This window comes from Mucilaginibacter endophyticus, assembly GCF_003351025.1.
GTDB classification, from domain to species: Bacteria; Bacteroidota; Bacteroidia; order Sphingobacteriales; family Sphingobacteriaceae; genus Mucilaginibacter; species Mucilaginibacter endophyticus.
This window is the reverse complement of the sequence record NZ_QPCG01000001.1, coordinates 230,687-288,357: the sequence shown is the minus strand read 5'-3', so window position 1 is coordinate 288,357 and position 57,671 is coordinate 230,687. Positions and strand designations below refer to the sequence as shown.

General features: G+C 39.5%; 53 protein-coding genes and 5 tRNA genes (2 of these 58 running past the window's edge). 14 read left to right on the top strand and 44 right to left on the bottom strand.

Annotated features, from left to right (window positions below):
• Positions 1–625, top strand: the 3' end of a protein-coding gene (locus tag DUL71_RS01230; protein ID WP_114936382.1) for a S8 family peptidase. Its footprint begins 2,177 nt before the window's first position; 625 of the gene's 2,802 nt are visible here — the last part of the coding sequence; the start codon falls outside the window, past its left edge; the stop codon is at positions 623–625.
• Positions 626–748: 123 nt separating this feature from the next.
• Here DUL71_RS01230 and gyrB read toward each other — a convergent pair whose 3' ends face one another.
• From gyrB to DUL71_RS01215, 3 genes are all read right to left on the bottom strand, one after another.
• The gene (gene gyrB / locus DUL71_RS01225; protein ID WP_112572580.1) at positions 749–2,707 is read right to left on the bottom strand and encodes a DNA topoisomerase (ATP-hydrolyzing) subunit B; all 1,959 of its coding nucleotides are present in this window, start codon (positions 2,705–2,707) and stop codon (positions 749–751) included.
• 261 nt (positions 2,708–2,968) lie between these two features.
• Complete coding sequence (locus DUL71_RS01220; RefSeq protein ID WP_154402290.1) at positions 2,969–3,706, bottom strand: PEGA domain-containing protein; 738 nt, start codon at positions 3,704–3,706, stop codon at positions 2,969–2,971.
• Positions 3,707–3,720: 14 nt separating this feature from the next.
• The gene (locus tag DUL71_RS01215) at positions 3,721–4,404 is read right to left on the bottom strand and encodes a hypothetical protein (protein WP_244228673.1); all 684 of its coding nucleotides are present in this window, start codon (positions 4,402–4,404) and stop codon (positions 3,721–3,723) included.
• A 315-nt stretch (positions 4,405–4,719) separates the two neighbouring features.
• On the opposite strand from DUL71_RS01215, the gene DUL71_RS01210 reads away from it, so the two are divergent.
• Together DUL71_RS01210 and DUL71_RS01205 are read left to right on the top strand one after the other, a co-directional pair.
• Complete coding sequence (locus tag DUL71_RS01210) at positions 4,720–5,316, top strand: OmpH/Skp family outer membrane protein (protein WP_114936380.1); 597 nt, start codon at positions 4,720–4,722, stop codon at positions 5,314–5,316.
• Between the two features lie 121 nt (positions 5,317–5,437).
• On the top strand, positions 5,438–5,917 hold the full coding sequence (locus DUL71_RS01205; RefSeq protein ID WP_114936379.1) for a nucleoside deaminase: 480 nt from the start codon (positions 5,438–5,440) through the stop codon (positions 5,915–5,917).
• A 141-nt stretch (positions 5,918–6,058) separates the two neighbouring features.
• Here DUL71_RS01205 and DUL71_RS01200 read toward each other — a convergent pair whose 3' ends face one another.
• Positions 6,059–6,466: an RNA-binding S4 domain-containing protein gene (locus DUL71_RS01200; protein ID WP_114937429.1), complete on the bottom strand. Its 408-nt coding sequence runs from the start codon at positions 6,464–6,466 to the stop codon at positions 6,059–6,061.
• 144 nt (positions 6,467–6,610) lie between these two features.
• Entirely contained in the window at positions 6,611–6,805 is a 195-nt protein-coding gene (locus tag DUL71_RS01195; protein ID WP_114936378.1) for a hypothetical protein, read from the bottom strand.
• Positions 6,806–7,441: 636 nt separating this feature from the next.
• On the opposite strand from DUL71_RS01195, the gene DUL71_RS01190 reads away from it, so the two are divergent.
• From DUL71_RS01190 to miaA, 8 genes are all read left to right on the top strand, one after another.
• A complete protein-coding gene (locus tag DUL71_RS01190) occupies positions 7,442–7,636 on the top strand; it encodes a hypothetical protein (protein WP_114936377.1) in 195 nt (64 codons plus the stop codon).
• Between the two features lie 336 nt (positions 7,637–7,972).
• The gene (locus DUL71_RS01185; RefSeq protein ID WP_112572592.1) at positions 7,973–8,788 is read left to right on the top strand and encodes a 2,3,4,5-tetrahydropyridine-2,6-dicarboxylate N-succinyltransferase; all 816 of its coding nucleotides are present in this window, start codon (positions 7,973–7,975) and stop codon (positions 8,786–8,788) included.
• Between the two features lie 123 nt (positions 8,789–8,911).
• Entirely contained in the window at positions 8,912–10,039 is a 1,128-nt protein-coding gene (locus tag DUL71_RS01180) for a glycosyltransferase family 4 protein (protein WP_114936376.1), read from the top strand.
• A complete protein-coding gene (locus DUL71_RS01175; RefSeq protein WP_114936375.1) occupies positions 10,032–10,601 on the top strand; it encodes an L-threonylcarbamoyladenylate synthase in 570 nt (189 codons plus the stop codon). The genes DUL71_RS01180 and DUL71_RS01175 overlap by 8 nt, the downstream gene beginning before the upstream one ends.
• Before the next feature lie 244 nt (positions 10,602–10,845).
• On the top strand, positions 10,846–12,258 hold the full coding sequence (locus DUL71_RS01170; protein ID WP_114936374.1) for a CCA tRNA nucleotidyltransferase: 1,413 nt from the start codon (positions 10,846–10,848) through the stop codon (positions 12,256–12,258).
• A 41-nt stretch (positions 12,259–12,299) separates the two neighbouring features.
• Complete coding sequence (locus DUL71_RS01165; RefSeq protein WP_114936373.1) at positions 12,300–12,962, top strand: IS1096 element passenger TnpR family protein; 663 nt, start codon at positions 12,300–12,302, stop codon at positions 12,960–12,962.
• Between the two features lie 103 nt (positions 12,963–13,065).
• Positions 13,066–14,154: a mannose-1-phosphate guanylyltransferase gene (locus tag DUL71_RS01160; protein ID WP_114936372.1), complete on the top strand. Its 1,089-nt coding sequence runs from the start codon at positions 13,066–13,068 to the stop codon at positions 14,152–14,154.
• Between the two features lie 36 nt (positions 14,155–14,190).
• Positions 14,191–15,114 carry a tRNA (adenosine(37)-N6)-dimethylallyltransferase MiaA gene (gene miaA, locus DUL71_RS01155; protein ID WP_114936371.1) on the top strand — a complete coding sequence of 308 codons (924 nt, stop codon included), beginning with the start codon at positions 14,191–14,193 and terminating at the stop codon, positions 15,112–15,114.
• A gap of 4 nt (positions 15,115–15,118) precedes the next feature.
• Here the strand turns inward: miaA and rfbA are convergent, their stop codons facing one another.
• Positions 15,119–15,982, bottom strand: a complete 864-nt coding sequence (gene rfbA, locus DUL71_RS01150; RefSeq protein ID WP_114936370.1) for a glucose-1-phosphate thymidylyltransferase RfbA — start codon at positions 15,980–15,982, stop codon at positions 15,119–15,121.
• Positions 15,983–16,256: 274 nt separating this feature from the next.
• Here rfbA and cysD point away from each other — a divergent pair, with 274 nt between their 5' ends.
• Both cysD and cysN read left to right on the top strand, forming a co-directional pair.
• Entirely contained in the window at positions 16,257–17,162 is a 906-nt protein-coding gene (cysD, locus tag DUL71_RS01145; RefSeq protein ID WP_114936369.1) for a sulfate adenylyltransferase subunit CysD, read from the top strand.
• Between the two features lie 18 nt (positions 17,163–17,180).
• The gene (gene cysN, locus DUL71_RS01140) at positions 17,181–18,461 is read left to right on the top strand and encodes a sulfate adenylyltransferase subunit CysN (RefSeq protein ID WP_279629781.1); all 1,281 of its coding nucleotides are present in this window, start codon (positions 17,181–17,183) and stop codon (positions 18,459–18,461) included.
• A 78-nt stretch (positions 18,462–18,539) separates the two neighbouring features.
• On the opposite strand, the gene rfbD is transcribed toward cysN, so the two are convergent.
• The 6 genes from rfbD to gmd form a co-directional block, all read right to left on the bottom strand.
• The gene (gene rfbD, locus DUL71_RS01135; RefSeq protein WP_114936368.1) at positions 18,540–19,403 is read right to left on the bottom strand and encodes a dTDP-4-dehydrorhamnose reductase; all 864 of its coding nucleotides are present in this window, start codon (positions 19,401–19,403) and stop codon (positions 18,540–18,542) included.
• A 32-nt stretch (positions 19,404–19,435) separates the two neighbouring features.
• A complete protein-coding gene (rfbC, locus tag DUL71_RS01130) occupies positions 19,436–19,990 on the bottom strand; it encodes a dTDP-4-dehydrorhamnose 3,5-epimerase (protein WP_114936367.1) in 555 nt (184 codons plus the stop codon).
• Between the two features lie 286 nt (positions 19,991–20,276).
• Positions 20,277–21,260 carry a UDP-glucuronic acid decarboxylase family protein gene (locus DUL71_RS01125; protein ID WP_114936366.1) on the bottom strand — a complete coding sequence of 328 codons (984 nt, stop codon included), beginning with the start codon at positions 21,258–21,260 and terminating at the stop codon, positions 20,277–20,279.
• A gap of 54 nt (positions 21,261–21,314) precedes the next feature.
• Positions 21,315–22,715 carry a UDP-glucose 6-dehydrogenase gene (locus tag DUL71_RS01120; RefSeq protein ID WP_114936365.1) on the bottom strand — a complete coding sequence of 467 codons (1,401 nt, stop codon included), beginning with the start codon at positions 22,713–22,715 and terminating at the stop codon, positions 21,315–21,317.
• A 50-nt stretch (positions 22,716–22,765) separates the two neighbouring features.
• On the bottom strand, positions 22,766–23,701 hold the full coding sequence (locus tag DUL71_RS01115) for a GDP-L-fucose synthase family protein (RefSeq protein ID WP_114936364.1): 936 nt from the start codon (positions 23,699–23,701) through the stop codon (positions 22,766–22,768).
• A gap of 8 nt (positions 23,702–23,709) precedes the next feature.
• Positions 23,710–24,825, bottom strand: coding sequence for a GDP-mannose 4,6-dehydratase (gene gmd, locus DUL71_RS01110; RefSeq protein WP_114936363.1), 1,116 nt, complete (start codon positions 24,823–24,825; stop codon positions 23,710–23,712).
• A gap of 332 nt (positions 24,826–25,157) precedes the next feature.
• Here gmd and DUL71_RS01105 point away from each other — a divergent pair, with 332 nt between their 5' ends.
• Positions 25,158–26,246 (top strand): endo-1,4-beta-xylanase, encoded by a 1,089-nt coding sequence (locus DUL71_RS01105; RefSeq protein WP_114936362.1) that lies wholly within the window; start codon positions 25,158–25,160, stop codon positions 26,244–26,246.
• Positions 26,247–26,465: 219 nt separating this feature from the next.
• Here the strand turns inward: DUL71_RS01105 and DUL71_RS01100 are convergent, their stop codons facing one another.
• From DUL71_RS01100 to DUL71_RS00945, 32 genes are all read right to left on the bottom strand, one after another.
• Complete coding sequence (locus DUL71_RS01100; RefSeq protein WP_114936361.1) at positions 26,466–27,443, bottom strand: glycosyltransferase; 978 nt, start codon at positions 27,441–27,443, stop codon at positions 26,466–26,468.
• A 31-nt stretch (positions 27,444–27,474) separates the two neighbouring features.
• The gene (locus DUL71_RS01095) at positions 27,475–28,524 is read right to left on the bottom strand and encodes an NAD-dependent epimerase (RefSeq protein ID WP_114936360.1); all 1,050 of its coding nucleotides are present in this window, start codon (positions 28,522–28,524) and stop codon (positions 27,475–27,477) included.
• A gap of 43 nt (positions 28,525–28,567) precedes the next feature.
• The gene (locus DUL71_RS01090; RefSeq protein ID WP_114936359.1) at positions 28,568–29,854 is read right to left on the bottom strand and encodes a glycosyltransferase family 4 protein; all 1,287 of its coding nucleotides are present in this window, start codon (positions 29,852–29,854) and stop codon (positions 28,568–28,570) included.
• 103 nt (positions 29,855–29,957) lie between these two features.
• Positions 29,958–31,121, bottom strand: coding sequence for a glycosyltransferase (locus tag DUL71_RS01085; protein ID WP_114936358.1), 1,164 nt, complete (start codon positions 31,119–31,121; stop codon positions 29,958–29,960).
• Between the two features lie 49 nt (positions 31,122–31,170).
• Positions 31,171–31,671 (bottom strand): serine O-acetyltransferase, encoded by a 501-nt coding sequence (locus tag DUL71_RS01080; protein ID WP_114936357.1) that lies wholly within the window; start codon positions 31,669–31,671, stop codon positions 31,171–31,173.
• Between the two features lie 34 nt (positions 31,672–31,705).
• Complete coding sequence (locus tag DUL71_RS01075; protein WP_114936356.1) at positions 31,706–32,494, bottom strand: glycosyltransferase family 2 protein; 789 nt, start codon at positions 32,492–32,494, stop codon at positions 31,706–31,708.
• Between the two features lie 27 nt (positions 32,495–32,521).
• On the bottom strand, positions 32,522–33,169 hold the full coding sequence (locus DUL71_RS01070; RefSeq protein WP_114936355.1) for an acyltransferase: 648 nt from the start codon (positions 33,167–33,169) through the stop codon (positions 32,522–32,524).
• 16 nt (positions 33,170–33,185) lie between these two features.
• Positions 33,186–34,508 carry a hypothetical protein gene (locus tag DUL71_RS01065; RefSeq protein WP_114936354.1) on the bottom strand — a complete coding sequence of 441 codons (1,323 nt, stop codon included), beginning with the start codon at positions 34,506–34,508 and terminating at the stop codon, positions 33,186–33,188.
• Between the two features lie 104 nt (positions 34,509–34,612).
• Positions 34,613–35,236, bottom strand: a complete 624-nt coding sequence (locus DUL71_RS32635; RefSeq protein WP_114936353.1) for an acyltransferase — start codon at positions 35,234–35,236, stop codon at positions 34,613–34,615.
• Between the two features lie 6 nt (positions 35,237–35,242).
• On the bottom strand, positions 35,243–35,896 hold the full coding sequence (locus DUL71_RS01055) for a CatB-related O-acetyltransferase (RefSeq protein WP_114936352.1): 654 nt from the start codon (positions 35,894–35,896) through the stop codon (positions 35,243–35,245).
• A complete protein-coding gene (locus DUL71_RS01050; RefSeq protein WP_114936351.1) occupies positions 35,893–37,251 on the bottom strand; it encodes a lipopolysaccharide biosynthesis protein in 1,359 nt (452 codons plus the stop codon). The genes DUL71_RS01055 and DUL71_RS01050 overlap by 4 nt, the downstream gene beginning before the upstream one ends.
• A gap of 29 nt (positions 37,252–37,280) precedes the next feature.
• Positions 37,281–39,626: a GumC family protein gene (locus DUL71_RS01045; RefSeq protein WP_114936350.1), complete on the bottom strand. Its 2,346-nt coding sequence runs from the start codon at positions 39,624–39,626 to the stop codon at positions 37,281–37,283.
• A 77-nt stretch (positions 39,627–39,703) separates the two neighbouring features.
• Positions 39,704–40,540 (bottom strand): polysaccharide biosynthesis/export family protein, encoded by an 837-nt coding sequence (locus tag DUL71_RS01040; RefSeq protein WP_114936349.1) that lies wholly within the window; start codon positions 40,538–40,540, stop codon positions 39,704–39,706.
• A gap of 159 nt (positions 40,541–40,699) precedes the next feature.
• Positions 40,700–41,011, bottom strand: a complete 312-nt coding sequence (locus DUL71_RS01035) for a DUF3467 domain-containing protein (protein ID WP_114936348.1) — start codon at positions 41,009–41,011, stop codon at positions 40,700–40,702.
• A 225-nt stretch (positions 41,012–41,236) separates the two neighbouring features.
• Complete coding sequence (gene rpoC / locus DUL71_RS01030; RefSeq protein ID WP_114936347.1) at positions 41,237–45,526, bottom strand: DNA-directed RNA polymerase subunit beta'; 4,290 nt, start codon at positions 45,524–45,526, stop codon at positions 41,237–41,239.
• Between the two features lie 110 nt (positions 45,527–45,636).
• Positions 45,637–49,440 carry a DNA-directed RNA polymerase subunit beta gene (rpoB, locus tag DUL71_RS01025; RefSeq protein WP_112572655.1) on the bottom strand — a complete coding sequence of 1,268 codons (3,804 nt, stop codon included), beginning with the start codon at positions 49,438–49,440 and terminating at the stop codon, positions 45,637–45,639.
• A 230-nt stretch (positions 49,441–49,670) separates the two neighbouring features.
• Positions 49,671–50,054: a 50S ribosomal protein L7/L12 gene (gene rplL / locus DUL71_RS01020; protein WP_022833154.1), complete on the bottom strand. Its 384-nt coding sequence runs from the start codon at positions 50,052–50,054 to the stop codon at positions 49,671–49,673.
• Between the two features lie 67 nt (positions 50,055–50,121).
• Positions 50,122–50,640 carry a 50S ribosomal protein L10 gene (rplJ, locus tag DUL71_RS01015; protein ID WP_114936346.1) on the bottom strand — a complete coding sequence of 173 codons (519 nt, stop codon included), beginning with the start codon at positions 50,638–50,640 and terminating at the stop codon, positions 50,122–50,124.
• A gap of 2 nt (positions 50,641–50,642) precedes the next feature.
• Entirely contained in the window at positions 50,643–51,341 is a 699-nt protein-coding gene (rplA, locus tag DUL71_RS01010; protein WP_091213558.1) for a 50S ribosomal protein L1, read from the bottom strand.
• 28 nt (positions 51,342–51,369) lie between these two features.
• Positions 51,370–51,810, bottom strand: a complete 441-nt coding sequence (gene rplK, locus DUL71_RS01005; protein WP_090528676.1) for a 50S ribosomal protein L11 — start codon at positions 51,808–51,810, stop codon at positions 51,370–51,372.
• Between the two features lie 194 nt (positions 51,811–52,004).
• The gene (gene nusG / locus DUL71_RS01000) at positions 52,005–52,547 is read right to left on the bottom strand and encodes a transcription termination/antitermination protein NusG (RefSeq protein WP_112572658.1); all 543 of its coding nucleotides are present in this window, start codon (positions 52,545–52,547) and stop codon (positions 52,005–52,007) included.
• 17 nt (positions 52,548–52,564) lie between these two features.
• Positions 52,565–52,759 carry a preprotein translocase subunit SecE gene (secE, locus tag DUL71_RS00995; RefSeq protein ID WP_112572730.1) on the bottom strand — a complete coding sequence of 65 codons (195 nt, stop codon included), beginning with the start codon at positions 52,757–52,759 and terminating at the stop codon, positions 52,565–52,567.
• An 18-nt stretch (positions 52,760–52,777) separates the two neighbouring features.
• Positions 52,778–52,848 (bottom strand) — tRNA-Trp (locus tag DUL71_RS00990).
• A gap of 84 nt (positions 52,849–52,932) precedes the next feature.
• Entirely contained in the window at positions 52,933–54,120 is a 1,188-nt protein-coding gene (tuf, locus tag DUL71_RS00985) for an elongation factor Tu (protein ID WP_091166595.1), read from the bottom strand.
• Positions 54,121–54,180: 60 nt separating this feature from the next.
• Positions 54,181–54,252: transfer RNA gene (locus DUL71_RS00980), tRNA-Thr, on the bottom strand.
• 85 nt (positions 54,253–54,337) lie between these two features.
• Positions 54,338–54,410: transfer RNA gene (locus DUL71_RS00975), tRNA-Gly, on the bottom strand.
• A 140-nt stretch (positions 54,411–54,550) separates the two neighbouring features.
• Positions 54,551–54,631: transfer RNA gene (locus DUL71_RS00970), tRNA-Tyr, on the bottom strand.
• Positions 54,632–54,697: 66 nt separating this feature from the next.
• A tRNA-Thr gene (locus DUL71_RS00965) sits at positions 54,698–54,770 on the bottom strand.
• A gap of 243 nt (positions 54,771–55,013) precedes the next feature.
• A complete protein-coding gene (gene hpf / locus DUL71_RS00960) occupies positions 55,014–55,361 on the bottom strand; it encodes a ribosome hibernation-promoting factor, HPF/YfiA family (RefSeq protein WP_091213553.1) in 348 nt (115 codons plus the stop codon).
• 12 nt (positions 55,362–55,373) lie between these two features.
• Positions 55,374–56,285 carry a tyrosine-type recombinase/integrase gene (locus tag DUL71_RS00955; RefSeq protein WP_114936345.1) on the bottom strand — a complete coding sequence of 304 codons (912 nt, stop codon included), beginning with the start codon at positions 56,283–56,285 and terminating at the stop codon, positions 55,374–55,376.
• Positions 56,286–56,365: 80 nt separating this feature from the next.
• On the bottom strand, positions 56,366–56,557 hold the full coding sequence (rpsU, locus tag DUL71_RS00950) for a 30S ribosomal protein S21 (protein ID WP_090528691.1): 192 nt from the start codon (positions 56,555–56,557) through the stop codon (positions 56,366–56,368).
• A 135-nt stretch (positions 56,558–56,692) separates the two neighbouring features.
• A protein-coding gene (locus DUL71_RS00945) for a TlpA family protein disulfide reductase (RefSeq protein ID WP_114936344.1) crosses the window boundary here: on the bottom strand, positions 56,693–57,671 show its 3' portion. Its footprint extends 464 nt past the window's final position; only the last 979 of its 1,443 coding nucleotides appear in the window; its start codon lies beyond the right edge, outside the window — the gene reads right to left on this strand; the stop codon is at positions 56,693–56,695.

Below are 57,671 nucleotides of genomic sequence, written 5' to 3'. Positions count from 1 at the left end.
TATTATTGTATCCGCGCAGCAACAAACCTCAACCTATTTTGCCGTGAGTGCTACCGGTAATGGCTTTGAAGGTATAAAAAGCTACACAATTGATGCTACTACACAAGGCGTTGGCTGCTATGTAAAAACATTACTGGCAAATGTGGTTAACAATGCTATAGTGCTCAACCTACAATTAGGTAGCGTTTATAATCTTAAATCCATCGCTCTCGAAAAAACAACCTCCGCGGGCAAATACTATACTTTAAACACTATACCACTTACCACATCGATTAGTTACCAGTACACCGATAATAATCCCCGGCAGGGAAAACAATATTACCGGGCAAAGCTTACCACCACCGCAGGTGATATTATTTACTCCAACATTGCCGATGCCACTTATTTACAGCCGAACCAGTTTGTAATTTACCCTAACCCTGTTGCCGGGCAAATCAATATCCTGAGCGGCGACATCAATAACTACGAGTTTAAATTATACGGTAGCGATGGTAAGTTAAACACAGTTAAAAGCTTTAACGAGCTACAAAACACCATCCCGGTAAAACTTGTTGCAGGTGTTTATATTTATACCATTGAACTAAATGGCAAAGTAGTTTATAATGGCAAACTGATAAAGATTTAAGAGGCCCCACTGAAAACCAAGCGGGGGCGGGCGAGTTCCAACAAAAAGGCCCGCTTCAAAAGAAGCAGGCCTTAAAAAATATATCAACTATCCCTCCCCATTTAAGGGATTGGGGGGCGTTGCTTACGAGTCTATCTTAGCGTATTTAGCGTTGCGCTCAATGAACTCGCGGCGCGGGGCAACCTCATCACCCATCAGCATGCTGAAGGTATGGTCGCACTCAGCAGCGTTTTCAATGGTGGCACGCTTAAGGGTACGGGTTTCGGGGTTCATGGTAGTATCCCAAAGCTGGATATCGTTCATCTCACCCAAACCTTTGTAACGCTGTACGTGCACACTATCTTCCTTGCCAGAGCCTTTAAGACGTTGTATAGCGGCATCGCGCTGTACGTCGTTCCAGCAATATTCGTGCTCCTTACCTTTTTTAACCTGGTAAAGCGGCGGCGAAGCAATATATACATAACCTGCCTCAACCAGCTCCTTCATATAACGGAAGAAGAAAGTAAGGATCAGTGTAGTAATGTGCGAACCGTCCACGTCGGCATCCGTCATGATGATGATCTTGTGGTAACGGAGTTTGGTCATGTTAAGGGCTTTATCATCTTCAGGTGTACCGCGGCTTACGCCCAAACCGGTAAACATGTTCTTGATCTCCTCGTTTTCGTAAATCTTGTGCTCCATGGCCTTCTCCACGTTCAGGATCTTACCACGTAATGGTAAAATAGCTTGATACTCGCGATTACGGCCCTGTTTGGCGGTACCACCCGCCGAGTCACCTTCGACAAGGAATAACTCGCAAAGGGTTGGATCACTATTGGCACAGTCAGACAGTTTGCCCGGTAAGCCTGAGCCTGTCATAACGCTCTTACGCTGTACCATTTCGCGCGCTTTACGGGCGGCGGCACGGGCAGTAGCGGCAAGGATCACTTTATTTACAATTAAACGGGCTTCTTTAGGGTTCTCCTCAAGGTAATTACCTAAAATTTCGCCTACGGCTACGTCAACAGCACCCATTACCTCGTTGTTACCCAATTTGGTTTTGGTTTGGCCCTCAAACTGAGGCTCGGCTACTTTTACCGATACTACCGCTGTTAAACCCTCACGGAAGTCGTCACCACTAATCTCAACTTTTACGTTTTTCAACAAACCTTCCTTATCAGCATAAGCTTTTAAGGTACGGGTTAAACCACGACGGAAACCCGCTACGTGGGTACCACCCTCAATAGTATTGATGTTATTTACGTACGAGAAAACGTTCTCGCTATAGGTATCGTTATATTGTAAAGCCAGCTCAACCGGGATACCGCCTTTATTACCATCCACATAAATAGGTTCAGGGATGATTGGCGCACGGGTACCGTCCAAAAATTTAACAAACTCACGTAAACCACCTTGTGAATAAAACTCTTCCGAACGGAAAGTTCCGTCTTCAAGGGTTTCACGCTCATCAGTTAAGCTCAGGCGAATGCCTTTGTTCAGGAACGAAAGCTCACGCAAACGGCCGGCCAGCGTATCGTACTTATACTCGGTAGTAGTGGTAAAAATTTCCGGATCGGGCTGAAAGGTTTGGATAGTACCTGTTTTATCAGATACACCAATTTCCTTAACATCAAACATCGGTTTACCACGCTCATACTCCTGGGTAAAGATCTTGCCTTCGCGGTGAACAACAGTAGCAACGTGTGTAGATAGCGCGTTAACGCAACTTACACCCACACCGTGCAAACCACCCGATACTTTGTAGGTATCCTTGTCAAATTTACCACCGGCGTGCAAAACAGTCATTACAATTTCAAGCGCCGATTTACCTTCTTTTGTATTGATACCCGTAGGAATACCACGACCGTTATCAGATACGGTTATGGAGTTGCCAACATGTATAGTAACTTTTATATCATCGCAATAACCGGCAAGAGCTTCGTCGATAGAGTTATCAACTACTTCATATACAAGGTGGTGCAAACCTTTAACGCCTGTATCACCAATGTACATCGACGGACGCTTGCGCACCGCCTCTAAACCCTCTAAAACCTGTATGTTATCTGCTGAATAATTGGATTTATCCTGAATTTCTTCGCTCATATTTATTTAATGAAACAATCTTCAAAATTACAAAAAATACCCCGTATTAACGATTATTTGTGGATAAAAGTACCGTTGTGGAATAGATTTGGGATGAATATCGCGATTGATAACTGAAGATAGATTGAGGGGATTTTGACCGTTGCTGGAGTTGCAATATAAAATCCATAAGTCGGAGAAATCCGTTTAATCCTGGTTCAGAAACAAAAAGCCGCTACCCATCTTATGGCCGGTAGCGGCTAAACACCTATCGTTCCTCACCTAAAAGTTATTACAAATAGCCGATCCCATATTTATGGTCAGGCTTTCGCTTTCATTGTTGATTTGTTGGGTGGTACCGTAATTCTGGCCGTCATAAGTAACCTGAAAATCATAGGTCTCTCCTTTTTTCAACGCTGTAGCGGTCATATTACCGCTTTCCATGTATCCAAGATATTGATAAACCGTCCCTGATCCTGTTTCTCTGAAAAACACATACATACTCGGGCGTATTACCAGGTCGGGGCTTGAGGAACACGTGCCGGTAAAGTTTAAACTCACCGGATCATAAACAGGCAACGGCTTTTGTATTACAGGGGCACTGTTAACCGTACCTGCTTTGGATAGCGACACATCTACCACCTGCTGTTTTTGATCAGCTGCAAAACTTATCGATTTACTTACCGTATTATAACCTGGTACCTTTACCTGTACCGAATAAGTTTCAGGCTTGCCTGCCAAAGGCACAGCGGCAGGGCCAGGACCAATGGTAATTACGCCATTATTGATATTAAACTGCTTGTTGCCCGATATTTCATAAATATCATCGGCATTATCACCACTTACACTTAAAGTACCGCTTTTGAGCACCGCCTCCGGGTTTGAGGCATCGGTAACATGGATGAGCGCGGTATATTTTATTACATTAGTATCTACTACTATTTTAAGATCTTCGGTTGGTTTTTTACAAGCCCCGGATAGCAGCAACAACACAAAAAGCAATTTCTTTATATTTTCCATAATCATAATAGTGTCTATTGTATTCTAAAATTGAAGTTTAGTTGAACCACGGGTAAAAACCGGTACCCTTTCAAATTTTGCTGCAATTGCGCCGATTGACTGGTATTGCCCGAAAGAATACCTGAGGCAGTAATATTGGCATCTGGTTGTTTCAGAAAATAAGTACCTAAATCAAGGTTAACGTTAAACGTGCGATTTGAAAAAGGCTTTAATAAACCTATACCAGCGTATGGTGCAAAACCTCTCCAGTTAACATTCATGTTAAGGTTGCCAACTTCTTCGTTATTTAATACGATATCCCCATAGGTGTAATTGTCTTTAGGTTGTACCGCTATGTTACCTTTCGCGTTAATAAAATAACCGGCGCCGCCAACCAGTCTAAAACCGGGAGCGCTTTTAAACGGAATAAAATCGGCAAGTAAATGGATATTGGAGAAATTGGCCGACATCTTTGAGTTGGCGTTGAACCCCGAAACACTGAAAACATTATCGGCCGACACCGGTATAATATTAGCCCCTAACCGTAACGACATTTTGGGTAAAACGCCGTATGCAAACTCGGCTCCTACCCCTTGTGTACCCACACTAAAGTGCAGTGATTTCTGATTGGTTACCTGATCGCGCCAGTTAGCATTCTGAGCCTTTGAACTTTTACCCAGCGCAAATACCAAAAGCGGCAATAAAAACAGCTTCTTCATATTCAAAATAGTTTTAATTATTCAGGAGATCAATTGCGCGGCTTAGGGAGACCTTTTAAAAAGATATTTGAAAAATGTTTAATTTTAATTTACTTTTTAAATCATTTAAGAAATAAAATAAACTATTATTAAATCACACCCTATTACGGAGAATACTTTAAAAGGTTTAGAGGATTCTTATTTTTATGAAATCTGCAATTAATTGCGCAAGTCGTCAATACCATTGCCACTTCATATTATCTGCACATCCGATTAGGATACTTGCTCTGAAAGATTATCTTTGTCAAAATTTTACAATATTTTCAGATTGACAGAATGAAAACCAGTGCTTCAGTTTTAACCAAACTCACCTTAGGATTAGCCATTGCAGGCAGCATTGCCGCTTGTAGCCAAAATAAAACCGCCGATAAACCGGCTGCTGCTTCAACCACAGCAACATCCGATAAAGAAACTATCGTTTTTGTAAATTCAGATTCACTGCTGAACAAATACGATTACTTTAAAGATCTTTCAAAGCGTTTGGAAGATAAAGGCAAAGCATCACAAACTGATTTGCAAAACCGTGGCCAGGCTTTTCAGCGCCAGGTTGCTGAGTACCAAAAAAACCAGGCTACCATGCCTGCCGATCAGCGTCAGGCTACCGAACAGCAGTTACAACGTAAACAACAGGAGCTGCAAACTTATTCACAAAATGCAGGTGCTGAGTTTCAAAATGAACAAGCTTCAGAAAATGCTAAGCTGTATGACAAAATCGCCGATTTTGTAAAATCTTATGCTAAGGAAAAAGGCTATAAACTGGTATTAACTTATTCAAAAGCTAACCCAACCGTACTATATGGCGATCCTTCATTAGACGTTACGCTTGATGTTGCTAAACGCCTGAACGAAGCTTACGCTAAAGACAAAAAATAAAAGATTTGAAATTTTTGATGATAAAGCAATTAAAAAACGAATATCATCTTCAAATTATCAAATTGTCAGATTTTCAAATCAAGACCTCAACTTCGGTTGAGGTTTTTTAATTTAGGGCAATATGGAAAACACGGCACACGAAAAATTTATGCGCATAGCCATTGAACTGGCCGAAGACAATGTTAAGCGCGGCATAGGCGGCCCGTTTGGGGCAGTTATAGTTAAAGATGGTATGATTATAGCCCGCAGCGCCAACCGTGTTGTACCTACTAATGATCCTACTGCTCATGCCGAAGTTTCGGTGATCCGCCTGGCTTGCCAGGAGCTGGGGACCTATAATTTAGCCGGTTGTGAAATTTATACCAGCTGCGAACCCTGCCCCATGTGCCTGGGCGCTATTTACTGGGCCCGCATTGACAAAATTTACTACGCCAATACCAAAGCAGATGCCGCTGCCATAGGCTTCGACGACCATTTTATTTATGACGAGTTAGGCTGTACTATGGAAAAACGCAGAGTGCCTTTTGTACAAATACTCAGGGACGAAGCGCAAACCGCTTTTAAGCTTTGGGAAACAACCGAGCACAAGGAACATTATTGACCGGGATTTGGGAAGATTTTTATTTTAACTGAACCAAGATTTGGCAGGATCTATCAGATGAACGGAGATTTTGCATTTGCACCGATAGATACGCAGATGAAAACCCATTAATCCGAAAAATCCGTTTAATCCAGGTTCAGGCTATTCTTCTTCCTCCTTATCAAAAAAGTTATCTTTCAGATCATCAATCTCACGCCTTTCAAGCTTAGTCGGCCGACCGGTGCCACGGTCGCGTTTAAGTACCGGCGCCTGGAACATGGATTTAAAGGCCTGAGTTTGCTCAACCGGGGTTATATCTTCATAAAAATTCACAGCGGTTTTGGCATCAACCCGGTTCTCGAGCAAGCCGGTTACCTTTACCACTTTACGTTCAATACCCTTCACAACATGATAAACATCACCAATTTTTACCTCGTATGATGGTTTGATGTTTTTACCATCCAGTTTTATGCGCCCTGCTTTGCAGGCATCAGAGGCCAGGGTACGTGTTTTAAAAACACGGATAGCCCACAGGTATTTATCTATTCTTAGTTTTTCTTTTTCGCCCATTTTATCAGTCCCTTTCATTATCTAACCTGGTAGCCCTGAAGTAGGGCAACAGTAAGATAGGACTCCAAATTTACAGCTTTTGATGCAGCTACGCCATAGCTTGTTGTGCTGAACAAACGTTACGTTCATTAAATTCCGCAAAACTTATTTGGGCAAATCTCTTTTTATGAATTTACGATAAAGATATTCAGCATAGCCTACGCTTATGTAATCAGGAAATTTCCAGTTTGGGTAATATCGCTTTTTGATACTTTTAAGTGTACCGAAAAACAAAACACCTAAAATAAGCAGCAATGCAAATCCAAGTAAAATAACAGCAAATGACGCGATATGGTCCATACGTTTTGGGGGAGTGGGGGATTAATAGTGATAAATTAGAAGGTAAAATTTACTAAGGCAATTTCTTATTATTTAAAGAAGACTGTTATACGCTAAACAGCACACCAATGTTTATCTTATTTCCCCCTGAAAATAGTATGCAGCTAAAACAAGTAAGCCTCCCCGACACTCGCTGTCCGGAAGGCTTTTGACACCTAATTAGTTTAAACGTTGGTTTTCGTTTATATAAAATTAAGGCTTACTTAACGTTTTTTTATATACTGTTAACTGATTGTCCGAATTTTGTATACCTATGTGTAAACCAATACACTGACAATCAAAATATTATACGTAATCTGTCAATTATACGCATTAGTTTTCTCAAAATATCGCTCATACGGTATTGAAACATTAACTTCTTATATTTTTCACATTATCATCAACACAAGCCTATCGATTTAACGGGGGGATTGTAAATATCTATCTAATTTTCAATGATTTGATTAAAATAAATACTCCCAAAAGTAGTATATCTTTTAAGATGGGAAAGGCAATACTGTTGCGCGAATTGATTTCTCTGATAAAAGAGATTAGAAGTTAGACAAATGGAAACTGAACCAGGATCGGAGATTAGAACGAATACATACAAAATGGTTGATGTTACTAAATGAATCCCCCGATCATAAAAAAAGAATTGGTCAAGTTAATGTGGCTAATTTGCAGCAAATAATCACAATTGGTAAAATCGGCTTTAATTGGGAGAAAGAGCACAAGTTTGTAGCGGAACGTTATGAAGCTGCCAAAACAGATTTAATTTTATTAATTACCGAACAGATCAAAAATCCGGATTAAAGAAACTGACTATTTCAAATACTGCACAATTGCGTACAAAGCCAATAAAATATCATTTCGTTGTATTAATTCCCCCTCCTCATTTCAGTATTATCTTGCTAATGGAAATACACTCGTTCTTTATATTATACCCTGTTGGTCATTAGCAGGGTATTTTTATTTTCTAAGGCTTATCCGGCTTGGTGATAGGAATCTCTTATTTGGTCTACCGACCAAATAATACAACAGCATGGAAATTACGATGTGTTTTCAAGCCTGCCGCATGACATTCAATCTTTCAAAATCAACTATTTTTCCCTAAAAATCCTTTAATTTGCCAAAAGTTTAATTTTACCAATGCAAGATCTTAAAAAACTGATTGAAGAGGCCTGGGAAGACAGGAACCTGCTTAACTACAATGAATATACCAACGCCATCGAAACCGTCATAGACCGGTTGGATAAAGGCGAAATCCGTGTGGCTGAACCAATTGGCTCACGCTGGCATGTAAATGAGTGGATTAAAAAGGCGGTTGTTTTGTATTTCCCAACCAGGCAGATGGAAGAAATTAAAACCGGTCCTTTTGTTTTTCATGACAAAATGAAACTCAAAACCGATTACAAACAAACCGGTGTTCGTGTAGTACCTCACGGTATTGCCCGCTACGGTGCACACCTTGCCAAAGGCGTTATCATGATGCCATCGTACGTAAACATTGGTGCTTACGTTGATGAAGGCACCATGGTTGATACCTGGGCTACTGTTGGTTCATGCGCGCAGATTGGTAAACACGTACACTTAAGTGGTGGTGTTGGTATCGGTGGTGTATTGGAGCCATTACAAGCTGCTCCGGTTATTATTGAAGATAACTGCTTTTTGGGTTCACGCGCCATTGTTGTTGAAGGTGTACATGTTGAACACGAAGCTGTATTAGGTGCAAACGTGGTATTAACAGCGTCAACCAAAATTATTGATGTTACCCACAGTACTCCTATTGAGTATAAAGGCCGTGTACCTGCCCGTTCGGTAGTAATTCCGGGTTCATACACCAAAAAATTTGCAGCAGGCGAATACCAGGTGCCTTGCGCTCTGATCATCGGCACCCGCAAGGAATCAACCGATAAAAAAACGTCATTGAATGATGCCCTGCGTGAAAACAACGTAGCGGTATAATATAGTCTTAAGTCGCAAGTTTAAAGTCATAAGTGCCTGATGGATCAATTTACCATCTTCCACTTATGACTTTTAATTTAATAAGGCGACTTTTGACTTAAAACTTTGAACTTAAGACTTCAAATGAAGATAGGATACGATGCTAAACGGGCTTTTTATAATAATACCGGCTTAGGCAATTACAGCCGCTGGTTAATAAAAGGTATCGCATCGATCAATCCGTCAAACATTTTATACTTATACACACCAAAAGCCAAAGCTAATCCCCGGCTTAATTTCATTGGCGGTTATCCCAACATTCAAACCGTTACCCCCAAAAGCAAATGGTTTACCTCGTGGTGGCGCAGTAAGGGTATTATTAAAGATCTTAAACGCGATGGTATTGAATTATACCACGGGCTAAGTCACGAACTTCCTTCGGGTATCGAACAAACAAACATCAAATCGGTAGTTACCATGCATGACCTTATCTTCATGCGTTACCCCAAACAATTTGGAGCGGTTAATTACCGCATTTACCTCGCCAAAGTTAAACATGCCTGCAGGGTTGCGGATAAAATCATCTCCATAAGTCAAAAAACGAAAGACGATCTGGTCGAACTCCTTGCTATCGACCCTAAAAAAATCAAGGTTATTTACCAGGGATGTGATCCTGTTTTCGCGGTTGAACAAATCGCTGAGCAAAAATCAACAGTAAAAGAAAAATACAACTTGCCCAATCGCTATATATTGAGCGTTGGCACCATCGAAGAACGTAAAAATCTGCTGCTAACCGTTAAGGCTTTAAAAAATGTAGTCAATGATATACCTTTGGTTGTTGTTGGTAAAGAAACCCAATATACCCAACAGGTTAAAGCTTATATAACAGCCAACAATTTAAGTTACAGGGTAATATTTTTAAAAGACGTTACCTTTGCAGAGTTACCGGCTGTTTATCAACAGGCATCGGTATTTGTTTATCCTTCCAGGTATGAAGGTTTCGGCATCCCGATACTGGAAGCTTTAAACTCCGGCATCCCGGTGATAGCAGCAACGGGCTCATGCCTGGAAGAAGCCGGCGGACCGGACAGCCTATACGTTAGTCCGGATGATGATGCCGGTCTGGCCGAAAAAATAAACAGTGTACTTGCCAATGAATTATTGCGGCAAAACATGATAATTAAAGGTCGCGCTTATGCAACCAATTTTACTGAAGATAAACTAAGCCGGCAGTTAATGCAGCTTTATCAAAATATTTTGAATCATGATTAAAGACGAAGTAGCCAAAGCTTTAAAAGTTGTACAGGAAGGCGGTATTATCCTTTACCCTACCGATACCATTTGGGGTATAGGCTGTGATGCCACCAATACCGAGGCCATTCAAAAAATTTACCGTCTTAAACAGCGTGATGAAGCCAAGAGCATGATCATTTTGCTGGATACCGAAAACAAACTGGAAAGCTACATCAGCGAAGTAAACCCACTGGCTTACGACCTGATTGAATACGCCGAAAATCCTTTAACCCTAGTAATGCCGGGAGCTAAAAATATTTCGCCTGCAGTTATTGCTGCCGATGGCAGTGTAGGGATAAGAGTGGTAAAAGACACTCCCTTTTGTCAGCAACTGATTCAACGTTTGCGCAAACCATTGGTTTCTACTTCGGCCAATATCAGCGGCAAACCATCGCCCCAGTATTTTTCACAGATAGACCAGGAAATTATTGATGGTGTTGATTATGTAGTTGATTTGGAGCAGCACAGTAAAGAGATTAAAACTCCATCAACTATCATGAAACTGGCACCTGACGGACGGTTTGAGTTTTTGCGAAGGTAGAGATTAGAGGTTAGAGATTAGGATTAATCGGCCAACATATAAAAGACACTACTGAACCGCTGTCGGAAGTTTCCAACTTCCGACCATTATGCCCGGAGTTTGCAACTCCGGTTGCAACCCGATTTTCAATTTACAAAGCCAATTATTCTTAAGAGTTTTAACTTAAGACTTTTGACTTTACAAAGCCATAGTTACCAATTAATCTTACCTTTGTACCCTTATTATCGTTTTTAAGCATCCAACTATGCAGCAACACCTCAGGCATCCCGTATTTTCTGTGATATCTCGTTTGGCGGGCGAACAAAATGTACAGGCTTATGCTATTGGTGGTTTTGTACGTGATATCTTTCTGAACCGCCAGTCGAAAGATATTGACATTGTTGTTATCGGTAACGGCATCTCATTTGCCGAAGTTGTTGCCAGCACGCTTAAAGTTAAACTGGCGGTTTATAAAAACTTTGGTACGGCATCACTCAAATACCGCGACCTTGAGATCGAATTTGTGGGCGCCCGTAAAGAATCGTACCGCCGGGACTCGCGCAAGCCTATAGTGGAGAATGGCACTTTAGAAGATGACCAGAAACGCCGGGATTTTACTCTCAACGCGCTGGCCATCTCACTTTATCCGGATACCTATGGCGAATTGCTTGATCCGTTCAACGGCATTACCGATCTGGAAAACAAACTGATCCGCACGCCGCTTAATCCTAATGAAACTTTTTCTGATGATCCGCTGCGCATGATGCGGGCCATCAGGTTTGCTACGCAACTCAATTTCAGGATTGACGATATTGCTGTTGAGGCTATCAAAACCACCGCCGACAGGATCAGCATCATCTCGCAGGAGCGTATTACCGATGAGCTGAACAAGATCATCCTATCGCCGGTGCCATCCATCGGCTTTAATTATCTGTTTGATACCGGGCTGCTGCACAAGATCTTCCCGCAAATGACTGCACTTTATGGCGTTGATTATGTAGATGGCAAAGGCCATAAGGATAACTTTTATCATACCCTGCAGGTGCTTGATAACATTTGCGAAACTACCGACGACCTTTGGTTGCGCTGGGCTGCTATTCTACATGATATAGCCAAGCCTGCCACCAAACGTTTTGAACCAGGCCACGGCTGGACCTTTCACGGCCATGAAGACCGCGGCGCACGCATGGTGCCCAAGATCTTCGCTCAGCTTAAGCTGCCGCTTAATGAAAAAATGAAGCAGGTTCAAAAACTGGTACAACTACATTTGAGGCCCATAGTGCTCTCGCAATCAATAGTTACCGATTCGGCGGTGCGGCGTTTGCTTTTTGAGGCAGGAGACGACATTGAGGGGCTCATGCTGTTGTGTAAAGCAGACATCACCACCAAAAATGAATATAAGATAAAAAAATATCGTAACAATTTTGAGCTTGTTCAACAAAAATTAAAAGATGTTGAAGAGCGCGATAGCATCCGCAACTGGCAGCCACCGGTTACGGGTAACGATATCATGACCATATTTGGTATAAAAGAAGGACGCGAGGTTGGCATAATCAAAAATCAGATCCGTGAAGCCATACTGGAGGGCGAAATTCCCAACAACCGGGAGGCTGCTTTAACATTCACAATTGCAAAGGGCCTTGAAATTGGCTTAAAAGTTGTAACTACCCCAAATTAAATTAAAACATTATTATTTTTGTCCAAAATCTACGATAAGCAATGGCAGTATACAGGTTCAGGGTTACTTTTGAAGACTACGATGACGTTACGAGAGAAATTGATGTAAAATCAAACCAAACTTTCGAAGACCTTCACCGCGCAATTCATCAGTCAACCGGCTACAATCCGGAATTTCCTTCATCATTTTATATTAGCAACGATCAGTGGACCAAAGGTGAAGAAATTACTTACCTGCCCAATCAAAGACGTATTGACCGAGGCGTGTCATTAATGAATAAAGTAAAACTGTTAAGCTTTATTGATGATCCGCACCAAAAATTTTATTATACATTTAATTTTGATCGCCCGTTTGATTTTCATGTCGAACTGATGAAGATCATCTTAGATGAAACACCAGGTACATCTTACCCAGCTGTTGTAAAATCAGTTGGAGAAGCACCTAAACAGTTTGGCAATACATTTAATCCTACCGTTTTACCGCCAACTACTGAGGATTTTGATTTCCTTAATGAAATGGCCTTTAACCCGGAAGATGCAGAAGATTTTTCTGAAGTAACTGATACAGATGAACTGCCGGAAGAGAAACATACCGGTGGCAGCGAGGAAGAAGAAGAAGAGGAAGATGAGTTCAGCAATGAATTTGGCGACGATGAGGGCTTTGATGACGATGAAAGATCGCGTCGCAATAGTGATGATTATTAATCACAAAAAACGAGTATATAAATTATATACTCGTTTTTTGTGTTAAGCCATTCCACTCGTTTCGTACTTTAACCATCTCATAATAACTTACCCCCATTTATCAATGAACAACAAAAATTACTATGCCATAATTATGGCCGGAGGAATTGGAAGCCGCTTTTGGCCGATAAGCCGTACATCACACCCTAAACAGTTTATCGATATCCTTGGTACCGGTAAAACTTTAATACAGAATACCTACGAACGATTCCTGAAAGTATGTCCCAAAGAAAATATTTATATCGTTACTAACGAAAACTATACTAAGCTTGTAAAACACCAGCTACCGGATTTGGAGGATCAGCAGATCCTTACAGAACCTGTAATGCGTAACACTGCTCCCTGCGTTGCGTATGGTTGTTTTAAAATTGAAAGCCTTAACCCGGATGCGGTCATTGTTGTGGCCCCATCCGATCAGCAGATCCTTGACGAAGATGCATTTGTGACTTCTATTGAAAAATCGTTACAAACAGCAGCTTCAAATGATTACCTGATAACCCTGGGCATTAAACCATCAAGGCCAGATACCGGTTACGGATACATCCAATATACCGGCAATGTTATCAACGATGAGTTTCATAAAGTAAAAACCTTTACCGAGAAGCCAACCCTGGAGATAGCCAAAACCTTTATTCAAAGCGGCGACTTTTTATGGAACGCCGGCATTTTTGTTTGGTCGGCCAGGTCTATTGTTAAAGCTTTTAACCAGTATCTACCCGAAATACACGAGATATTTGCCGATGCAAAATCTGCTTATAATTCGGAAAATGAAAAACCCCATGTTCATAAAGTTTATCAGCAATGCGTTAACATCTCGATTGACTATGGCATTATGGAGAAAGCCGATAACGTATATGTGTTGCCTTCGGATTTTGGATGGAGCGATTTGGGTACCTGGGCGTCTATTTATGACCTTGCCGAAAAAGACTATGTAGGTAACGCTGTTATCCCGGCCGAAAAAGTAATCATGTACGATTCATCAAACTGTATGGTAAACGTACCGGGCGAGAAACTGGTAATACTACAAGGTCTGCATGATTACATCGTAGTAGAATCAAATAATTCCCTGCTCATTTGCCCACGCAACCAGGAGCAAAACATTAAGCAGGTTGTTGCCGATGTAAAAAATAAATTTGGAGCATTGTATATATAACCTGATACTTTTTTTGATAAAAATAAAGCTGGGCCAATGAATATAGCACATAGTGATAAAACCCTTATTGTGGTTGCCGGCCCTACCGCAGTTGGCAAAACTGCCGCCGCCATTAAATTGGCCCAGCATTTCAATACAGTAGTTGTTTCGGCAGATTCGAGGCAATTTTTCAGAGAGATGAGCATTGGTACAGCCAAGCCCGATGAAAATGAATTGGCCGCCGCCAAACACTATTTTATCAACTCACATTCTATATCTGAAAGTTTTTCTGTTGGTGATTTTGAAAAGCAGGGGCTTGCGCTTTTAGATGAATTTTTTAAAACGTATGACAAGATAATCCTCGCCGGAGGATCAGGCTTGTATATTAAAGCTATTTGCGAAGGCTTTGATGATCTGCCTGTTGTGGATACCACTGTAAGGGAAAAACTAAACCTCGAACTTGAAGCAAAAGGTATAATAGTATTACAGGAAAAACTAAAACAGGTTGACCCGGATTATTATAATGAGGTTGATTTGAACAATCCACAGCGCATCATCCGGGCTTTAGAAGTTTTTGAAACTTCGGGTAAACCATTTTCCTCTTATCGCAACGCAACTGTCAACAAACGGCCTTTTAATATAATCAAACTAATGCTTGACATGCCGCGCGAAAAACTGTATGAGCGTATAAACCTTCGTGTTGACCTGATGGCTAAACAAGGACTGGTACAGGAAGTACAATCCCTCTTGCCCTATCGCCATTTGAATGCTTTAAACACAGTTGGCTATTCCGAAATATTCGATTATTTCGACGGAAAAACAAGCCTCGATGAGGCACTGTTACTTATAAAACAAAATACCAGGCGCTTTGCCAAAAGACAGCTCACCTGGTTCAGAAAAGATAAAGATTTTATCTGGTTTGATGCCGGTGCCCCTAATGTCGTCGACCAAATGATCAAAACAATAGAAACACCGGCATAAATATTTATTGCGGCAATAAGCTTTGCAAATATTTTCCGTAACCGCTTTTGATATACTTTTCAACCAATAAGCGCAACTGATCATCGTTGATAAATCCGCGGCGGTAAGCAACCTCTTCAATACAGCCAATTTTTGTGGACTGGCGTTTTTCAATCACACGCACATATTCAGTAGCGTCGCTTAACGAATCAAAGGTTCCCGTATCCAGCCAGGCAGTACCTTTATCCATCACACCAACATGCAGGTTGCCCTGTTCCAGATAAAACTTGTTTACGTCGGTAATTTCGTATTCACCACGCGGAGACGGTTCCAGATCTTTAGCTATTTGGATTACCGAATTATCGTAGAAGTAAAGACCGGGAACGGCAAACTTTGATTTAGGCTGAAGTGGCTTTTCTTCAATTGATAATGCTCTAAACTCGTCGTCAAATTCAACTACGCCGTAACGTTCCGGGTCTGCTACGTGATAGGCGAAAATGGCAGCGCCCTCAACATCATTGAAACTACGGATCAGTTCGGCGAAGCCGGTACCGTAAAATATATTATCCCCTAATATCAGGGCTACTTTGTCATCGCCAATAAACTGCTCGCCTATTACAAAAGCCTGGGCAAGTCCGTTGGGTTTTTCCTGTATAGCATATTCAAACTTGCATCCAAGTTCAGCACCGTCTCCTAACAAGCGTTTAAACCCGGGATTATCTTCCGGAGTAGTGATGATCAATATTTCCTTAATATCGGCCTGCATCAAAACAGACAGCGGATAATAGATCATCGGCTTATCGTAAATAGGCATCAATTGTTTGCTTATGGCCCTGGTTATAGGGTATAAACGTGTACCTGAACCGCCCGCTAAAATAATTCCTTTCATAAATATGTATGTTTTTTGGTATGCCTATAAACGTGATATCCTATAATTATTGTTAAAATCCTTCAATTACTTACAGCTAAAATAAATATTTTTTTCAGCTTTATGGTTTACGTAAAATATTACTGCTTTGTTTAATTTATGCCTGATTGCTATAATAAAACCCACAAGTTAAATTCCAAATAGATAGCACTATAATTAGCATAATTGCGTATAATTGCAGTTTAAATGCAAAATCCTACTATTTAGGTAGGGTTAGCAGTGTTTTATCGGTAACATGCATAAATATTATCTTACTCATCTGCAGGAATTAGAATCAGAGGCCATTTACGTTATCAGGGAAGTGGTTGCGCAGTTTGATCGTCCTGCCATCCTGTTTTCGGGCGGGAAGGACTCTATTGTTGTAACACACCTGGCAAAAAAAGCATTCTGGCCAGCTAAGATTCCCATGCCCCTCATTCATATCGATACGGGCCATAACTTTCCGGAAACTATGGAATTCAGGGATAAGTTGGTTGAAAACCTCGGCGTACAGCTTATTGTTGGCTCTGTTCAGGAATCAATTGACAAAGGCCGCGCGGTTGAGGAAAGTGGCATTAATGCCAGCCGTAACGAATTGCAGATAGTGACCCTGCTTGATGCCATTGAAAACCATAAAATAGATGCAGCCATTGGTGGTGCCCGTCGCGATGAAGAAAAAGCACGCGCCAAAGAGCGTTTCTTCAGCCATCGCGATGAGTTTGGCCAATGGGACCCTAAAAACCAGCGTCCCGAGCTTTGGAATATCTTCAACGGCCGCAAACGCATGGGCGAGCATTTCCGTGTATTCCCGATCAGCAACTGGACTGAGATGGATATCTGGAACTACATATTACAGGAAAACATAGCCATACCTTCTTTATACTTCGCGCACCAGCGTGATGCCGTTTACCGGGATAATACCTGGCTGCCTGCTTCCGAGTTTTTACAGCTTCGCGATGGCGAAACTATCGAAAACAAATTGATGCGTTTCCGTACCCTGGGCGATATCACCATTACCGGCGGTATCGAATCTGATGCCGACACGCTGGAAAAGATAGTTGCCGAAGTGTCCGCTACCCGCAGTACCGAACGCGGTAACCGCAGTGACGACAAACGCTCGGACACCTCAATGGAAGACAGGAAAAAGCAAGGTTATTTTTAAATTTGATTCAATAAGTCTTTGGGGCTCAATACCCAAAGCGAAAAACATACCACCACAATGGAATTATTACGTTTTACTACAGCCGGTAGTGTTGACGATGGAAAAAGTACCCTTATAGGGCGCTTACTGTACGATTCAAAATCCATCTTTGAAGACCAGATGGAGGCTGTAAAACAATCAAGCGAACGCAAAGGTCTTCAGCATGTTGATTTATCGTTATTAACCGACGGCTTACGCTCAGAACGTGAGCAGGGTATCACTATTGATGTTGCTTACCGTTACTTTGCAACCCCTAAACGCAAATTTATTATTGCCGATACTCCGGGCCATATCCAGTATACCCGTAATATGGTTACCGGGGCTTCAACCGCAAACCTTGCGCTGGTACTTATTGATGTGCGCAAAGGCGTGGTTGAACAAACCTGCCGTCACTCGTTTATCGCATCGCTTTTAAGGATCCCTCACATTATTGTTTGTGTAAACAAGATGGATTTGGTTGATTACAGTGAAGAAGCTTTTAATAAAGTGGTTGAGCAATACGAAGCCTTTGCCGCTAAAATTGATGTTAAAGACATCCGCTTTGTACCAATGAGTGCCTTGGCCGGCGATAACGTGGTAAATGACTCAGAAAACATGCCATGGTACAAAGGCGAAAGCTTATTGCATACCCTGGAAACCATCCACATAGCCAGTGATGAAAACCACTCAGACGCCCGTTTCCCTGTGCAAACAGTGATTCGCCCGCATGCTGATGAATATCATGATTACCGGGGCTATGCAGGGCGTATAGCCGGAGGCATTTTTAAGCCTGGCGATAAGATAACTGTATTGCCATCTGGATTAACATCTGCCATTAAATCTATCGATACCTATTCGGGCCTGGTTGAAGAAGCTTTCGCGCCCATGTCGGTTTCTATCACTTTAGAGGATGACATTGATGTAAGCCGTGGCGATATGATTGTAAAAAATGACAGCGAGCCGCAGGTAAGCCAGGACCTTGACGCCATGATTTGCTGGATGGCAACCCGCGGACCACGCCCGGGGGCTAAATACCATCTTAAAACTACCACACGCGAGGTAATGTCGATCATCAAAGAGGTTTATTATAAACTGGATATTAACACGCTTGAAAAACAGGAAGAGAATACCGAGATCAAGATGAACGAAATGGTGAAGATCCGTTTACGCACTACTCAACCGGTAGTATTTGACGAGTATCGCAAAAACCGCATTACAGGTTCGTTGATCCTGGTTGATGAATCAACTAATGAAACTGTAGCTGCCGGTACTTTTCTATAAAAGAACCTAAAAGTTCATAAAACAAAAATGCCAGGTTTTGTTTAAGACCTGGCATTTTTGTTTTAAAAGCATCTCCCCCTATTCTGCAGAAGTTAATCGTTCAATACATATTTTCAGGCTATCACGCCAGTACGGAATTTCTATAGCAAAGGTATTTTTGATCTTAGCCTTATCCATTACTGAATATGCCGGACGCTGAGCCCTGGTAGGGAATTCAGAAGTACGTATTGGTAAAACTTTAACATCGGTAACTGATATATCAAATATGCCCATAGCAAAATCATACCACGAAGTTACGCCCTCATTGCTATAATGATAAACACCATAAGCCTTTTTACCTGATGTTATAATATCCAGAATCACTTTCGCAAGATCGATAGCGTAAGTTGGCGTCCCTACCTGATCGGCAATAATTTTAAGTTCATCGCGCTCTGCGCCAAGCTTCAACATGGTTTTTACAAAATTGTTACCATATTCCGAATAAAGCCAGCTGGTGCGAATCGTATAATATTCATCAAGGATTTCGGTTATTGCTTGCTCCCCTTCCAACTTGGTAAGCCCATACACACTAATCGGTTCGGCAAGGTCTTCTTCTGTGCGCGGTAAGGCTACATCTCCTTTAAAGATAAAGTCAGTTGATATTTGCACAAGGGCTGCCTTGTGCGCTTTACATTGCCTGGCAAGATTAGCCGCGCCTGTTTTATTGATGGCAAGAGCCAGATCAATTTCATCCTCAGCTTTATCTACAGCTGTGTACGCTGCACAATTAATAGCAAAAGAAGGTTTATATTTTTCAAAAACAATATCCAGTAAATCTTCGCGCAGGATATTAGCTTCATCTTCGGGCAAAAAGTGAATATAATCTATCCCTCTTTCTCCTGCTACTTTCTTTAAGCAGTTACCCAATTGTCCAAATGCACCGAATACAATAATATTTTGCATTTTCCTGATGTTACTTTTGATTAATCGTATAATTAAAACCCAAAATCCTGGGCATCTTTCAAAAACGGTAGCTCAAGGTCTTTTTCTGACACCAGTACCTCGGTACTGCTCAGTTGCCAATCAATATTCAAGTCAGGATCAGCATAATGCAGCCCCCCCTCAGATTCTTTATTATAATAATTATCGCACTTATACTGGAATACGGCTTCATCACTCAACACAATAAAACCATGTGCAAAACCACGTGGAATAAAAAACTGGTCATTATTTTCTTCAGACAAAACAGCACTGTAATGTTGGCCATATGTTGCCGAACCTTTTCTAAGATCAACGGCTACATCCAAAACCTCACCTTTAGTTACCCTAACAAGTTTGGCCTGAGCGTGTTCGCCTTTTTGCAAATGCAGACCACGCAATACTCCACGGGTTGAATAGGATTGATTATCTTGTATAAAATTGATGTCGAAGCCGGTGGCATCGGCAAATCGCTGGCGGTTAAAAGATTCAAAAAAGTAACCGCGATCGTCATTAAAAATACGCGGCTTTATTATTAAACATCCTTCAAGCGGTGTCTGTATTATAGTCATTATAAAATATTTTCTTATAGCATTAATTACACTATCGGGACCATGTATAACAATTAGCTAAATCATTTTCCAGTTTAACGGGTAAGTTGTTCATTCCCCTAATTTAGCTTCGAGCATGTAAAACTAATACTTCATTATTGAGTTTGCGTATTCTTTATACCTTATATCAATAAATAAAGTTACAAACGGCATTAATGGGATATAAACCAAAAGCAACAGCCCAAAATGGACTGTTGCTATAAAAAGTCTATATTTAAGAAACTAAATAGTTCTTTAAAATAAATTTTTACTTATTGTAATAAGCAAAATCTTTATGGTGTATTTCCTGCTCAGGTAACGATTTGAAGTATTCTAAGGTGATCTTCAAACCTTCACTCCGGGATACCTTTGGCTCCCAACCCAATATGGCTTTAGCCTTGGTGATATCCGGACGGCGTTGTTTCGGATCGTCTGTAGGCAATGGCAGGCTGATCAGCTTTTGATCGGTTCCGGTCAGCTTGATGATCTCCTCGCCAAATTGTTTGATCGTGATCTCATCCGGATTACCAATGTTTACCGACTGGGCATAATCGCTCAGCAATAGCCTGTAGATACCTTCTATCAAATCATCCACATAGCAGAATGACCTGGTCTGTGAACCATCACCAAACATCGTCAACGGTTCGCCCCTTAGTGCCTGACCGATGAAAGCCGGCAATACCCTGCCGTCATTCAGCCGCATCCTTGGCCCGTAGGTGTTAAAGATCCTCACGATCCTGGTTTCTACACCATGGAAGGTGTGGTAAGCCATTGTGATGGCTTCCTGGAACCTTTTGGCTTCATCATACACCCCTCTCGGACCTACCGGGTTTACATTGCCCCAGTATTCTTCCGGCTGCGGACTGATGTTCGGATCGCCATATACTTCTGATGTCGAAGCGATCAGCATCCTGGCTTTCTTGTTCCGGGCCAGGCCCAGCAGGTTATGTGTACCCAGTGAGCCTACTTTTAAGGTCTGGATCGGGATTTTTAAATAATCGATCGGACTGGCCGGTGACGCGAAGTGCAAAATATAGTGCAGATCGCCCGGTACATATACAAACGTGGATACGTCATGGTTATAAAACTCAAAGTTCTCCAGTTTGAATAAATGTTCGATATTTCTCAGATCGCCCGTGATCAGGTTATCCATACCGATCACATGATAACCTTCTTTAATAAACCTGTCGCATAGGTGCGAGCCTAAAAAGCCGGCAGCACCCGTGATTAATACTCTTTTTCGTAATGTCATTAGCTAAGTTATTCAACCCTTGTCAAGGCTATACTATGATGGAATACTATATTATTAAACTTTAGTACCAATAGCCTGTACTATAAATCCTATAGATCTTAATTCATCTGCATTAAGCAGGTTTCTACCGTCAAATATCTTAGCCGGCTTCAACATGCTATCATATATCCTTTTCCAATCGTAAGTTTTAAACTCATCCCATTCGGTTAGCACCGCAATGGCGTGAGCGCCACTACAAGCTTCATAAGGGTCGTTAATAACTGTAACACCTTTTTTATTTTCTTCAGAAGATCTTGTAGCCAAGTAATCAAGATCAAAATAAATCTGATCTGCAGATACCTTCGGATCATAAACGGCAATATTTGCCTGCTCATGCAATAAGTGATCAGCTACGTAAATTGCCGCAGATTCACGTGTGTCATTGGTATCCTTCTTAAATGCCCAACCCAGGAAGCTGATTTTTTTACCATTTACTGTATTGTAAAGCTCTCTGATCATCTGGTTAGCAAACCGCTTTTTTTGATGATCATTCATGATAATAACCTGTTCCCAGTAATCAGCCACCTCCTGTAAACCATAGCTTCTTGCTATATAAACAAGGTTCAAAATATCTTTTTGGAAACAAGAACCGCCAAAGCCAACCGACGCTTTCAAGAACTTAGGGCCAATACGGCTATCAGTACCGATGGCTCTTGCAACCTCGCTTATATTTGCTTCGGTTTTCTCGCAAAGCTCAGTTAATGAATTAATTGAGGACACCCGTTGTGCAAGAAAAGCATTTGCAGTAAGTTTTGATAACTCAGATGACCAAACATTTGTTGTTAAAATACGTTCGCGAGGAATCCAGTTGGCATACACATCAACCAGAGCCTGAACGGCAGCCTGTCCTTCAACTGTATTATCGCCTCCTATAAGTACACGATCCGGGGCGTCCAAATCCTCTACCGCTGTTCCCTCAGCAAGGAATTCAGGGTTTGAAAGTATTTGAAACTGTGATCCATTACCTGTGTGAACCAGAATATCCTTTATCGCACTTGCTGTACGCACAGGCAATGTAGATTTTTCTACTATTATTTTATTATCCTTTGCAACACGTGCAATCTGTCGTGCGCAAAGCTCAATCCACTTCAAATCAGCTGCCTGCCCTTTACCAGCACCATAAGTTTTGGTTGGCGTATTAACTGATATAAAAATCATTTGAGCCGCTGCGATAGCGGACTCGACATCGGTAGAGAAAAACAGATTCCTGCCTCTGGCTTCAGCTACCACTTCACTAAGCCCCGGCTCATATACCGGAATGTTATTTACATCGGCATCATTCCAGGCAGCAATACGTTGTTCATTAAGATCCACAACGGTTACTTCGATATGCGGGCATTTTTTTGCTATCATGGCCATTGTTGGCCCGCCCACATATCCTGCTCCAATACAACAAATTTTAGTAATTGGGGTCATATTTTTATAGGTATTCTTTTAATTCGCTTAAATTATTTTGCAATCACTTATTAAGCAATAGCGTACTTACTCAAAAAATCTTTATAGGCAAGGGCAATACCTTCCTCAAGTTCAATAGTATGTTGCCAGCCTTTACTATGAAGCTTGGATACATCCATCAACTTTCTGGGCGTGCCATCTGGCTTTGATATATCAAAATCTATTTCGCCAGAATAACCTGTAGCATTTTTTACGAGCAGGGCGAGGTCTTTTATGGATATATCTACTCCTGTACCAACATTAACCAAGCCGGGTTCGTCATAATTATTCATTAAATAATAACAGGCTTCTGCCAAATCATCAGCAAATAAAAATTCGCGTTTGGGCAAGCCTGTTCCCCAAATAGTTACATTAGGGATGCCATGTTCTTTTGCCTCGTGGAAACGACGAATCAACGCCGGCAAAACATGCGAGTTTTGAGGATGATAATTATCATTGAAACCGTATAAATTAGTAGGCATTACAGAAATGTAATTGCAACCGTATTGTGCGCGATAAGCGTCACACATTTTTATTCCGGCTATCTTGGCGATTGCATAAGGCTCATTAGTTTCTTCAAGCGGTCCGGTCAGCAGATAGTCTTCCTTTAAAGGCTGAGGTGCCAGTTTTGGATAAATACAGCTAGAGCCTAAAAACATTAACTTCTTTACCCCATTGAGGTATGAATTATGAATAATGTTATTTTGGATTTGTAAATTATCATATAAAAATTCGGCTCTATACGTGTTATTAGCTACAATTCCACCCACTTTAGCCGCAGCCAAAAAAACATAATCGGGCTTCTCTTCGGTAAAAAACTGGCTTACAGCAACCTGATCGCGTAAATCAAGTTCTGAAGATGTTCGTGTTACGAAGTAAGTGAAGCCTTCTTTTTCCAGTTTTCTGAAAATGGCAGAACCCACCATACCCCGATGACCAGCTATGTAAATTTTAGCATTTTTTTCCATAGCAAGGCTTATTCAAATTGGTTTTTAATAACGTAACCTGATTCTTTAAGCAATTTTTCTCTTCTAAACAAATCCACATCAGCGGCTACCATTTCCTGAACTAAGCCACGCAGATCATATTTAGGTTCCCAACCAAGTTTAGTTTTCGATTTTGTTGGATCACCAATAAGCAAATCAACTTCTGTAGGACGGAAATACTTTGCATCAACAGCAACTATTTCCTTGCCAATTTCTATTTGAAAATCAGGATTACTACAGCTTACTACATATCCAACTTCATCTACTCCCTCGCCTTTAAATTCAACTGTTATCCCTAACTCAGCGAAAGCTAATCTCACAAACTCCCTAACCCTAGTTGTAACACCAGTTGCAATTACGTAATCTGTTGGAGTTTCTTGTTGTAAAATCAGATACATTGCCTCAACATAATCTTTAGCATGCCCCCAATCTCGTTGTGCATCAAGATTTCCAAGATATAACTTATCTTGCAAACCCATTGCAATTTTTGCTGTGGCGCGGGTAATTTTACGAGTTACAAATGTTTCTCCACGCAATGGGCTTTCGTGGTTAAATAGAATACCATTACATGCGTATATACCGTAAGCTTCCCTGTAGTTTACAGTAATCCAATATGCATACATTTTAGCAACTGCATACGGAGATCGCGGATAAAAGGGAGTAGTTTCCGATTGAGGTACGGCTTGTACCAAACCGTAAAGTTCAGATGTAGAAGCTTGATATATCTTTGTTTTCTTCTCTAATCCTAATATGCGTATGGCCTCAAGCAACCTTAATGTACCGATACCATCAGCGTTTGCTGTATATTCAGGGGTATCAAAGCTTACTTTCACATGCGACATCGCACCAAGATTATAGATTTCATTAGGCTGAACCTGCTGAATTATTCTGATAAGATTGGTAGAATCGCTTAAATCACCGTAATGCAGGATCAGATTTTTATTTTCATCATGAGGATCCTGATACAAATGATCAATTCTGTCTGTATTAAAAAGAGAGCTTCGTCTTTTAATCCCATGGACCTCATATCCTTTGGAAAGCAAAAGTTCTGTTAAGTAAGCACCATCCTGCCCGGTAATTCCCGTAATTAAGGCTATTTTTTTCATGATTTAGAAGTTAATACATTTAAACAACAAAAATGCAATTTAGTTTATAAATATAGCGTTTTTTTGACCATATTGTAAAAATTTAAGCAAATAAGTTAAGAATTGGCATTTAGACACTTTTCAATCTTCTTATTAAACATTGCTTATGTAGTAAATTGACAACTTGTCGCTATTATTACGGTATTGAATATTATTTTTTGATTTTGTACGTTTATGCTAAAGCCTGCGACAATTATACTTGTTCTTAATTAATTAATAGCAAACAACAGATTAATATATTCACAATTATTCTGTTGACTATTTAACAAACTTCACATAAATTCATTATTATTATGAAAAAAATCATCCTCACAATTGGATTTGTTTCTTTTAGTTGTTTTTTTTTCGCAGGCGCAAGTAAATATCCCCCCCTCTCTGGTAGCCAGCAACAACCATCGCTAAAAAATTCTGCAAAGTTTCCTATTGGTGTTGCAGTTGATATTCCGGCACTCATCAATAACGAAGATTATAAAAATATTGTAACTAATGAATTCAATAGTGTAACTACAGAAAACCAATTAAAATGGAACAGGGTATCTCCGGCACCCGGCGTTTTCAATTTCAAAGGAGCTGATGCTATTGTTGATTTCGCAGCACAACATAATATGCGTGTGCATGGGCATGTGCTTATTTATTTTGAATCGCTACCACAATGGGTGCAAAATTTTCAAGGAGACTCGGCTGCCTGGGAGCAGCTTTTTAAAACTCATATACAAACCATAGTAAGACATTATCGTGGAAAAGTAGCATCATGGGATGTTGTTAATGAGGTAATTGATCAAAACGGTAATCCAGCGGTAAATGATGGGCACAGAGGAGGTTCGGTAAATGTTTGGTTGCAACATTTGGGCAGCGACTATGTAGCAAGAGCTTTTACTTATGCACATGAAGCTGACCCCAACGCAGTATTATTTTATAACGACAATGGACATGAATCCTATCCAAAAAAATTGGCTGCGATTATAAAAATGGCCAATGATCTCAAAGCAAGAGGAATACCAATTGGCGGCCTGGGGGTGCAAATGCATATGAATATAAATGTGACTCCGGCTAACGTAAAAAACGCTCTTACACAAATGGCACGTACCGGTTTACAGATACATATATCAGAGCTTGATATACGTTTAAATCCTAATAATCTACCAGATACATTAAGCCCGGAAATTACAAAACAAGGAGCACTATATAATTGCCTTGCCAGTGCATATCGTACTTTGATTCCTAAAAGTCAACAATACGGAATAACATTTTGGGGAGTAAGCGACAATAACAGTTGGATAATTAATGCAATGCATCAGCATGATTCGCCTTTGCTTTTCAATAATAAGTATGGTAAAAAACAAAATTATCAGTTGTTTATGAAAGGACTGAGTAGCAACTAAAAGCCTTACAGGGGAGTGCTTTACCCCCTCTTTTCAAAATGGAATGCTATGCCCGATGAAGAGGTTAGTCTTATTAGTAAAACGGGAGCACCAAGAATCGTTTATACCAAATCCTCTTATATCCAACACCAACTACCAGAATAAATCAAAAAAAGAGGCTGTTCCATGCTTTTGAAACAGCCTCTTTTAGGGGATAGATAATGTATTGATAGAAAGTAGCTAACTTTCTATCAATATAATTTTAGAACTCTCTTTATAAATGTTTTTAAGATTTTCATGCCGTACCAGGCATTGATCAATAACACCTAATTCATACAAGATTTTAGCACTTAAACTAAGCCGTTCTACCCGGGTTGCGAGCTCCACAAAAATTATTTTCGCGCCACAAAAAACTTTAGCAATTATTAAAAATGGCACAGCTACTCCCGCACCAGTGGTAATGATAAGCCGCGGGCGCATCTTCGGAATTACTTTAAGTGCCAATAAAAAATTCCGAAAAAAGTTAGGGATATTGCGAATTGTTGGATGGTGAGCCCAGACAACATTTTGATTTTTCAACTCAATTTCGATATTTTTAATTCTGAAAGTCACCCAAACCCTGTCTTTAAAGCTATTGTAAAAATCCTTTAATAGCTTCATGCTATTATAATGCCCACCTCCCGAACAAATAAGCAATATTTTTGAATCAAAGCTTATCGGGTCCTTATCGTTTTGAGAGTTCGTTATAAGATTATTAAGTATGTTAATCGTGTTAGCATGATCTATAGTAAATTCAACAAATTTTGGATGCACCAATTTATCCCGAAGATCGCCCAGAGTAAAAGCTATGCCTGCCCCTTTGCTATTCAGTAATCGGGCTAATTCAAATTGATGCCCGTCAACATGCTCACCAAGTGTATGATCTCGCGGAATTAATATATAAGGCTTCTTTTGCTCAGTAGCCTGCAATATTGTTCCTTCGCCACAATGCCCTATAAGTATATCAGCTTGATTAAAATAGTCTATGAATTCAGCCTCTGTAAGAAACTTAAAACTCTTTATATTACCGGCCTGAGGAATATAATTACAAGAACCGTATTGAATAAAAAACTTATAGTCAGAAAATTCAGCTGCTATAGTTTCCATCCAATGCATTAATCTGTCAAATTGGTATTTTTCACTTCCAACAGTACAAAAAACAACTTTTTCCTTTTCCAATCGCTTTTAAAGTTAAAAATCAACCTATCACTTAATTATAAAATTCTCGATACCAGTCTACAAATTTACTAATTCCTTCTTTTAATGTAGTTTGCGGTTTATAACCTGTATCTTCAATTAAGCTGTTAACATCTGCATATGTGGAAACTACATCTCCCGGTTGTATCGGTTTAAACTCCTTAATTGCTTTTTTGTTTAACTTATGCTCTATTGTTTCTATAAAATCAATGAGCTTAACCGGGCTATGATTTCCTATATTGTATATGGCAAATGGTGCCGGAGAATTCGATGGCAACGGATTGTCCTGATATTCATCCGGCTTACCTGCTGGTATTACATCGACTAACCTAAAAACACTTTCAACAACATCATCTACATAGGTAAAATCTCTTGACATATTACCGTTGTTATAAACAGAAATAGGCTTTTCCTCCGATATTGCTTTAGTGAATATCATAGGTGCCATATCAGGCCGCCCCCAGGGGCCATAAACGGTAAAGAAACGAACACCAGTTGTTGGCAATTTAAATAAATGGCTATAAACGTGCGCCATCAACTCATTGCTCCTTTTTGTTGCGGCATATAACGAGATAGGGTGGTTGACGCTGTCTTCAACAGAGAATACTGGTCCACTGTTCAACCCGTAAATACTTGAACTACTTGCGTAAACAAGATGCTGTATTTTAAATCTGCGGCAACATTCAAGTAAATTCAGAAAACCTTCTACATTACTTTTAATATAAGCACCAGGATTTTCCAAGCTATATCTTACTCCAGCTTGAGCCGCAAGGTTTACCACTATCTGTGGATTTTCTGTCTTAAAAATCTCGTTTAAAGCGGCTTCGTCTTCGAGCAACAAATTATAAAAACGATAACCTGGATACTTGGTGCTGATGGTAACATTATTATAAACAATATTATCTTTTTCTATTCCAGCTTCTGCTAAACGGCCATATTTCAAGTTAATATCATAATAATCATTGATACTGTCAATTCCAACTACTTCAAAGCCCTCATTTAAAAACTTTGTCGCCAAATGGAAGCCTATAAACCCCGCAGTACCGGTAATAAATATTTTCATGGTTGTAAATGTCGTTAAAGTAGTATATATAGAAGGTATATTATTATTGACTAATCATTTTAGAAGCGTCCTTTTTGAGAGCTACTTCTTCAAAAACCTTGATCAAGCTATTGTAATGAGTGGACTCCGAATATGTTGTATTTGCCTTTTCGAAAGCTTTTTCACCCATCTGTTTAGCCAATTCAGGATTATTAAATAAAATTTCAATTTTTGATCTCAGGCTTTCCGGATTTTTATATTCAAATAGCAGTCCAGTTTCGTTTTCGATTACGGCTTCTTTTAAGCTGCCAATGTTGGTAGCTACAACACATTTACTAAATGCATAGCTTTCAAGCATTGTATTTGGAAGGTTATCGTACCACTCAGATGGAACAACTGTAAAAAGACATGTTCTCAAATATTCCTGAATTTCATTAAAGTTCATCGCTCCTAAAAATTCAATATTATGTTTTTTATCTTTTAAGTAATCCTTTAAATGCACATCGTATTCACCATCCGAAGAAAATCCAATGATCTTCAGATTAAAGTCTGTATTTTCAAAAGCTTTTACTAATGTCATCAGCCCTTTTTCTGGCACTATTCTTCCTATAAAAAGCGCAAACTTCCCGTATGTGATCAAATCGTTGTTAACAAGGGTATTGTTGAAAAATGTCGGGATGCAGTGTACTTTTTCTGGCTTTACCCCATATTCGAGGTATTTAGACATTGTAAATGCAGATGGGAATATAAATGCATCAACTTTATCTTTTATCCCGATAGATTGCAATACCAACAATGAGGCCGTTTTTATGAACGAATTGACATAAGAATCATTCACACACCTATGCTTCACATTGTTGAATAATGAACCATGCAAACATTTTTCACATATTTCGCCCTTACTGTATAGATAAAAACTGGATGTTAGATTCTGACACATATAACCAAAATCAGAAATCCTATGTATTACAGGTATGCCAAGATCCTTGGCTGCGTCAACAACACTGCATGACATCTTGTTTCTAAAGTGCAATATGTAAACAAGATCCGGATTTACATCCTTCAAAAGCTTCTTAAGTTTATTTTTTGCCTCGAAGGAATATATTATCCTTCCAATTACCTTACTAACGGTTTTGAGATCTCGTTTGTACTCATGTCCATATACCTCATCTCCGCTCCCTATTGGGTCCATAAAATATTCTTCATATTCTGACGGCTCGTTTCTATTATGCTTAATGCTAAATGGAATAACCTCATGATTGTTTTTTTCCAACAAATCCATGATATTAAACATATATCTTTCAGGTCCACCAGAAACAAAGTACCTGTAATTAACTAAAACAATTTTCATAATACCTAAATAATTACTTTATAGTACACCATATTCGCCTGTTTTCACTCCCAATTTAATTTCAACAGGCTACTCAACAAGAGCAACGCAAATTCACTACAAACTAAGTAGTTAAATATTCAATCATCAGTTCAAGATGCTCATCCTGGATACGGCTAACTTCTTCATACCTCCGTAAGCCTCTTTCCTTAAATTTATTATATATTTCCAAATCGCCTAATTGCAATATCCTATTCTTAATTTCAGCCGTGGAATAAGGATCTCCATATAAAGCAGCGTTATCACACACTTCGGATATAGAGGTAAACGGCGATGCAATAACCGGCACACCATATTTCATTGCATCTAATGGCGGATATCCAAACCCTTCGTTCAAGGACAAGTAAATAAAGGCGTGAGCATTTTGGTAAAGCTTTTTCAGAAACGATTCACTTACAAAATCGTAGAAAATAAAACGATCTATATTTTTTATTTGACTGGTATACAGTATTTTATTCCCCACTCCTGTTATAATCACTTTTTTGCCGCTTTCTTTGCCTTCTGAAAACAACTCATCTAAAGCCAAAGCGGCTCTCAAGTTGTTTTTGAGCCACCGGTTCCCATTAACCATCAAAAAATATTGAGATTCATTAAACGTTTGAACATTAGTATCTTGCTCATGATCACTAATATTCGCTACGTTAGGGCTGTAAAAGGTCCTAACTTCCGTTGTTTGTTTAGGAAAAAACGTCCTTATGGCAAACCTCGAATGATTTGAAACCGTAACTATTTTAGCATTTTTCAACAGATTTAAATGATAGTTATACTTTTTTTCGTATACACGCTTTTGTAATAAAATTTTCAGAAATGCTACAAGCTTTTTCTTCAAGCCTCTTATGTATTTAAGAGATTCAATCCTCGGAGGTATCTCTAAATCTCTTAAACCATGTATTGTAATTATGACTTCGCAATCCAGTTTAAACAAGTCTAAAAAATTAAAAGCAATACTATACGGCAAGGCAAAATAACACCGGTTTATTTTATTGCCCGTTATAATCTCCTGAATAGATTTTTCTCTAATATCTACAAGAGTAATCTGTTTCCCCACCAACGCGGCTTTTATATCTTCATCAAAAACTTGATTTGAATCAAAAAGCGCGAAGATTTTCACATCTGTATAATTTGATTTTACAAGTTCAAAAAAAAGCCTTTTAGTGTACTTGGCTCCGCCATGTACTTTTTCGCCCATAAGGGGATGGGCAGCAATTAAGTCAAAAAGTAAATTCATTAGTTTTATTATACTTATTAAAAATCATCTAAACTGTAATCACTGCCTGTTAACCAATCCTTGCCTTTATTATTTTAGCAGGATTACCAACTGCCACGGAATCTACCGGAACATCTTTTACCACGATACTTCCTGCTCCTATAACTGAATTATCACCAATTATAATTCCACCCAAAACACAAACATTGGCGCCTATACTTACGTTATCGCCGATAACTGGGCATGATTTACTCATATCACCTTTATTGCCTATTGTGGTAGAATGTCTTAGTGTGCAATTTTCACCTATTACCGTATACCTGTTCACTACTAAAGTTTGACCATGCAATATTTTAAGCCCTTTTCCAACTTTTGTGTTAAAAGGCAATTCTATCCCTAGTACCCATTCTATAAAAAAGCGATAAAATATCAAATAAGGCAAAAAAATTATCTTCAGAACTTTTCTTCCCGCACAATAATTCCCGATTCTAAAAAGCAATGTAATTATTTTGCCTTTAGTATTTTTATTGTTGGCTGCCCAATCCTGAAAAATAAACTTAAAATATCCCATTATTTCAATTATAAGGCATTATAGATTATTAGCTTTATTTCTTATCGCTATACAGCTTACTTTTGATCAGAAAGTCTTTGACCCGACTTTTAAAAGTGTAATAGTGAATTTTTAAGATTGTTTTAGCGAAAGGCGATGCTCCGTTTCTTAATAAGGCGCTTTTTATATCCCTTAAAAATTTTCTTGTGCCGGTGCTGGTTTTTGTACCTTCCCATTTTCGGAATCCAGTTATAGATTTTTCGTTATATGAATATATTGAGCCATGCTCCAGTAAACGTAACCACAAATCCAGATCCATACAGTAATGTATGGATTCATCAACGTAATTAACCTTTTGAACCAATTTTAAAGGATAAAAAGACCCTTGCTGTGTAACGTCATAGTCCTCATTAAGCAGGTATGCTTTGTCCTTAATGAAACGCTTTTTTACGCGAATCAAATTACCTGTCCGGTCAATATGATCAACTAAGGCTCCGTAATAAACAGCCCCGTCATTGTGTAACTGGTAAAGCTTTACAATTTGTTCAACACATTCCGGGTACAATATATCATCAGAGTTGATCCAAGTAACCAATTCTCCTTTAGCCAATTTAAAACCTTTATTTATGGCATCGCTTTGTCCATTATCTCTTTCATGTATGACAATGTCAATTCTGTCCCGGTAGGTATTAACTATATCCATTGTATTGTCGGTTGATCCACCGTCAACAATTATATATTGGATATTTTTGTAGGTTTGATTTAATACACTTAATATCGTTTCTTCAATAAACTCCCCCTGGTTATAAGAGGGGGTAACTACAGTTACTAATGGTAACATCATTTTAAATATTAAAAGTTATCATGTTATTTACTCCCAATTTACATCTCGTTTGATGATCTTAGCTGGATTCCCGGCAATCAATGTATTCTTCTCTGTGAATTTTCCCCTTATAACAGAGTTAGCCGCAACAACGCAACCATCTGCAATAGAGCTTCCCTTATATATATAACAACTACAACCAATCCAAACATTGTTGCCTATAGTTATCTCATTATTATTGGATACGTCTTTGCCTTCGTATGATAACACATGAAAATCCTCATCAAGAAATTGTGTATCCCAGGCTATCGAGCAATTATTCCCAATGCTTAACTTATGCATTATAATTACATGGCTATTCGCATTTATGAAGCCCCCCTCACCAATCTCTACAACCCCTTTAGGACCAATATCGAACCTGCACCCTTTTGCTATTGAATAATTTCCTTTAATAATCAGCCTGCCTTGTACATTTAAGTAAGTTGGATCTTTTTTAAAAACAAACCCAACTTTTTTTAAGCCTACCTTTAGCGTACCACCTGTGCTGATATTTTTTATGCCATTGAAAAAAACATTCGAACTACATAAAATGCTCTTTCCATAAACTAACTTATGCCATAAATGTCGTATAGTTACACCTGTAAAACTCGTTTTTACAGCCCGGCTTTGTGCATATATATTTTGAATCTTATTCATTGTAGTTCATAAATGCCTAAGCAACTGAATTTGTTACCTTAACTGTTAAAACATACATCATTGAAAAAAAGAGTATTACCGGAGGTATAGTGATCTCTATACCGAAAAATGATGTAAATAATAATACCGACAGGTATATCCCCGTTAAATAGGACAATGTATATTCCCTGTTTTTAAAGAAAAATTTGATATACCTAACAAACATCCATATAAACAATCCGATACCTACTAAGCCGGTTTGTAAAAGCAATAAAGACCAAACAATATCTGCGGTGTCAACCTGTACTATATGGTTCTGATCATCAATTAAGCCAATAAGAAAATCCAGCTTAGTTACTATATGTGAATTTTCATTTACTAATCCTATACCAAATAGCGTGGTGCCGATACCTTTATCTATAACATACAGGAAACGCTCAGAAAAGTGAAAAGCCCTGAACTGTGTTGTGGATAAATCTCGCACATCGCTACTACTGCCTACATCATTTAAGCTTATCGAACCAGACAAATTTTGTATATCTGCAAATCCCTGGTTTAATCGCTTACTCTGCATTTGAGACAGGGCAAACATAAAAATCCAACTGGCCAATACTATTAAGACAAAATCCTTGACTTTAAATTTACGGTTGTGGAAGAAAACCGCTATGCAACCTACTATTGCCGCTACTAAGTGATTTCTATCAAAAGACAGAATAATAGCTACAAATAGTACGCCAGCGTAAGCAAAGTATTTTAAATTAAAATTGCCAACGATCTTATTTACGCAATAGAATAAAACAAACATACCGTAATATGGCAGATTGTAAAACCGCGAAAAAGCACCGATCTTTTCCTTTGAAATCACACTATCATTTCTGAGGGAAGCCAGAATTGGAGTTCCGATAATGGCCTGGAGTATAAATAGTACCCCTCCTATAGCTACCAGGAATACAACTGGTTTCATAGCCTTCTGAAGAATTTTATAATCGTAGTTAATAAATAAAATTGGCGAGGCAAAAAATAAGTACAATCTGAATACAGATAACACAACCTGCATTTCTACTTTCAGAATAATTAACGAATAAAAGACCAGAAATGCTAAAAATCCAAAAAATACCCGTACCGGCAATGTGAGATATTTTTTTATCGGAATACTTCTATATTTAGTAATTAAAGTAATAATTATAATTAACGAAAGCCAATCATACGGCTTTGTGATGACGGGATCAAGCTTAAGAAGGCCCACCGGCACCAACTGAAAGCACCCTGTCGCCTGCAAAAGTAATATAAACAGGTTCTCTGAATATCTTTTGGCTAAGAGGGTAACCCAATATGCAATAAAAAGTAGTAAGCCAATCATCCGGTACCTATATTCTATTTACTTAAAAAATCTGACTATTCCCTTTGATTATACTCTCCTTGGGAACGGTAATGCATTATAAGATGTGATTTTGTTTTTCAACTTTAGATCACTTCGCTTTTGGTTGTCGCTATAGCCCTTATAAATTTAGCTGGGTTTCCTGCCCATATCTCATCAGGTGGGATAGACTTTGTAACAACGCTTCCCGCCCCTACAATTGAGCGTTCACCAATAATTACACCTTTCAATATAATTGAATTTGCACCAATAAACGCATCGTTACCAATCTTAATTGGCCGGGTATTGATCTTATCTATATCGTGAATTCGCCGGGCTTTGTACTCTAAAGGGTGAAAATCTGTATCCCATATACAAACGTTACCTCCACAATTTACAAAATCTCCTATTTCAATTTTATTTGAGCAATAAATAGATACTCCGGAAAAACCGCTGCTATTTCCAATGGTCAAATTAGCATTCTTTGAAATGTAAATAGTACAAGCTTTATAAAGTCCAACCATATTTGACCGCGTAGAACTATTAAACTTCAGATGATCACCAAACTTGCATCGTCCATTATTTAACAGAATTAACTTGCCGTTTATTTGAGGCATTACTCCAAACTCTACCTTTTTAGCCTTTAAATTCATTGTATTATAAAGTCGCAACATGACCTCTTTAACATAATCAACAGGCAACTTAAATAGAATTTTCAATAGAGTTTTCATAAATTATCAGCAGTGCTTGTTTAAAAAATCGCTTACATTAAAAAAGTTTTTTTCTACATCTTTATGTACTGCTTCATCTTTATTCCACCATTCAAGCTTCAATAGCTTTTCAATTACCTCATCCGAGAACCTGAATTTTATAATTTTTATCGGGGATCCTACAGCCACGGCATAAGGGGGTATATCCTTTGATACTACCGCGCCCGCGCCAATTACACAGCCATCGGATATTTTAACACCATCCAAAATAGTAACGTTAGCACCTATAAAAACATCGTTTCCTATTTCTATAGGCTTCCGTTCCTCAATTTTATTACTACTGCTGTATGTAAAACCGACTTGTTTTAAAGTCGAATAAAATATTGGAGAAGTAGCTATTCCATCAATTGGATGAATCCCCCAACCACAAAGTAAATTTGGCCCTAACGAACAAAACTTCCCTATAGTAGTGTATGATATCCTGGCATTAGGCCCAATAGCAGTGCCATAGCCTACTTTCACTGATTTTAAGTAATGAGCTTTGTGAATATTGGTGTGCTTATCTACCTGACTATCTTCGGAATAACTTGCAAAATAATTCCAGTCAATCCTCTTCTGAAAAAGCGATTTTATTAGTGCTTTTAGATTGAAACCTAAATTATACAAATATTGCAATTTCATTTAGCCCAAAGTTTTGTTGCAGTACCGTTTATTATTTTGTTAGACTGTATTGAAAAAACAATTCCCAATACTAAATATATTATAACGTTGGCAAATGTAACGCCGACTATTCCGTAATGCTTGCCTAAAATAATAGCCAATGGCAAATTGATTATTGAGCTCAGTATAACCATATAAAGCTGCAGTCGGACTTTACCTGTTCCATTCAAAAAATATACATGGATAATTTGCCAGCAATTAACGCTTATTTGTAATGCCATAGCCAGGGAGATAAAAAACGGGATCTCTATGGAATTGTGCAACCACACCTTATATATTAATGGAGATAGTATCAATAGCACAAAGTCTAACCCAGTTAAGATACACCAGTATTTTTTCATCTTTTTTAACGTGTGCTTTATCCAATCCATATCATTTTTGGTATACGCATCGGTAAAGGCACTCCAAAGAGGTGTTATGATAATGGTAAATACCATACTTATGGTTGAGAATAGTTTAAATACCACATTAAAAACTGTAACCTGTTTTGGCCCCAATAATTGAGTTATCACTATATTATCTGTCTGGAATAAGATGAGTGCGCCAATTTGTATAATAAAAAATACTCCTCCAGTATTTAAAAGTGACTTTGCATGTGATAGATTAACAGATTTTATCTGCGGAGCAAAAACTTTGTAATCAGTAAGATAAAGCCATATACTGGCCACCAATTGTACAAGTACAGGAATTCCTCCAAATACTATCAAAAGTTTTATCAGTGACCCCGCTGTAACCTTCTTCATTACAAAAATAGTTAAACAGCATATGATCTGACTTATAGAACTGATCAATGATACTTTTGAAGGCTGATGGTTTGAGGTGAGGACTATGTTTATTAACTGAACAACAAATTGAACACAAAATATTCCGGCCAATAATAATCCCAGCAAACTAAAGCTTTCGTTAGACAACACATTTGAGTTGAGTATAGCCCCCCAATTAATATATTTGTAAAATATGCTAAATACCGAGAATAAGATTAAGGCAATTATTAGTAAAATAGCATATGTAGTACTTACGTACATTTTGGCGTTCTTATAATCACCCAAAGCATTGGCTTCAGCCAATTTATTCTTTAAGCCATTTCCTAATCCAATATCAAAAAAATTAAACCACGCAATAATTGTACTAAGCGTTAACCAAATGCCATACTGTACGGGGTTAACATAGTCAATTGTCATCGGAATCAATATAAAGCCAACTGCTATATTCACCCCTCTAAGTAAAACAGAAACTGCAACGTTTTTTTTTGCCTTTAACGTCCGTTCGTGACCGTTAGAAAAAAAACCTTTTATTTTTAAAGCAATACTTTCCATTCAGAAATAAACTTACTTATTGGACCGTTTTATTTACCGTCACTTGAATAACCGTAACCATAACCGTAACCATAGCCGTAACCATAGCCGTAACCATAATACCCGCCTTTTCTGTCTTTGATATCATTAACGACTAAATATGCTCTCCTAAACTTCTTTTCAGCCACTAAGTCATTTAAGATATTCAATTGAGACTTGTAAGTGTAGCCTTGTCTTGCTATATACAAAGAAACATCTGCGTACTTTTCAATAAGTAATGCGTCAGAAACCAAGCCAACAGGGGCTGTATCTATTATTATAAAGTCGAACTGTTTTTTTAAGTCATCTATCAAATTCTTTAGGCGCTCATTTAAAAGCAGCTCTGAAGGGTTAGGTGGTATAGGCCCCGCAGAAACCATAAAAATATTTTCTGAAAAATATGTTGGCTTAATAATATCAGCTGTGGACATTGAGTTTGAAACCACATAATTAGTAAAGCCATGGTTTGAATCGATCCCTAAACTTGAAGATAATTTTGGTTTACGTAAGTCCAATTCTATCATCACAACCTTTTTACCACTCAGCGATAGCACGCTGGCAAGATTTAAGCTTATGAAAGACTTCCCTTCACCGCTCATACTTGATGTAATCAGGATAACATTTGACTTATCATTATTTAGTAAAAACTGTAAATTGGTTCTTAACGCCCGGAATTTCTCTGAAGCCACGCTTCTTGAATTTTGAGTCACAACCAATGATTGATCGCTCGAATTGTTTCCAATTTCTCCAACGATAATTGTTTTCGAATGTTTAATTATATCTTCCTTATTGGTGATCTTGATATTTAAAATATCCTTCAGATAAATAAATATCCAAGGCAATACTATCCCTGCCAAAATTCCGATAGCCAGAATAACAAGCCTCTTAGGTTTATAAGGAAGAAAGTCGGCCTTTGCTGGATCTATAATCCTTGCCGTAGACATGCTGGATGTTCTGGAGATAGCCGTTTCTTCTCGTTTTTGAAGCAGGTACAAGTACAACTGCTGCCTCAGATCCTGCTCTCGTGAATAATCAAGAAACTTCCGCTCTTTTGCCGGAACACTTTTTACCTGGTTGTTTAAACTGCTATTTTGCGCTTTAAGAGTATTAATCCCTACTATTAAACTTTGTTTATAGATATTAAAGCTTTTCACCAGGTTTTGACGAGCCATTTCAATTTGCTCATCTATATTTTGCATAACGGGATTGTTATCCTTGTATGAAAGCGCCGCCTGCCCTCTCTGAAGCAAAGCCTGATTATATGCTCCGATAGCTGTTGCAAATACGGGATCCGGAACAGCCAATGAACTCGGTATTATTCTTTTATTAGCCGGATTATCTATGTAGTTTGAAATATCATTCAAAACCGATAATTGTACTTGTTGTTCATTCAGTTTCTGATAAAAGTCAGAGGCACTGCTTACCAATGCTTTAGATTGTTCATCAACATTTGCGATGTTATTTTGCTGCTTAAACTGAGTAAACTTAGTTTCAACGCCACTCAATTCGTAACTTACTATTTTGAGCCTGTTATCAATAAATGCCAGCGTACTATCTGCAATTTCCTTTTTGCTTTCCAGGTTGTAATGCAAGTACAAACTCATCAACTTTTGTAATATGGCTTCCCCTTTTTTGGAAGAAGGATATTCAAAAGATAAATTAAGTGTGGTACTTTTTTTATCGGTTAACTCAACCGTATAGTTTTTTGACAACTCATCAACCTTACTGTCAACTGATTGTACAACTAACTTATAGTCATCAGGTACAATAACAACAGCTGGCTTTTTATTAACAACTAAATCAAACTGGCTGGTTTTTACCGTTCCTCCAAAGGGCACAGAAACATCGATATCTTCTTTACTATTTGTAATGTGAATGAGATTATCTTTCAAACTGATAGAGAATTTTCTCATCTCAATAGTATCTTTTTTCTGAATCAACCGAATATCAAATGGAGAGTCATTAAAAAGTTCGATCGATTTAAGATTTTCCTTTCTGTATAAGGTGACATTCAATTGCATGTCTTTAACAACATTTGTCATTAAAATATGCGACTCTAATATGTCAATTTCATTATAAGCGTTATTACTGGTTCCCAAAAGATCGGAAAAGTCCATAAAAGAGCTACTGCCCAATGAAGTTTTACTATCGGGTAAACTGCTTTGATCCTGCACTGTAATTTTACTGTTGATTTTATAAGCAACAGCAGCTATTTGTGAATACACAAAAGCTAAGCATCCACAAATTATAATTCCTGCTACAAAAAGAAGCCAATGGTTTAATACCTTAGAAATTAATTCTTTAATATCGAAAGATCCCTGTTCGTCCAAAATGTTTTCTGTATTTTTAAACTCCATATTATTTGAATCGATAAAACAACCGAGCTGTATTTTTATTTAGACCTCTATAGCTTTATTTATACCACTAATTGCAATTATTTCGCCCTTGTGGCTATCACTATCAATAACGATAAAAGTGCACCTGCTATAGTAACATATTTAGCTTGGGCAGCATCTGTTGCATCCGATTTAGCCTTCCTTGGCTCTACATATATATAATCGTTTTGTTTAAGGTAGTAATATGAAGAAGACATGATGTCACTCTTCTTTAAGTTGATCCTGTATGGAGTTTTTGTGCCATCAGGATTTTCCCTGATCAGTAGCACGTTTTCTCTTTTTGCGAATATGGTTAAATCGCCGGCCATAGCTATAGCGTCTAATACACTAACCTTTTCATTCGGTATAACATATTGGCCAGGCTTTAATACCTCACCCGCAATACTAACTTTGAAATTAGCAAACCGGACACTAACCGTTGGATTGTTATAATATTTTGAAGCTTCTTTTGTTATGACCTCTTTTAATTCGGAGGTACTATATCCTACCACATGAATTCTTCCAAGGATAGACATATCTATATTACCATCTTTATCAACAAGATAGCCAGATGATGCCTGAGGCAAACCCAGTGCAGACTGACCAGAGCTACCACCTGCAAGACTACCAAGTGGCGCTGTTCCTGTTGCAACATTTCCTCCATTTACATTTTGAGAGGCTATAGGATCTATTGTTTGCACGATGATAGACAAAATATCATCCACCTGAATTTTAGGTTGTACATAAACGGCCGCAGGAATTAATTTCAACTGTCCAGAATCAGGTATATCCTGAAAGTATTTAACTTTCTTCGTTGATGAACAGGATAATAGCCCTGCGGAAATGAATAAAATGAATAAAAGTAAAAATGAATTTACGATGTAGGATTTTCTCATAAAAATAGGACTTCCATGTTTTTATAGGTATAAGTTAAAAACGTTGCAATATATACACTTTTTTCTCAAAAACAACACACTTTTATTAATTTTTTTATAAAAACGCCTTTAGCATAACTTTTTATTAATCAAAAGTGCGTTTTAATATAATATTGAAAATTATGCCTGGCCCATTGTATTACCAAAATTCATTGGAAAACCAGGATGATCAGGCTGTACCTTAATACGACCGTTAATAGATTCGTATTTTTCGATGTTGTCTTGCAACGCAGAAAGAAGGCGTTTGGCATGCTCAGGAGTCAGGATGATCCTTGATTTTACCCTGGCTTTTGGAACCCCGGGCATGACCCTGATAAAGTCTAATACAAACTCAGAGGTTGAGTGAGTGATAATAGCAAGGTTTGAATAAACACCTTCTGCAATTTCTTCTGATAGCTCAATATTGAGCTGATTTTCATTTTGTTCTTCCATGCTACTAAATTAGCAAAAAGGCGTTCTTTGTTAACCGCCTTTTTACGTGGTAAATGCTGCGGCAAATATAGCTTTTAAGAATATATTCTACCCTATATCTTGCTTTCAAAGTGCCGAACGTAGAACAGAAGTATTTCGCTTTTGTTTTAACTATTTAAAAAAAAATCATAAAAAAAGCCTCCCGGATAACCGGGAGGCTTAATAAATTATTTAAGTAGCTGGCAATTAAGCTTCCAACTCTTCTGCTTTTGAAGCCATCAGGCGGTCAAACTCTTCCTGTGAGCCTACACGGATATTTTCGTATTCGCGCAAACCGGTACCTGAAGGTATTAAGTGACCTACAATAACGTTTTCTTTCAGGCCAAGCATGTTGTCTTTTTTACCTGCGATAGCTGCTTCGTTCAGTACTTTGGTAGTTTCCTGGAACGATGCTGCAGAAATAAACGACTTGGTGCCTAATGATGCCCTGGTGATACCTTGCAGTATCGGGCTCGATGTTGCAGGGATAGCGTCACGCACTTCAACCAATTTAAGGTCGCGGCGTTTCAATACCGAGTTTTCATCGCGTAAACGACGTAATGAAACTATCTGACCAGATTTCAACGTAGTTGAATCACCTGGATCAGTAACAACTTTCTTGTCGTAAATTTCATCATTCTCAGTCATGAAATCCCATCCGTCAACAGCTTCACGCTCTAAGAAACGAGTATCGCCCGCATCTTCAATAGATACTTTTTGCATCATCTGGTGAACGATAACCTCAAAGTGTTTATCGTTAATTTTCACACCCTGTAAGCGATAAACTTCCTGGATACCGTTAACAAGGTATTCCTGTACAGCGGCAGGGCCTTTAATAGCAAGGATATCTGAAGGTGAAATTGAACCATCTGACAATGGCATACCGGCTTTAACAAAGTCATTATCCTGTACAAGGATGTGTTTTGAAAGTGGTACAAGGTATTTTTTAACCTGGCCGTCTTTTGATTCAATGGTGATTTCGCGGTTACCACGTTTAACACCACCTAAAGTTACCACACCGTCAATTTCGGTTACTACAGCAGGGTTTGAAGGGTTACGTGCTTCAAATAACTCGGTTACACGTGGTAAACCACCTGTAATATCTCGCGTTTTACCGGTTGAACGAGGAATTTTAGCAATAACCTGACCTGTTTGCAGCCTGTCGCCTTCATCAACAGCGATGTGGGCGCCTACAGGAATGTTATATCCTTTAATGATGTTACCTTTATTATCGGCGATCTGGATAGCAGGGTTTTTAGTTTTATCCCTTGTATCGATGATCACTTTTTCACGGTGACCGGTTTGCTCGTCAGATTCTTCACGGAAAGTAATACCTTCCAATACGGCATCAAACTGGGCAATACCTGCAAACTCAGATATAATTACCGCGTTGTACGGATCCCATGAACAGATACGATCGCCTTTGGTGATCTTGCTGCCATCTTTCACATACAGGTATGAGCCGTATGGAATATTGTTGGTAACAATTACTTTATTGCTTCCGGCTTCGATGATACGGAACTCGCCCGAACGGCCTAATACCACATCAACAGCGCCATCTTCGGCAGTTTCATAAGTTACAGTACGTACGTTCTCAAACTCGATGATACCATCAAACTTAGCGTTGATCTGAGATTCAGCAGCGATGTTTGACGCGGTACCACCCACGTGGAATGTACGAAGTGTTAACTGTGTACCCGGCTCACCGATTGACTGTGCTGCAATTACACCAACCGCCTCGCCTTTTTGCACGCGTTTACCGCTTGCAAGGTTACGGCCGTAGCACAATGCGCATACGCCACGTTTGCTTTCGCAGGTTAATACCGAACGGATCTCGATACCTTCTAACGGAGAGTTCTCGATCTTTTTGGCAACCTCTTCGGTAATGTCCTGACCGGCTACTGCTAACAACTCGTTAGTGATAGGGTCATGAACATCATGAAGCGTAGTACGACCTAAAATACGGTCATATAATGGCTCAACAATATCCTCGTTATCTTTCAGTGCAGTTGTGTAGATACCCCTTAAAGTACCGCAATCAACCTCACCAACAATCATATCCTGGGCAACGTCATGCAACCTACGTGTTAAGTAACCAGCATCCGCTGTTTTTAACGCCGTATCCGCCAAACCTTTACGAGCACCGTGGGTTGAGATGAAGTACTCCAATACCGACAAACCTTCTTTAAAGTTTGAAAGGATCGGGTTTTCGATAATCTCACCGCCTGAACCTGATTTCTGAGGTTTCGCCATCAAACCACGCATACCTGCAAGCTGACGGATCTGCTCTTTAGAACCACGGGCACCTGAGTCAAGCATCATGTAAACAGAGTTGAAGCCCTGGTTATCATTGCTCAGGATGTCCATCACGTTTGCAGTTAAGCGGTTGTTGATACGTGTCCAGATATCGATGATCTGGTTGTAACGCTCGTTGTTGGTAATGAAACCCATGTTATAGTTGTTCATTACCTCATCAACCTGCTTAGAAGCTGTATCAATCAGGGTAACTTTTTCTGCAGGGATATTGATATCCTTCAGGTTAAATGATAAACCACCCTGGAATGCCATTTTAAAGCCTAACTCCTTAATATCATCAAGGAACTGAGCGGCACGTGCCATACCGGTGATTTTTACTACCTCACCAATGATATCACGAAGTGATTTTTTGGTAAGCAGCTCATTGATATAACCTACCTCGATTGGTACATGTTGGTTAAACAACACGCGGCCTACAGTAGTATCAATAATTTTATTTACGATTTTGCCATCGCGCTCTTTAACCAAAGCTTTAACCTTGATAAACGCATGCAGGTCAAGTTTTTTCTCGTTATAAGCGATAATTACTTCCTCTGCAGAGTAAAAAGTTAAGCCTTGTCCTTTAACCACACGTGTTTCGTCAGTTTTACGGCCTTTGGTTATGTAGTACAAACCAAGTACCATGTCCTGAGATGGTACAGTAATAGGTGTACCGTTGGCAGGGTTAAGGATGTTGTGCGAAGCAAGCATCAGAATTTGGGCTTCCAAAATTGCCGCGTTACCAAGTGGTACGTGAACGGCCATCTGGTCACCGTCAAAATCCGCGTTGAATGCTGTACAGGTTAATGGGTGCAATTGGATCGCTTTACCTTCAACCAGTTTTGGCTGGAACGACTGGATACCCAACCTGTGCAGCGTAGGCGCACGGTTTAGTAATACAGGGTGTCCTTTCAATACGTTTTCCAAAATATCCCAAACTAATGGGTCTTTACGGTCAACAATCTTTTTGGCAGATTTTACTGTTTTAACCACACCACGCTCAATCATTTTGCGGATGATAAATGGTTTAAACAACTCGGCAGCCATATCTTTTGGTAAACCGCACTCGTGTAATTTAAGGTTAGGACCTACAACAATTACCGAACGCGCAGAGTAATCCACACGTTTACCTAATAAGTTTTGACGGAAACGGCCTTGTTTACCTTTCAGGATATCCGAAAGTGATTTCAAAGCACGGTTACCTTCAGTTTTTACCGCGTTAACTTTACGTGAGTTATCGAATAACGAATCCACAGCTTCCTGTAACATACGTTTTTCGTTACGTAAAATCACCTCTGGTGCTTTAATCTCGATCAAGCGTTTTAAACGGTTGTTACGGATAATTACACGACGGTAAAGGTCATTCAAATCTGAAGTAGCGAAACGGCCACCTTCTAGTGGTACCAACGGACGCAATTCTGGTGGGATAACCGGAACGATCTTAACGATCATCCACTCAGGGTTATTCTCGATCCTGGTTTTAGCATCACGGAAAGCTTCAACAACCTGTAAACGTTTTAAAGCTTCGTTTTTACGTTGCTGAGAAGTTTCGTTGGCTGCCTGGTGACGCAGGCTGAATGATAATTCATCAAGGTCAAGGCGTTTTAATAACTCTTCCAAAGCCTCGGCACCCATTTTAGCAACAAATTTCTGAGGATCTTTGTCGTCAAGGTACTGGTTTTCTTTTGGAAGGGTATCTAATACGTCAAGGTATTCTTCTTCAGTAAGGAAATCCATTTTGTTGATTCCGTCTGCTTCTTTAATACCTGGCTGTATAACTACGTAACGCTCGTAGTATATGATAAGGTCAAGCCTTTTTGTAGGCAGGCCTAATAAATAACCAATTTTGTTTGGTAATGAGCGGAAGTACCAGATGTGCGCAACAGGCACCACCAGGTTGATGTGGCCCATACGCTCACGACGTACTTTCTTTTCGGTTACTTCAACACCACAACGGTCGCACACGATACCTTTGTAACGGATACGTTTGTATTTACCGCAATGGCACTCATAATCCTTAACCGGGCCAAAAATACGCTCGCAGAACAAACCATCACGCTCAGGTTTGTAAGTACGGTAGTTAATGGTTTCCGGCTTTAAAACTTCACCGCTTGAACGCTCAAGGATAGACTCGGGAGAGGCTAAACTGATGGTAATGGTGGTAAAGTTACTTTTGATTTTATTATCCTTTTTGTAAGACATAGTCTACTTTGATTTTTTAAAGGTAATTTTTAGGCGAAAGGTAAAAGGCGAAAGGTAAAAGGTTTCGGAACCTGTCCTAACCTTTCACCTTTGGCCTTTAAGCTTTAACCTTATTCTAATGTGATATCCAAACCTAAGCCGCGTAACTCATGAACCAATACGTTGAATGATTCAGGAACTGATGGAGTTGGCAGGTTTTCACCTTTAACAATAGCCTCATATGTTTTGGCACGGCCGATAACATCATCCGATTTAACGGTTAATATCTCCTGCAGAATGTTTGATGCACCAAATGCTTCCAGTGCCCAAACCTCCATCTCACCAAAACGCTGACCACCGAATTGCGCCTTACCACCCAATGGCTGTTGAGTAATCAATGAGTACGGTCCGATTGAACGGGCGTGCATCTTGTCATCAACCATGTGACCTAATTTCAGCATGTAGATAATACCTACAGTAGTTTGCTGATCAAAACGATCACCTGTTAAACCGTTGTATAAGTAAGTACGGCCTGATTCTGGTAAGTTGGCTTTCTTAATCCACTCTTCCACCTCTTCATGGCTTGCACCGTCGAAGATAGGAGTAGCGAATTTAACACCAAGCTCTTTACCGGCCCAGCCTAATACGGTTTCGTAGATCTGACCCAAGTTCATACGTGAAGGTACACCCAGCGGGTTCAACACGATATCAACCGGTGTTCCGTCTTCAAGGAAAGGCATATCTTCGTCACGTACAATACGTGCAACAATACCTTTGTTACCGTGACGACCGGCCATTTTATCACCTACTTTAAGCTTACGCTTTTTAGCGATGTAAACTTTAGCCATTTGTACGATACCTGATGGAAGCTCATCACCCACGCTGATAGCGAATTTATCACGACGGTAAGCACCCAGCTCTTCATTGTACTTAATGTTGAAGTTATGAAGAAGGATCTTAATCTGATCGTTTTTATCGTCATCAGTAGTCCATTTAGTTGGGTTAATATTATCGTAATTAAGCTCAACTAATATTTTTTGGGTGAATTTAACACCTTTAGGAACCTGTAACTCTTTATAAACGTTGTAAACACCTTGCGAAGTTTTGCCGTTAACGATCTCAAACAACTTGTCGATCAAGGTATTTTTCAGATCTTTTACAGCTTTTTCATGCCTTGTATCCAATTTCTCTAACTGTGCTTTTTCTTCAGCTTTTGAAGTTTTCTTAGCACGAGAGAACAATTTGGTATCGATAACAACACCGGCAATTGACGGTGGGGTTTTCAATGAAGCATCTTTAACGTCGCCTGCTTTATCACCGAAGATAGCACGTAACAGTTTTTCTTCCGGTGAAGGGTCAGATTCACCTTTAGGGGTGATCTTACCAATCAGGATATCGCCTTCTTTAACCTCGGCACCAACACGGATGATACCGTCTTCGTCAAGGTCTTTAGTAGCTTCTTCTGATACGTTAGGGATATCTGGTGTTAACTCTTCCTCACCGCGTTTAGTGTCACGAACTTCAAGTTCGAACTCTTCAACGTGGATTGAAGTAAATATATCCTGCGATACAACACGCTCAGAAATTACAATCGCATCCTCAAAGTTATATCCCTGCCAAGGCATGAACGCTACTTTAAGGTTACGGCCTAATGCAAGCTCACCATTTTGGGTAGCGTAACCTTCGCAAAGTACCTCACCTTTTTCAACCCTTTGGCCTTTTTTAACAATAGGCTTAAGGTTCATGGTGGTGCTTTGGTTGGTTTTCTTAAACTTGGTTAAGCGGTAGCTTTTGCTATCTCCTTCAAACGAGATCAAACGATCAAGTTCATTACGGTCATATTTAATACGGATCTCGTTAGCATCAACATACTCAACCACACCATCGCCTTCGGCGTTGATCAGGGTACGAGAGTCTTTTGCCACACGGCCTTCCAAACCGGTACCAACAATCGGCGCTTCAGGACGTAACAATGGTACGGCCTGGCGTTGCATGTTTGAACCCATCAATGCACGGTTAGCGTCATCATGCTCCAGGAACGGAATAAGCGAAGCCGCGATAGAAGTGATCTGGTTTGGGGCGATATCCATTAAATCCAGACGCTCTGGCTCAATAACCGGGAAGTCACCCTCGAAACGTGCTTTTACACGTGGCAATTCAAACTCACCTTTGTCATCATACACCGCGTTTGCCTGGCCAATGGTTTTACCGTCTTCATCCTCAGCAGATAAATAGATAACCGGCTCGTCAACCATAACTTTACCTTCAACCACACGTTTGTACGGAGTTTCGATAAAGCCTAAGTTGTTGATCTTGGCGTGTACGCAAAGTGAAGAGATCAAACCAATGTTCGGGCCTTCCGGAGTTTCGATAGTACACAACCTACCGTAGTGGGTGTAGTGAACGTCACGAACCTCGAAACCTGCACGCTCACGTGACAGACCGCCGGGGCCTAAGGCTGACAGACGACGCTTGTGCGTGATCTCTGCAAGTGGATTGGTTTGGTCCATGAACTGTGACAACTGGTTTGTTCCGAAGAACGAGTTGATCACAGATGATAATGTACGCGCGTTGATCAGGTCGGTTGGTGTGAACACCTCGTTGTCACGAATGTTCATACGCTCACGGATGGTACGGGCCATACGTGCTAAACCTACACCAAACTGAGCATAAAGCTGCTCACCTACGGTACGTACACGACGGTTTGATAAGTGATCGATATCATCCACCTCGGCTTTTGAGTTGATTAATTTGATCAAGTATTTAACAATCGCGATGATATCTTGCTTAGTTAACACCTTGGTATCTTCAGAGGTAGTTAATTTAAGCTTGCGGTTGATGCGGTAGCGGCCCACATCACCCAGGTCATATCTTTTATCTGAGAAGAATAAACGATCGATGATACCACGTGCTGTTTCTTCATCAGGTGGTTCAGCGTTACGTAACTGGCGGTAGATATGCTCAACCGCTTCCTTCTCAGAGTTGGAAGTATCTTTCTGTAAGGTATTGTATATAATAGTGTAATCACCGCTGGTTGAAGCATCTTCCTTATTAAGGATGATGGTTTTAACACCAGAGTCGATGATCATATCAATATGGTCGTCTTCCAGTAAGGTTTCACGCTCAAGGATGATCTCATTACGTGGGATAGAAACTACCTCACCGGTATCTTCATCCACAAAGTCTTCGATCCAGGTTTTAAGTACCCTTGCAGCAAGCTTACGGCCGATATATTTTTTCAGGCCAGATTTGCTCACTTTAACCTCGTCGGCCAGTTCAAACAACTCTAATATATCTTTATCAGAATCATAACCAATGGCACGAAGTAACGTAGTAACCGGGAATTTCTTTTTACGGTCAATATAAGCGTACATCACGTTGTTAACGTCTGTAGCAAACTCAATCCATGAACCTTTGAAAGGGATAACACGGGCAGAGTATAATTTTGTACCGTTGGTATGGCGGCTCTGACCAAAGAACACACCTGGCGAACGGTGTAACTGTGATACAATTACACGCTCAGCACCATTAATAACAAATGTACCTTTTGGCGTCATGTATGGGATAGTACCCAGGTATACGTCCTGTACAATTGTTTCAAAGTCTTCGTGCTCCTCATCATTACATGACAGGCGAAGCTTGGCTTTTAACGGTACGCTGTAAGTTAATCCGCGTTCGATACACTCTTGTATATCATAACGTGGCGGATCAATAAAGTAGTCAAGAAACTCCAGGACAAAGATGTTTCTTGAATCTGAAATAGGAAAGTTTTCGGCAAACACTTTAAACAGACCTTCTTTGTAACGGTTGTCGGAAGTGGTTTCCAATTGAAAAAATTCCTGGAAAGATTGTAACTGAACATCCAGAAAATCAGGGTAATCAAGTACCTTTCTGCTGGTTGCAAAGTTTACTCTTTGATTATTATTGTTTGCCAAGGTATTTAAATTTTAGTTTATTAATAAACTTGATAGATGTGAGATCTGAGATGTGAGATTTGAGACTAAAAAATATGTTTTGAAGATCTGTGTTCCTGTTAAACCCGCAGGAAGAAGATCTCATATCTCATATCTCATATCTATTATCTTCTTCATCCAAACCTTTATAAACAGCAATAGACCCCGACCAATATGGTCGGAGTCTTGATGCTATATTTTAGTAGGTTAAATTACTTAACCTCAACTACTGCTCCGGCTTCTTCTAATTGTTTTTTCAAAGATTCAGCTTCTTCTTTAGTTACACCAGTTTTAAGTTCTTTTGGTGCACCGTCAACAAGATCTTTAGCTTCTTTCAAACCAAGGCCAGTTAAGTCTTTTACTAATTTAACAACTGCTAATTTAGCGCCACCAGCTTCTTTCAGGATAACGTCAAATGCAGTTTGCTCAGCAGCAGCTGGAGCAGCGTCGCCACCGTCAGCAGCAGGAGCAGCAACTGCTACAGCAGCAGCAGCAGGCTCAATACCATACTCGTCTTTTAATATTTGAGCTAATTCGTTTACTTCTTTTACTGTTAAGTTTACCAACTGTTCAGCAAACGCTTTTAAATCCGCCATTTTATTTAAATTTTTACTTTTAATGCTTTTTGTTTGTTATTATCGAACCTTATTATCGAGGCGTTCGTTAACCTCTTTCCTGTAATGTTTTTACGAGGCCTGCAATTGTTGTTCCGCCTGACTGAAGAGCAGAAAGAACGTTTTTGGCAGGTGATTGAAGTAAGCCAACAATCTCGCCGATCAATTGTTCTTTCGATTTCAGCTTGGTTAAAGTATCTAACTGGTTATCACCAATAAATACTGCCGAATCAATATAAGCTGCTTTTAAGATTGGTTTCTCACCTGTTTTCCTTAATTGTTTGATCAGCTTTGCTGGTGCAGTTGCTGATTTTGAGAAAAGGATTGATGATGAACCTTTCAACACGTCAAATATCGGGCTGAAATCACCGCCAGCAGCTTCCATAGCTTTTTTAATCAAGCTATTTTTAGTTACCTGCATTGTAATGTCGTTTTCGAAACATTTACGGCGGATATTGTTGATCTTGGCTACAGTTAAATCAGAGGTATCAGTGATATAAAAATTACCATACTCTTTGATTTGCTCAGTAAGGGCTACAACAAGGTCGTATTTTTCTTCTTTATTCATGATTAGATCCCCGCTACTGATTTAGTTTCAACTGTAATTCCTGGCGACATAGTTGAAGAGATATGAATACTCTTGAAATATGTTCCTTTTGCTGCAGAAGGTTTTAATTTAGAGATTGTTTGCAATACTTCTAATGCATTCTCATAAATTTTATCTGCAGAGAAAGATGCTTTTCCTATTGAGGTGTGGATGATACCGGTTTTGTCAACCTTGAAATCGATTTTACCACCTTTTACCTCAGTTACAGCTTTACCAACTTCTGGGGTAACTGTACCTGATTTAGGGTTTGGCATAAGGTTACGCGGGCCTAAAATACGACCCAAACGACCAACTTTAGCCATAACACTTGGCATAGTGATGATAATATCAACATCAGTCCATCCGCCTTCAATCTTGGCAATATAATCATCCAAACCTACGTAATCTGCACCAGCGTCTTTAGCTTCTTGCTCCTTATCAGGAGTACAAAGTACTAATACACGTACAGTTTTACCGGTTCCATGAGGCAATGTTGCAATACCACGCACCATTTGATTGGCTTTACGCGGGTCAACACCTAAACGAACGTCTATATCAACTGATGAATCAAATTTAGTTAAGGTTAATTCCTTTACCAAAGCTGATGCAGCTTCTAATGTGTACGATTTGTTTGCCTCAATTTTGGAGAGTGCCACTTTTTGATTTTTTGTTAATCTTGCCACTGTCTTTAAACTGATTTGTATAAATTAATTAATTCCAGGGAGCTGTACCTGATACGGTAATTCCCATGCTGCGGGCAGTACCTGCCACCATTTTCATGGCCGATTCAACTGTGAACGCGTTCAAGTCAACCATTTTATCTTTTGCTATAGTCTCAACCTGTTCCCAGTTAACACTGGCAACTTTTTTACGGTTAGGCTCAGCAGAACCACTCTTTAAACCGGTAGCTTCCAATAACTGGATAGCAACGGGAGGGGTTTTGATGATAAATTCGAATGATTTGTCAACATAAACAGTAATCAAAACAGGCAATACTTTTCCAGCTTTGTCCTGGGTGCGTGCATTAAATTGTTTGCAAAACTCCATGATGTTCACACCTTTTGCACCCAATGCAGGGCCAATTGGTGGTGATGGGTTTGCGGCGCCGCCTTTAACTTGCAGCTTAACCATTGCACCGATCTCTTTTGCCATTTTAATTTACTTTAATTATAAACTCAATGTTAGTACGTGGAAGCTTAGTAACATTTAAGATTTTTACGGTTTGATATTAATTTTAGCTTACTTAACGCTTTCTTAATATTTAAACCTTTTGTATTTAATATTTTACCTGTTAATTTATCATGTGATAATACCCGCCTTCCAGTCGGGTACAGATGACAAAAAAACTATTCTTTTTCTACCTGCATGTAATTCAATTCAAGCGGCGTACGACGCCCGAATATCTTTACCATTACTTTCAGTTTCTTCTTCTCTTCGTTAACTTCTTCGATAACGCCGCTGAAACCATTGAAAGGCCCGTCCATAACTTTAACAGCCTCACCTACATAGTAAGGTACGCTCATAGTTTCACCCTGGGCACTCATCTCATCAACCTTACCTAAAATACGGTTAACTTCTGACTGGCGAAGCGGGATAGCATTTCCGGCTTTATCACCCAGGAAACCTATTACGCTGTTTATGTTTTTGATAATGTGTTCGGTTTCGCCATCTAAAACAGCTTCCATCAACACATAGCCAGGAAAGTAGTTACGCTCTTTAGCTATCTTCTTTCCATCGCGCATTTGGTAATACTTTTCAGTAGGTATTAATACCTGTGGTACCAAATGACCGATGCCCAAACGGCTAATTTCGGCATCGATATATTGTTTAACTTTTTTTTCCTTACCACTAATAGCCCTAACTACATACCATTTCAATTGATCACTCATCTGCTTCTCCCCTGATATTATGTTAGTGATGTGTAAAACAGTTTAAGCAAATAATTAATGATCTGGTCCATACCTAAGATAACCAGCGCAATAATTACAGCGGCAACCAATACCAAAACAGCGCTGCTTTGCAGCTCGCGCCATGTAGGCCAGGTAACCTTTTCGGTTAACTCGATGTATGACTCTTTAATATATTCAGCTACGCCTGCCATTTTTATATTGTGCTTAAGCACGGGAACAAGGATTCGAACCCTGATCAAAGGTTTTGGAGACCTCTATTCTACCGTTGAACTATTCCCGTGTGTTATTTTATAATAAGAAAACATAAGTTTGCCGTTGAAGGCTAAACTTATGTTTTCAAATTAACCTTTTATTGAAATATCAATTATTTCAAGATTTCAGTTACCTGACCAGCACCTACGGTACGACCACCTTCACGGATAGCGAAACGTAAGCCTTTTTCCATTGCGATAGCGTTGATCAACTTTACAGTGATTGTAACGTTATCACCTGGCATAACCATTTCTACACCTGGTTCTAATGAAATCTCACCAGTAACGTCAGTGGTACGGAAATAGAATTGCGGACGGTATTTGTTGAAGAATGGAGTGTGACGGCCACCTTCTGCTTTTGATAATACGTAAACTTCTGCTTTGAAATCGGTGTGAGGAGTTACTGAACCTGGTTTGCAGATAACCATACCACGACGGATATCAGTTTTCTCAATACCACGTAACAATAAACCTACGTTGTCACCAGCTTCACCGCGATCAAGGATCTTACGGAACATCTCAACACCAGTTACAGTTGATTTCAAGTTTTCAGCACCCATACCAAGGATGTCAACTTGCTCACCTGAGTTGATTACACCACGCTCAATACGACCAGTAGCAACAGTACCACGACCAGTGATTGAGAATACGTCTTCAACAGGCATTAAGAAAGGAAGATCTGTCAAACGTGGAGGGATTGGGATGTAGCTATCAACAGCATCCATCAACTCCATGATTTTACCAACCCAGGTAGGATCGCCGTTAAGACCACCTAATGCAGAACCCTGGATAACTGGAATATCATCACCTGGGAATTCGTAGAATGATAATAATTCACGAACTTCCATTTCTACTAACTCTAATAATTCCGGATCATCAACCATGTCAACTTTGTTCATGAAAACAACAAGTGCAGGTACACCTACCTGACGAGCTAACAGGATGTGCTCACGAGTTTGTGGCATCGGACCATCAGTTGCAGCAACTACGATGATTGCACCGTCCATTTGGGCAGCACCAGTAACCATGTTTTTCACGTAATCCGCGTGACCTGGACAGTCAACGTGTGCGTAGTGACGGTTAGCTGTTGAATATTCAACGTGGGCAGTGTTGATGGTAATACCACGTTCTTTTTCTTCAGGAGCCGAGTCAATTGAATCAAATGAACGAGCTTCTGATAAACCTGCATCAGCCAAAACTTTAGTGATAGCTGCGGTAAGGGTTGTTTTACCGTGGTCAACGTGACCGATTGTACCGATGTTTAAGTGCGGTTTACTGCGGTCAAACTTTTCTTTTGCCATGATCTATAAATTATTTTGTAGGTTAATTTTAACTTTATATGTAATGTTTCAATAACACCGAGCCAACAATGGGATTTGAACCCATGACCTCTTCCTTACCAAGGAAGTGCTCTACCCCTGAGCTACGTCGGCTTATTTTCTTTTTTTTTAGTTTACAGCTATCAGTTGTTTGCTTGCAGTTACTTTACTGCTTACGGCCTACTGCTATCTGCAACCGAGCGGAAGACGAGGTTCGAACTCGCGACCTATAGCTTGGAAGGCTATCGCTCTACCAACTGAGCTACTTCCGCTTGTTAAGCTTTTAGTTTGTTATTTCCAGCACTTGTTAAGTACCAAAAGTTCATTCCTCAAACCTCCTTAATCAAGTCAGCAGTTTACAATCCCGTTAGCTTTACACTAACCGCGAACTATAAACTGCCTACTTAATATGTGGGGGGAGAAGGATTCGAACCTTCGTAGCCGAAGCAACGGATTTACAGTCCGTCCCATTTGACCGCTCTGGTATCCCCCCAGTAGTTTATCCCGGATTAACAATGTCCAAAATTGAAGCTAAACATTATCTTTCCGAAAAAAACTGAGCCTCCTATCGGGATCGAACCAATGACCTACTGATTACAAGTCAGTTGCTCTACCAGCTGAGCTAAGGAGGCTTATATTTAAATTTGCCTTTTCGTTATTTTAAACCGTGTGTGGCTTTCGGTAACGGAGCGCAAAAGTAATAAGCTTTTTGATATTTTAAAGAACTATTTTAACTTTTTTTTGAGGCGTTAAATACCTCCCCGAAAGGGACTGCAAATCTACAAAAAATAACACCACGTCAAAATTTTTTATAAAAAAAATTCGGCAGGCTAAAAACCTGCCGAATTTGGCTCAATGTAAGCCCCTCTATATCACTAAAAACCGTCCTCTGCTGCCGTTAAAACAGCTTTTTTGGCCGTAGCATCAGCAATGGCTTTCTTTTGTTTATGCTTCTCAATTTGCTTCCTCAGGCTCTCAACTGCCAGGTCGGTAGCTTCCTCAAAACTCTTACATTTCTCTTTAGCGAAGATCTGGTTTCCTGGTAGCAATAATTTGATCTCCGTTATCTTATTACATTCATCTTCCACATTCTCAAGCTTTAAGTAAACCTCACCGCTAATAATATGATCATAAAACGTATCAAGCTTATCTGCCTTTTTCTGAATAAAATCTAAAAGTTTCCTGTCTGCGGTGAAATGAATTGACTGCACTGTAATTTTCATGTTTCCTCCTTTTTAAGCCTTTGGATGGGCGAGTTTATAAATAGATTTTAGTCGTTCAACTGAGTTGTGCGTGTAAATTTGGGTAGCGCTGAGGTTAGCATGGCCCAAAAGTTCTTTAATTGAATTTAAGTCGGCCCCGTTGTTTAGCATGGTGGTTGCAAACGTGTGCCTGAGCACGTGAGGGCTCCGTTTATTTTGAGTTGATATGTTGGATAGGTATTTCTGCACTATTAAATAAATCAATTTCGGATAAGCATCGGCTCCTTTATTTGTAACGATAAATGTAAAGGAATTGTTATTAAAATTTTGATTTTTCTTTAACTCCAAATATTGAGGCAACAGGATCTTCAGCTCGTTATTGATAGGAATGATACGTTCTTTATTACGTTTCCCCAATACCTTCACTACTCCCCCATCAAGGTTAAGATCCTGTTCTTTAATGCCTAACAATTCGGCAAGGCGTATACCGGTGCCAAACAACATCTCAATAACAAGTTTATCGCGCAGCCCCGGAAAGTCGTTTGTAAAAACGTCATCGCTATCTAACATTTTTGTTAAACGAGCATCTTCAACCACCACGGGCAGGGTTTTGGCAATTTTTTGTGAATGGATACGCGATGTCGGATTAGTTTCAACGATGCCTTCCTGCAGTAAAAATTTAAAGTACTTGCGCAGCGTAGCCATTTTCCGGTTAACAGAACGGCCAGTAAGTTTTTGGTCAAGCAACTCAACCATCCAGTTACGGATGTCATGATAGCTTACCTGCGATGGATGGGTGATAACCGGCTCGGGCCCAGGATTGGCACCGCCGGGATTGTTTAAAAAGCGCACAAACTGATCCAGGTCTGACTGATACGCGGACACAGTATGGACTGAATACCGCTTTTCATACTTGATGTACTGGATAAAACGCTCTAAAAACATAAAAAACTATTTATACATCCGGGATTATGAATGTACAAATAGTTTTAATATAGTGTTAAGAAAACTATAAAATTTTACAATTAAACAGTTTCTTGATTCAATGTCTGTTTGTAGATAGCATGTTTAACAACATGACGACGGGTTACAGATTTTTTTTCGAAAGCCTGACGACTACGTAGTTCTCTTAAAACACCTGTTTTTTCGAATTTCTTTTTGAAGCGTTTCAATGCTTTATCTAATGATTCGCCGTCTTTTACGTTAATAATGATCATAATTCCTAAAATACCTCCTTTCAAGGGAGGGCAAAGATAATCACAATGTTTTGAATATCAAAGAGAGAGCAGGAATTATTTTTTGATTCTGAAGATTATACACTCAACGCTATCAATGACTTTCAATTTTTATGATCATTTCTTTAAAAGTGTATCTAAATAATCTTTCAAGCCAGGATTTGAAGGCAGCGGGCCATAAAGCATCACCACTCTAAAATTCTTATCAATAATTACACTCCGCGGGACTGACAGTACCTTATAAGGTTTTAATGTTATGATGTCTGCAAATAGCTGCACGCCTTTTGCATTAGTTCTTTTTAAATAATCTTTCCATAGCTTTTTATTGTCGTATACACTAAGTGCAACAAATGCAATATCCTGGTTACCTTCATATTGTTTTTTTAATTTTTCAAAGCGGGGCATTTCTTCAAGACACGGGCCGCACCATGTAGCCCAAAGATCAATATAGATAACCTTGCCTTTTAAACTACTCAGTTTTACCGGCCGATTATCGGCGTCAACAGCGGTAAAATCCTCAGCCAGATCTCCGGTAGTAAATTCCAGCTTGTTGCTAAGTGTTTCGCGGGCTGCTTCCCTGTACCGGCTATTCTTTATCGAATCTATTTTAGGTAAAAAGGTAGCCAACACTTTTTTATCATCGATGTGATTTATCTCATAAACCAACTCATAAGCATATTGCCAGTCTTTTATCCGGGCGTCAACAGGGGTTTGATTTCTTTTATAACTATCGAGGATGCTGTAATAATTACTCCTGAATGCTTCAAGTTTGAGATTGTCGACTTTCATGAGATTTACAGCATATTTGTCCCATAAGGGATCAAGCAGCTTTTTTGATTCAGCAAACACAGAGTCCCTTTCACTATCAGATACCCTGTTTCCCCTGATAAAAAACCCGGCTAACAATTTAAAGCTGCTAAATAGGTCGGCCTCTATACGTGCCTTTTCAATATCAGCAAAATCCTTTGGCAGCTTTTTGGTAGCTTTAAGTTTATCACGCCGTGCCTGGGCTAATTGCAAAACCGTATCCAGGGTTTGCCTTAGCGTACGCCTTATATTAAGACCTCCATTCAAATACGAACCTGATTTGGGGAAC

Bases quoted from the DNA above. Each gene is read 5' to 3' on its own strand.
- gyrB (WP_112572580.1), bottom strand. From the start codon at position 2,707: ATGAGCGAAGAAATTCAGGATAAATCCAATTATTCAGCAGATAACATA.
- DUL71_RS01220 (WP_154402290.1), bottom strand. From the start codon at position 3,706: ATGGAAAATATAAAGAAATTGCTTTTTGTGTTGTTGCTGCTATCCGGG.
- DUL71_RS01215 (WP_244228673.1), bottom strand. From the start codon at position 4,404: ATGAAGAAGCTGTTTTTATTGCCGCTTTTGGTATTTGCGCTGGGTAAA.
- DUL71_RS01210 (WP_114936380.1), top strand. From the start codon at position 4,720: ATGAAAACCAGTGCTTCAGTTTTAACCAAACTCACCTTAGGATTAGCC.
- DUL71_RS01205 (WP_114936379.1), top strand. From the start codon at position 5,438: ATGGAAAACACGGCACACGAAAAATTTATGCGCATAGCCATTGAACTG.
- DUL71_RS01200 (WP_114937429.1), bottom strand. From the start codon at position 6,466: ATGGGCGAAAAAGAAAAACTAAGAATAGATAAATACCTGTGGGCTATC.
- DUL71_RS01195 (WP_114936378.1), bottom strand. From the start codon at position 6,805: ATGGACCATATCGCGTCATTTGCTGTTATTTTACTTGGATTTGCATTG.
- DUL71_RS01190 (WP_114936377.1), top strand. From the start codon at position 7,442: ATGTTACTAAATGAATCCCCCGATCATAAAAAAAGAATTGGTCAAGTT.
- DUL71_RS01185 (WP_112572592.1), top strand. From the start codon at position 7,973: ATGCAAGATCTTAAAAAACTGATTGAAGAGGCCTGGGAAGACAGGAAC.
- DUL71_RS01180 (WP_114936376.1), top strand. From the start codon at position 8,912: ATGAAGATAGGATACGATGCTAAACGGGCTTTTTATAATAATACCGGC.
- DUL71_RS01175 (WP_114936375.1), top strand. From the start codon at position 10,032: ATGATTAAAGACGAAGTAGCCAAAGCTTTAAAAGTTGTACAGGAAGGC.
- DUL71_RS01170 (WP_114936374.1), top strand. From the start codon at position 10,846: ATGCAGCAACACCTCAGGCATCCCGTATTTTCTGTGATATCTCGTTTG.
- DUL71_RS01165 (WP_114936373.1), top strand. From the start codon at position 12,300: ATGGCAGTATACAGGTTCAGGGTTACTTTTGAAGACTACGATGACGTT.
- DUL71_RS01160 (WP_114936372.1), top strand. From the start codon at position 13,066: ATGAACAACAAAAATTACTATGCCATAATTATGGCCGGAGGAATTGGA.
- miaA (WP_114936371.1), top strand. From the start codon at position 14,191: ATGAATATAGCACATAGTGATAAAACCCTTATTGTGGTTGCCGGCCCT.
- rfbA (WP_114936370.1), bottom strand. From the start codon at position 15,982: ATGAAAGGAATTATTTTAGCGGGCGGTTCAGGTACACGTTTATACCCT.
- cysD (WP_114936369.1), top strand. From the start codon at position 16,257: ATGCATAAATATTATCTTACTCATCTGCAGGAATTAGAATCAGAGGCC.
- rfbD (WP_114936368.1), bottom strand. From the start codon at position 19,403: ATGCAAAATATTATTGTATTCGGTGCATTTGGACAATTGGGTAACTGC.
- rfbC (WP_114936367.1), bottom strand. From the start codon at position 19,990: ATGACTATAATACAGACACCGCTTGAAGGATGTTTAATAATAAAGCCG.
- DUL71_RS01125 (WP_114936366.1), bottom strand. From the start codon at position 21,260: ATGACATTACGAAAAAGAGTATTAATCACGGGTGCTGCCGGCTTTTTA.
- DUL71_RS01120 (WP_114936365.1), bottom strand. From the start codon at position 22,715: ATGACCCCAATTACTAAAATTTGTTGTATTGGAGCAGGATATGTGGGC.
- DUL71_RS01115 (WP_114936364.1), bottom strand. From the start codon at position 23,701: ATGGAAAAAAATGCTAAAATTTACATAGCTGGTCATCGGGGTATGGTG.
- gmd (WP_114936363.1), bottom strand. From the start codon at position 24,825: ATGAAAAAAATAGCCTTAATTACGGGAATTACCGGGCAGGATGGTGCT.
- DUL71_RS01105 (WP_114936362.1), top strand. From the start codon at position 25,158: ATGAAAAAAATCATCCTCACAATTGGATTTGTTTCTTTTAGTTGTTTT.
- DUL71_RS01095 (WP_114936360.1), bottom strand. From the start codon at position 28,524: ATGAAAATATTTATTACCGGTACTGCGGGGTTTATAGGCTTCCATTTG.
- DUL71_RS01090 (WP_114936359.1), bottom strand. From the start codon at position 29,854: ATGAAAATTGTTTTAGTTAATTACAGGTACTTTGTTTCTGGTGGACCT.
- DUL71_RS01085 (WP_114936358.1), bottom strand. From the start codon at position 31,121: ATGAATTTACTTTTTGACTTAATTGCTGCCCATCCCCTTATGGGCGAA.
- DUL71_RS01080 (WP_114936357.1), bottom strand. From the start codon at position 31,671: ATGGGATATTTTAAGTTTATTTTTCAGGATTGGGCAGCCAACAATAAA.
- DUL71_RS01075 (WP_114936356.1), bottom strand. From the start codon at position 32,494: ATGATGTTACCATTAGTAACTGTAGTTACCCCCTCTTATAACCAGGGG.
- DUL71_RS01070 (WP_114936355.1), bottom strand. From the start codon at position 33,169: ATGAATAAGATTCAAAATATATATGCACAAAGCCGGGCTGTAAAAACG.
- DUL71_RS01065 (WP_114936354.1), bottom strand. From the start codon at position 34,508: ATGATTGGCTTACTACTTTTTATTGCATATTGGGTTACCCTCTTAGCC.
- DUL71_RS32635 (WP_114936353.1), bottom strand. From the start codon at position 35,236: ATGAAAACTCTATTGAAAATTCTATTTAAGTTGCCTGTTGATTATGTT.
- DUL71_RS01055 (WP_114936352.1), bottom strand. From the start codon at position 35,896: ATGAAATTGCAATATTTGTATAATTTAGGTTTCAATCTAAAAGCACTA.
- DUL71_RS01050 (WP_114936351.1), bottom strand. From the start codon at position 37,251: ATGGAAAGTATTGCTTTAAAAATAAAAGGTTTTTTTTCTAACGGTCAC.
- DUL71_RS01045 (WP_114936350.1), bottom strand. From the start codon at position 39,626: ATGGAGTTTAAAAATACAGAAAACATTTTGGACGAACAGGGATCTTTC.
- DUL71_RS01040 (WP_114936349.1), bottom strand. From the start codon at position 40,540: ATGAGAAAATCCTACATCGTAAATTCATTTTTACTTTTATTCATTTTA.
- DUL71_RS01035 (WP_114936348.1), bottom strand. From the start codon at position 41,011: ATGGAAGAACAAAATGAAAATCAGCTCAATATTGAGCTATCAGAAGAA.
- rpoC (WP_114936347.1), bottom strand. From the start codon at position 45,526: ATGTCTTACAAAAAGGATAATAAAATCAAAAGTAACTTTACCACCATT.
- rplL (WP_022833154.1), bottom strand. From the start codon at position 50,054: ATGGCGGATTTAAAAGCGTTTGCTGAACAGTTGGTAAACTTAACAGTA.
- rplJ (WP_114936346.1), bottom strand. From the start codon at position 50,640: ATGAATAAAGAAGAAAAATACGACCTTGTTGTAGCCCTTACTGAGCAA.
- rplK (WP_090528676.1), bottom strand. From the start codon at position 51,810: ATGGCAAAAGAGATCGGTGCAATGGTTAAGCTGCAAGTTAAAGGCGGC.
- nusG (WP_112572658.1), bottom strand. From the start codon at position 52,547: ATGAGTGATCAATTGAAATGGTATGTAGTTAGGGCTATTAGTGGTAAG.
- secE (WP_112572730.1), bottom strand. From the start codon at position 52,759: ATGGCAGGCGTAGCTGAATATATTAAAGAGTCATACATCGAGTTAACC.
- tuf (WP_091166595.1), bottom strand. From the start codon at position 54,120: ATGGCAAAAGAAAAGTTTGACCGCAGTAAACCGCACTTAAACATCGGT.
- hpf (WP_091213553.1), bottom strand. From the start codon at position 55,361: ATGAAAATTACAGTGCAGTCAATTCATTTCACCGCAGACAGGAAACTT.
- DUL71_RS00955 (WP_114936345.1), bottom strand. From the start codon at position 56,285: ATGTTTTTAGAGCGTTTTATCCAGTACATCAAGTATGAAAAGCGGTAT.
- rpsU (WP_090528691.1), bottom strand. From the start codon at position 56,557: ATGATCATTATTAACGTAAAAGACGGCGAATCATTAGATAAAGCATTG.